52 protein-coding genes (2 of these 52 only partly in view) are annotated in these 57,671 nt (G+C 48.4%); 3 read left to right on the forward strand and 49 right to left on the reverse strand.

Annotation, left to right across the window (positions count from 1 at the left end):
* The 7 genes from upp to AB432_RS28145 all read right to left on the reverse strand — a co-directional run.
* Nucleotides 1-615, reverse strand: partial view of a uracil phosphoribosyltransferase gene (gene upp / locus AB432_RS28115; RefSeq protein WP_007725492.1) — the 5' portion only. 15 nt of this gene lie to the left of the window's left edge; 615 of the gene's 630 nt are visible here — the first part of the coding sequence; it begins with the start codon at nt 613-615; the stop codon falls past the left edge of the window.
* 182 nt (nt 616-797) lie between these two features.
* A complete protein-coding gene (gene glyA, locus AB432_RS28120; RefSeq protein ID WP_048035097.1) occupies nt 798-2,048 on the reverse strand; it encodes a serine hydroxymethyltransferase in 1,251 nt (416 codons plus the stop codon).
* 19 nt (nt 2,049-2,067) lie between these two features.
* Nucleotides 2,068-2,637 carry a TIGR01440 family protein gene (locus AB432_RS28125; protein WP_048035098.1) on the reverse strand — a complete coding sequence of 190 codons (570 nt, stop codon included), beginning with the start codon at nt 2,635-2,637 and terminating at the stop codon, nt 2,068-2,070.
* Nucleotides 2,638-3,093, reverse strand: a complete 456-nt coding sequence (gene rpiB / locus AB432_RS28130) for a ribose 5-phosphate isomerase B (RefSeq protein ID WP_007725502.1) — start codon at nt 3,091-3,093, stop codon at nt 2,638-2,640.
* A 140-nt stretch (nt 3,094-3,233) separates the two neighbouring features.
* Complete coding sequence (locus tag AB432_RS28135; protein WP_048035099.1) at nt 3,234-3,704, reverse strand: low molecular weight protein arginine phosphatase; 471 nt, start codon at nt 3,702-3,704, stop codon at nt 3,234-3,236.
* A gap of 32 nt (nt 3,705-3,736) precedes the next feature.
* Nucleotides 3,737-4,297, reverse strand: coding sequence for a manganese efflux pump MntP (locus tag AB432_RS28140; RefSeq protein WP_048035100.1), 561 nt, complete (start codon nt 4,295-4,297; stop codon nt 3,737-3,739).
* Between the two features lie 56 nt (nt 4,298-4,353).
* Nucleotides 4,354-5,433 carry an L-threonylcarbamoyladenylate synthase gene (locus AB432_RS28145; protein WP_048035101.1) on the reverse strand — a complete coding sequence of 360 codons (1,080 nt, stop codon included), beginning with the start codon at nt 5,431-5,433 and terminating at the stop codon, nt 4,354-4,356.
* Between the two features lie 231 nt (nt 5,434-5,664).
* Between AB432_RS28145 and AB432_RS28150 the strand changes: the two genes are divergently transcribed.
* Nucleotides 5,665-6,462: a DUF3298 and DUF4163 domain-containing protein gene (locus tag AB432_RS28150; RefSeq protein ID WP_048035102.1), complete on the forward strand. Its 798-nt coding sequence runs from the start codon at nt 5,665-5,667 to the stop codon at nt 6,460-6,462.
* Nucleotides 6,463-6,520: 58 nt separating this feature from the next.
* On the opposite strand, the gene spoIIR is transcribed toward AB432_RS28150, so the two are convergent.
* From spoIIR to AB432_RS28225, 15 genes are all read right to left on the reverse strand, one after another.
* Complete coding sequence (gene spoIIR / locus AB432_RS28155; protein ID WP_048035103.1) at nt 6,521-7,303, reverse strand: stage II sporulation protein R; 783 nt, start codon at nt 7,301-7,303, stop codon at nt 6,521-6,523.
* Nucleotides 7,304-7,413: 110 nt separating this feature from the next.
* Nucleotides 7,414-8,304: a peptide chain release factor N(5)-glutamine methyltransferase gene (gene prmC / locus AB432_RS28160; protein ID WP_048035104.1), complete on the reverse strand. Its 891-nt coding sequence runs from the start codon at nt 8,302-8,304 to the stop codon at nt 7,414-7,416.
* Entirely contained in the window at nt 8,288-9,364 is a 1,077-nt protein-coding gene (gene prfA / locus AB432_RS28165) for a peptide chain release factor 1 (protein ID WP_048035105.1), read from the reverse strand. Before prfA ends, prmC begins: the two co-directional genes overlap by 17 nt.
* 236 nt (nt 9,365-9,600) lie before the next feature.
* Nucleotides 9,601-10,104: a sporulation protein gene (locus tag AB432_RS28170; RefSeq protein WP_048035106.1), complete on the reverse strand. Its 504-nt coding sequence runs from the start codon at nt 10,102-10,104 to the stop codon at nt 9,601-9,603.
* Nucleotides 10,105-10,190: 86 nt separating this feature from the next.
* A complete protein-coding gene (locus AB432_RS28175; protein WP_048035107.1) occupies nt 10,191-10,766 on the reverse strand; it encodes a thymidine kinase in 576 nt (191 codons plus the stop codon).
* Nucleotides 10,767-10,794: 28 nt separating this feature from the next.
* Nucleotides 10,795-12,249 carry a cryptochrome/photolyase family protein gene (locus AB432_RS28180; RefSeq protein WP_048035108.1) on the reverse strand — a complete coding sequence of 485 codons (1,455 nt, stop codon included), beginning with the start codon at nt 12,247-12,249 and terminating at the stop codon, nt 10,795-10,797.
* 86 nt (nt 12,250-12,335) lie between these two features.
* Entirely contained in the window at nt 12,336-12,533 is a 198-nt protein-coding gene (gene rpmE, locus AB432_RS28185) for a 50S ribosomal protein L31 (protein ID WP_048035109.1), read from the reverse strand.
* 106 nt (nt 12,534-12,639) lie between these two features.
* Nucleotides 12,640-13,905 carry a radical SAM family protein gene (locus tag AB432_RS28190; RefSeq protein WP_048035991.1) on the reverse strand — a complete coding sequence of 422 codons (1,266 nt, stop codon included), beginning with the start codon at nt 13,903-13,905 and terminating at the stop codon, nt 12,640-12,642.
* A 70-nt stretch (nt 13,906-13,975) separates the two neighbouring features.
* Nucleotides 13,976-14,878 carry a M23 family metallopeptidase gene (locus AB432_RS28195; RefSeq protein ID WP_048035110.1) on the reverse strand — a complete coding sequence of 301 codons (903 nt, stop codon included), beginning with the start codon at nt 14,876-14,878 and terminating at the stop codon, nt 13,976-13,978.
* Between the two features lie 75 nt (nt 14,879-14,953).
* Complete coding sequence (gene rho / locus AB432_RS28200) at nt 14,954-16,234, reverse strand: transcription termination factor Rho (protein ID WP_048035111.1); 1,281 nt, start codon at nt 16,232-16,234, stop codon at nt 14,954-14,956.
* 66 nt (nt 16,235-16,300) lie between these two features.
* Nucleotides 16,301-17,263, reverse strand: a complete 963-nt coding sequence (gene glpX / locus AB432_RS28205) for a class II fructose-bisphosphatase (protein WP_048035112.1) — start codon at nt 17,261-17,263, stop codon at nt 16,301-16,303.
* Between the two features lie 28 nt (nt 17,264-17,291).
* Entirely contained in the window at nt 17,292-18,575 is a 1,284-nt protein-coding gene (locus AB432_RS28210; protein WP_048035113.1) for a UDP-N-acetylglucosamine 1-carboxyvinyltransferase, read from the reverse strand.
* 79 nt (nt 18,576-18,654) lie between these two features.
* Nucleotides 18,655-19,299, reverse strand: a complete 645-nt coding sequence (fsa, locus tag AB432_RS28215) for a fructose-6-phosphate aldolase (protein WP_015893657.1) — start codon at nt 19,297-19,299, stop codon at nt 18,655-18,657.
* A gap of 14 nt (nt 19,300-19,313) precedes the next feature.
* Nucleotides 19,314-20,168, reverse strand: coding sequence for a class II fructose-1,6-bisphosphate aldolase (gene fba / locus AB432_RS28220; protein WP_048035114.1), 855 nt, complete (start codon nt 20,166-20,168; stop codon nt 19,314-19,316).
* A 103-nt stretch (nt 20,169-20,271) separates the two neighbouring features.
* Nucleotides 20,272-20,646 carry a response regulator gene (locus tag AB432_RS28225; RefSeq protein ID WP_007725537.1) on the reverse strand — a complete coding sequence of 125 codons (375 nt, stop codon included), beginning with the start codon at nt 20,644-20,646 and terminating at the stop codon, nt 20,272-20,274.
* A 171-nt stretch (nt 20,647-20,817) separates the two neighbouring features.
* Between AB432_RS28225 and AB432_RS28230 the strand changes: the two genes are divergently transcribed.
* Entirely contained in the window at nt 20,818-21,612 is a 795-nt protein-coding gene (locus AB432_RS28230) for a lipid II flippase Amj family protein (RefSeq protein WP_048035115.1), read from the forward strand.
* A 72-nt stretch (nt 21,613-21,684) separates the two neighbouring features.
* Here the strand turns inward: AB432_RS28230 and AB432_RS28235 are convergent, their stop codons facing one another.
* The 19 genes from AB432_RS28235 to speE form a co-directional block, all read right to left on the reverse strand.
* Nucleotides 21,685-23,280, reverse strand: a complete 1,596-nt coding sequence (locus AB432_RS28235; RefSeq protein WP_048035116.1) for a CTP synthase — start codon at nt 23,278-23,280, stop codon at nt 21,685-21,687.
* A gap of 205 nt (nt 23,281-23,485) precedes the next feature.
* Nucleotides 23,486-24,046: a DNA-directed RNA polymerase subunit delta gene (gene rpoE, locus AB432_RS28240; RefSeq protein ID WP_048035117.1), complete on the reverse strand. Its 561-nt coding sequence runs from the start codon at nt 24,044-24,046 to the stop codon at nt 23,486-23,488.
* A gap of 257 nt (nt 24,047-24,303) precedes the next feature.
* Entirely contained in the window at nt 24,304-27,555 is a 3,252-nt protein-coding gene (gene icmF / locus AB432_RS28245; RefSeq protein ID WP_048035118.1) for a fused isobutyryl-CoA mutase/GTPase IcmF, read from the reverse strand.
* Between the two features lie 121 nt (nt 27,556-27,676).
* Nucleotides 27,677-28,309 (reverse strand): TetR/AcrR family transcriptional regulator, encoded by a 633-nt coding sequence (locus AB432_RS28250; protein WP_007725542.1) that lies wholly within the window; start codon nt 28,307-28,309, stop codon nt 27,677-27,679.
* Nucleotides 28,310-28,480: 171 nt separating this feature from the next.
* Entirely contained in the window at nt 28,481-29,623 is a 1,143-nt protein-coding gene (locus tag AB432_RS28255; RefSeq protein ID WP_048035119.1) for an acyl-CoA dehydrogenase, read from the reverse strand.
* Nucleotides 29,624-29,655: 32 nt separating this feature from the next.
* Nucleotides 29,656-30,801 carry an acyl-CoA dehydrogenase gene (locus tag AB432_RS28260; protein ID WP_048035120.1) on the reverse strand — a complete coding sequence of 382 codons (1,146 nt, stop codon included), beginning with the start codon at nt 30,799-30,801 and terminating at the stop codon, nt 29,656-29,658.
* A gap of 213 nt (nt 30,802-31,014) precedes the next feature.
* Nucleotides 31,015-31,866, reverse strand: a complete 852-nt coding sequence (locus tag AB432_RS28265; RefSeq protein WP_048035121.1) for a 3-hydroxybutyryl-CoA dehydrogenase — start codon at nt 31,864-31,866, stop codon at nt 31,015-31,017.
* Nucleotides 31,867-31,881: 15 nt separating this feature from the next.
* Entirely contained in the window at nt 31,882-33,060 is a 1,179-nt protein-coding gene (locus AB432_RS28270) for an acetyl-CoA C-acetyltransferase (protein WP_048035122.1), read from the reverse strand.
* Nucleotides 33,061-33,275: 215 nt separating this feature from the next.
* Nucleotides 33,276-33,869, reverse strand: a complete 594-nt coding sequence (locus AB432_RS28275) for a hypothetical protein (protein WP_053079645.1) — start codon at nt 33,867-33,869, stop codon at nt 33,276-33,278.
* Nucleotides 33,870-33,923: 54 nt separating this feature from the next.
* Entirely contained in the window at nt 33,924-35,075 is a 1,152-nt protein-coding gene (locus tag AB432_RS28280; protein ID WP_048035123.1) for a hypothetical protein, read from the reverse strand.
* Entirely contained in the window at nt 35,072-35,611 is a 540-nt protein-coding gene (locus AB432_RS28285; protein WP_048035124.1) for a sigma-70 family RNA polymerase sigma factor, read from the reverse strand. The genes AB432_RS28280 and AB432_RS28285 overlap by 4 nt, the downstream gene beginning before the upstream one ends.
* A gap of 115 nt (nt 35,612-35,726) precedes the next feature.
* Nucleotides 35,727-37,802 (reverse strand): heterodisulfide reductase-related iron-sulfur binding cluster, encoded by a 2,076-nt coding sequence (locus tag AB432_RS28290; RefSeq protein ID WP_048035125.1) that lies wholly within the window; start codon nt 37,800-37,802, stop codon nt 35,727-35,729.
* Nucleotides 37,803-38,071: 269 nt separating this feature from the next.
* Nucleotides 38,072-39,436 carry a lysine 2,3-aminomutase gene (gene ablA / locus AB432_RS28295; protein ID WP_048035126.1) on the reverse strand — a complete coding sequence of 455 codons (1,365 nt, stop codon included), beginning with the start codon at nt 39,434-39,436 and terminating at the stop codon, nt 38,072-38,074.
* Nucleotides 39,437-39,600: 164 nt separating this feature from the next.
* A complete protein-coding gene (locus AB432_RS28300; protein ID WP_048035127.1) occupies nt 39,601-41,019 on the reverse strand; it encodes a sigma-54 interaction domain-containing protein in 1,419 nt (472 codons plus the stop codon).
* A gap of 77 nt (nt 41,020-41,096) precedes the next feature.
* On the reverse strand, nt 41,097-41,489 hold the full coding sequence (locus tag AB432_RS28305; protein WP_048035128.1) for a membrane protein: 393 nt from the start codon (nt 41,487-41,489) through the stop codon (nt 41,097-41,099).
* Between the two features lie 74 nt (nt 41,490-41,563).
* Nucleotides 41,564-41,977, reverse strand: coding sequence for a YwiB family protein (locus AB432_RS28310; RefSeq protein ID WP_048035129.1), 414 nt, complete (start codon nt 41,975-41,977; stop codon nt 41,564-41,566).
* A 55-nt stretch (nt 41,978-42,032) separates the two neighbouring features.
* The gene (locus tag AB432_RS28315; RefSeq protein WP_048035130.1) at nt 42,033-43,277 is read right to left on the reverse strand and encodes an MFS transporter; all 1,245 of its coding nucleotides are present in this window, start codon (nt 43,275-43,277) and stop codon (nt 42,033-42,035) included.
* Nucleotides 43,278-43,457: 180 nt separating this feature from the next.
* Nucleotides 43,458-44,327: an agmatinase gene (gene speB / locus AB432_RS28320; protein WP_048035131.1), complete on the reverse strand. Its 870-nt coding sequence runs from the start codon at nt 44,325-44,327 to the stop codon at nt 43,458-43,460.
* Nucleotides 44,328-44,346: 19 nt separating this feature from the next.
* The gene (speE, locus tag AB432_RS28325; protein ID WP_026043396.1) at nt 44,347-45,180 is read right to left on the reverse strand and encodes a polyamine aminopropyltransferase; all 834 of its coding nucleotides are present in this window, start codon (nt 45,178-45,180) and stop codon (nt 44,347-44,349) included.
* Nucleotides 45,181-45,376: 196 nt separating this feature from the next.
* Between speE and AB432_RS28330 the strand changes: the two genes are divergently transcribed.
* Complete coding sequence (locus tag AB432_RS28330) at nt 45,377-47,428, forward strand: transglycosylase domain-containing protein (protein ID WP_048035132.1); 2,052 nt, start codon at nt 45,377-45,379, stop codon at nt 47,426-47,428.
* Nucleotides 47,429-47,479: 51 nt separating this feature from the next.
* On the opposite strand, the gene AB432_RS28335 is transcribed toward AB432_RS28330, so the two are convergent.
* The 8 genes from AB432_RS28335 to AB432_RS28370 all read right to left on the reverse strand — a co-directional run.
* Complete coding sequence (locus AB432_RS28335; protein ID WP_048035133.1) at nt 47,480-47,737, reverse strand: hypothetical protein; 258 nt, start codon at nt 47,735-47,737, stop codon at nt 47,480-47,482.
* Between the two features lie 238 nt (nt 47,738-47,975).
* Nucleotides 47,976-48,473, reverse strand: a complete 498-nt coding sequence (locus tag AB432_RS28340; protein WP_048035134.1) for a YwhD family protein — start codon at nt 48,471-48,473, stop codon at nt 47,976-47,978.
* An 83-nt stretch (nt 48,474-48,556) separates the two neighbouring features.
* Nucleotides 48,557-48,889 carry a hypothetical protein gene (locus tag AB432_RS28345; protein WP_048035135.1) on the reverse strand — a complete coding sequence of 111 codons (333 nt, stop codon included), beginning with the start codon at nt 48,887-48,889 and terminating at the stop codon, nt 48,557-48,559.
* A gap of 26 nt (nt 48,890-48,915) precedes the next feature.
* Nucleotides 48,916-51,642: a lipase/acyltransferase domain-containing protein gene (locus tag AB432_RS28350; RefSeq protein WP_235617569.1), complete on the reverse strand. Its 2,727-nt coding sequence runs from the start codon at nt 51,640-51,642 to the stop codon at nt 48,916-48,918.
* 120 nt (nt 51,643-51,762) lie between these two features.
* Nucleotides 51,763-55,710: an ABC transporter permease gene (locus tag AB432_RS28355; protein ID WP_235617570.1), complete on the reverse strand. Its 3,948-nt coding sequence runs from the start codon at nt 55,708-55,710 to the stop codon at nt 51,763-51,765.
* 41 nt (nt 55,711-55,751) lie between these two features.
* Nucleotides 55,752-56,651 carry an S-layer homology domain-containing protein gene (locus AB432_RS28360; RefSeq protein WP_048035138.1) on the reverse strand — a complete coding sequence of 300 codons (900 nt, stop codon included), beginning with the start codon at nt 56,649-56,651 and terminating at the stop codon, nt 55,752-55,754.
* A gap of 36 nt (nt 56,652-56,687) precedes the next feature.
* Nucleotides 56,688-57,077 (reverse strand): thioredoxin family protein, encoded by a 390-nt coding sequence (locus AB432_RS28365; protein ID WP_053079646.1) that lies wholly within the window; start codon nt 57,075-57,077, stop codon nt 56,688-56,690.
* A 187-nt stretch (nt 57,078-57,264) separates the two neighbouring features.
* Nucleotides 57,265-57,671: the 3' portion of a YwgA family protein gene (locus tag AB432_RS28370; protein WP_048035140.1), read on the reverse strand. It continues 121 nt past the right edge of the window; 407 of the gene's 528 nt are visible here — the last part of the coding sequence; the start codon falls outside the window, past its right edge; the stop codon is at nt 57,265-57,267.

A 57,671-nucleotide genomic window follows, 5' to 3' on the forward strand; every position in this document is an offset into this window, starting at 1 on the left:
CAAGCGGTCACCCGCATCGCCCAAGCCTGGCACGATGTATCCATGGTCGTTTAAATATTCATCAACAGCCGCTACGTAAATATCTACATCAGGATGCTCGTCCTGAACCAGCTTGATGCCTTCTGGAGCAGCGATGAGGCACATCAGTTTCAAGTTTTTCGCTCCACGTTTTTTCAAGGCAGTAAGAGCGGCTACAGCAGAGCCACCAGTCGCCAGCATCGGATCAGTTACGATCAACTCACGCTCAGCAACATCGGATGGCAGCTTCACATAATACTCAACAGGCTGAAGGGTTTCCGGATCACGGTAAAGACCTACGTGTCCTACTTTGGCAGCAGGGATCAGCCTCATCAGGCCATCCACCATACCAAGGCCCGCACGCAGAATCGGTACCAACCCTACTTTTTTACCAGCAATTACATTCGACTGACAGGTAGCCACTGGCGTTTCGATGGTGGTTTGCTCCAACGGCATATCACGGGTAATTTCATAGCCCATCAGAGTAGTCACTTCATCTACCAGTTCGCGAAATTCCTTGGTCCCTGTATTCTTGTCACGAATATACGTAACTTTATGCTGAATCAGCGGATGGTCAAACACATATACACGGCTCATGTCATTTCCTCCGTTTCCCTATCAATACATCCTTTCTATAATAGCTGGTGAGAGTAGCTCCGTCAATTTGCCTAATCTTCGTACTTTTTCGCATACCTGACCCCTATCAACAGCCGATAAGTGGAAAAAAAGCAGACCCGTATAGGAAAATTTCCACTGGGTCTGCTTTCTCGTTGCCTTGATTAGATATTCAATCCTTCGTACATCGGGAAGCGTTGGCACAAAGCTGCCACACGTTGGCGTGCTTCTTCGTGCTTCGCAGCATCCTCTGGGTTTTTCAATGTCAGAGCAATAATGGCTGCTACTTCTTTCATTGCTTCCTCATCAAAACCGCGGCTTGTTACTGCTGGCGTACCCATGCGCACACCACTTGTAACAAACGGGCTTTGTGTATCGTAAGGAATGGTATTTTTGTTCGTCGTAATGCTTACTTCGTCCAACAGATGCTCAGCTACTTTACCTGTCAGGCCGATTTTGCTTACATCAACCAATACGAGGTGGTTATCCGTTCCGCCGGAAACAAGCGTCAGACCTTCAGCAGTCAGCGCTTCAGCAAACGCACGTGCGTTCTTGATGATGCGAGCTGCGTAATCCTTGAACTCTGGTTGCAGGTTTTCGCCGAAAGCAACCGCTTTTGCTGCGATCACGTGCATCAACGGACCACCTTGAACGCCTGGGAACACGGATTTGTCGATGCCTTTCGCGAACTCTTCCTTGCACAAAATCAAACCGCCACGTGGTCCACGCAGAGTCTTGTGCGTCGTAGAAGTAACGAAATGCGCGTGCGGTACTGGGTTTGGATGCAGACCTGCCGCAACCAGACCAGCGATGTGCGCCATGTCCACCATGAAGTACGCGCCCACTTCATCCGCGATTTCACGGAACTTGGCAAAATCAATCGTACGCGGATAGGCACTCGCACCACAAACGATCAGTTTTGGCTTGTGCTCCAACGCTTTTGCACGAACAACTTCATAATTGATCAGGTGAGTATCTTCGTCTACACCGTAATCAACGAAATTGTAGAGAGTACCGGAGAAGTTCACCGCACTACCATGTGTCAAGTGACCACCGTGGGACAGATTCATTCCTAGTACGGTGTCGCCTGGCTGAAGGATCGTGAAGTATACAGCCATGTTCGCCTGAGCACCAGAGTGTGGCTGTACGTTTGCATGCTCAGCGCCAAAAATTTCTTTTACGCGGTCGCGCGCGATGTTTTCCACGATATCCACATACTCGCAACCACCGTAATAGCGGCGGCCTGGATATCCTTCTGCGTATTTATTCGTCAAAACGGTTCCCATTGCTTCCATAACTGCGCGGCTTACGAAGTTCTCAGAAGCAATCAGCTCAATCTTGTCGCGTTGTCTTCCGAGCTCCAGTTGAATGGCTTCCATTACTTGCGGGTCTTGATTACGCAAAAAATCTAGCATAATAGTTTCTCCTCCTCTTTTACGTGCAGCTTTCATTCGGTGGTGTCTTCTCATACACGGCACGCGGTCCGCCAATCAGCTTGGGACGTGTGCGCGCTGCCGTAACATGGGCTTGTCCAACGAGGCGCTGTGTCGGACGCACCGGTACTGCCACATGCTTTAGATGCATGCCGATTAGCGTATGGCCGATATCAATGCCTGCGTGCGCGCGAATATGCTCCACGACGGCTGCATCTGTGAACTGTGTAAACGCATGCGCAGCCATAGAGCCCCCGGCAGTCGGAACGGGAACAACCGAGACCTCTTCCAGTCCGTATCGCAATGCAACATCGCGCTCGACGACCAAAGCCCTGTTCAAATGTTCACAACATTGAAAGGCAACAGCAAAGCCGCGCTTCTCTACAACAGATTGAATCCCTCGATACAGAGCTTTCGCTACATCCTGACTGCCAGCTTTACCGATATGCTCCCCGAGCACCTCGCTGGTACTGCACCCAATCACCATGAGTTGTCCAGCTTTCAGCTCTGCCATATCGGCTACTTCTTCGACAATGTCACTGATTTGTTTTTCGATAGCGGATAAATCCACTTACTTCACTCCCGCATGCTTCGCTTCAATTTGGGAAATCTTTTCCACACGGCGCTCGTGACGACCACCTTGAAACTCTGTTTCCAACCAAATTTTCACGATATCAAGCGCAAGACCCGGTCCAATGACCCGCTCACCCATCGCCAACACATTGGTGTTGTTATGCTCACGGGTAGCACGTGCAGAAAACGTATCATGCACAAGTGCACAACGGATGCCTGGAACCTTGTTGGCTGCGATCGACATGCCGATACCTGTTCCGCAAACGAGAATGCCTCGATCAAACTCCCCCGCTGCCACCTTTTCCGCTACTGGCAAAGCATAATCGGGATAATCAACCGATTCCTCGCAGGTGCAGCCGAAGTCTTCCGTCTGGATGTTCATGGAGGCCAGCAGAGTCTTGATCTCCTCTTTCAGCTTGTATCCACCGTGATCAGCAGCAAGTGCTACTTTCATCTGTCATCCCTCGCTTGTCTCATAATCTTCGTCTAGTATACATCAAAAAACAATAAGTAAAAAGTGAACATTTTTATCAAAGCACTAAAAAATCGTTCGTACTCTCACAAAAAACAAGGCCCTGGCTATACACCAGCACCCTATTCATCCACCGATTTACGAAGACCTGGGTCCTTGAGCATCATGGAGAGCCTTTCCAGTGACTCTTCGATTTCCTCGGCACATCTGCGATAATCCATCAGTGATCCCCCATACGGATCAGCAATATCACTAAAACCTTCTACCCCTACGAACTCCTGGAGGGTATGCACCTTTTCAGCCGCTGAGGGGAAATACGTCAAGATGGCTCGCTTGTGACCGTGTGTCATCGTCAAAATGACATCAGACCATTCAATCAATCCTTCGTCTACCTTGCTGGCCTTATGATTGTGGGCAATTCCTCGCTCTTCTAATACTTGTTTGGCGTGCAAGGAAGCATCCTGTCCGGCAAATGCCGCCACGCCAGCTGAGCGTATCTCAAGTCCCTGCCCATCTGTCTTCGAACGGAACATCGCTTCTGCCATTGGGCTTCGGCACGTATTTCCCGTACAGACGAAAAGTATCCGTTTCACGTATCGTTCCTCCTCTCCTATTAATTAGTCGGTTATATCATAAATTTTAACCCAAAACCAAACAAAATAAGTCCACCTACTAATTCGCTATAATCCCCAAGCCACCCTCCCACGCTTCTGCCTAACAATAAACCGAAGTAGGACATGGTGGCACCCATTACTCCAAAAAGGGAGATGGCCAAAATTCTATTGACCTCGATCAAGCCGAATGAAAAACCGACGGTGAAAGCATCCAGGCTGACACTAAATGCAAAAAGCATAAGTCCGAAGCCTTTTGTCTTCAATACACTTTTTTGATCCCCTTGAACGAAGCCATTCCATAGCATATGCAAGCCAATGATCATCAGGACCCCACCGCCAATAAACACGGCAATATCTCCAACCAAATCGGACAAGTACGCTCCAACGACAATCCCGATGATCGGCATCATAATATGAAACAGTCCGATGGTGATACTTACTTTGATAATCTCTCGTAACCGAATCCCAACCATACCTACGCCAATTCCTAACGAAAAGGCATCCATACTTAAGGCGAAAGCAATAATGAGCAACGTCAAAAATTGCCCCCATTGAAATAACACCTGGTCCAAGCAGCTCCCCTCCCGTCTCTTCACCTTATGCGGACAAGGGGGAGTTTAGGACAGGTTTACACGGACAAGACTCGGCCTCCAGCCGCCTTTTCCAAGCGATTCATCACGGCCATACCCAACCCGTTTCGCGGAAAAGTCTCACCGACAATATACTGCACTTCTTGATCGTCGAATTCTCGCAGCACAGCATAGAGCTGTTGGGCAACCACTTCCAGATCCGCTTGTGATCCGACCACAAGAACGACATCTGCCGCCTCGTGACTTTGCCAAAAGGGTGCTGTTTCCTCCGTTGCCAGCACACCTGTTTTTTGACCGTGCTGCTTCGCCTGTTGCAGCATGTCTTCCATTTTCGCCCGAACTTTTTCACTCTCTCCTGACACTAGCCACATTTCCCCTTCAGGAGCGTAGTGCGTATATTTCATCCCTGGAGAGCGCGGTGCCTCGGCTGCTCCCACTTGAAAAGAAGGGTCGAGCTCTACGTAGCCAATCACTGGTTCCATTTGCTCCCGTGTGATGCCGCCCGGGCGCAGAATCATGGGTGGGTCCTGCGTCACATCAATAACCGTAGATTCTACCCCAACACCTGTTGCCCCACCATCGACCACACCTGCTACGCGTCCATCCAAATCAGCCAATACATGCGCCGCAGTCGTTGGACTCGGACGTCCAGAGCGATTGGCGCTCGGAGCTGCAATCGGTACCCCCGCTTCCTTGATCAATGCCAAGGCAGTCGGATGATCAGGCATGCGAACCCCGACTGAATCCAAACCTGCCGTTACCAGCGAAGCTACCTGATCCGTTTTTGGCAAAATCACCGTCAAGGGTCCAGGCCAAAACGCCTCCATCAGCTTTTTCCCTTTCTCCGGAACCTCACTTGCTACCGTGGACAACTGGTCCCACGCCCCAATATGTACAATCAGCGGATTATCGCTGGGTCTGCCTTTTGCTGTAAATATTTTTTCCACTGCTTCATCTGATAATGCATTCGCTCCCAAGCCGTAAACCGTCTCCGTGGGAAACGCGACAACTGCCCCTTCTCGAAGAAAACGGGCTGCATCCACAATCTGTGCACAACTATGCTGATTTTCCACATCGTTATCCACAGACCAGACTTTTGTCACAAAATTCATTTCCATCGTTAAAAAATCCTTTCTCTAGCTCGTTTCTTTGTAAGGAGTGCCTTAAGTATAGATGTGCACCAAAAAGTTTTCAACAGGCTGTGGGTAACTTGTGAATAACTTTTCTGAACAGCGTGGAAAAGAGAACATTGTTACCTTTTTTTAACTTCATCCGTCTCAACCTTGTAGTAGAATGAACACGAAAACAAGAACAACAACTTTCCCTTTATTGAAAGGACCGTGAATGATATGTCATCTTTTAAATCCATTACTTCTAGCCTGCTCGGTACGGCTGTATTGTTAACAGCCGTCGCTGCCCCAGTATTTGCAGCACCCGCTTCACCTGCAACCTCTACAAAGCCTGCTGTACAAGCGCCAAAGCCACAAGCTAACGGTGTCGTGTTCACACCAAAAACCATTACGGTCGATACGAAAGAATTTCAAGGGAAAGTATCCATCCCGGTTATTAGCGGGATGAAGGATAAAGCTTTTGAAGCAAAACTGAATGCTACTCTGCTGAAAGAAGCGCAAACTGGCTTGGCGGAAGGACAAAAAGCCGGGAAAGATGATGCGGCAGAAGCAAAAAAACACGGCTGGGAGCCACGCCCTCACGCTCTCGACATCTCCTATGAGGTACACAATGCTGGCAAGCTCGTTTCTTTCTCCGTACAAACATACATTTATACGGGCGGAGCACATGGCATGACGGATGTTACGTATTACACCATCGATAATCAGGCCAAAGCAAAACAGCTGAAGCTGGCTGATCTGTTCCAGCCTGGTTATGATTACCTTACGATTCTCAATCAAATCATTACGCAGCAAATGAAGGAAAAAACTTCACCAGACGGCATCAATCCTTATTTTAGCTTCGAGGGCATCAGTGAAGATCAAGGCTTCTCCTTTAAAGACGGCAACCTGGTGATCCATTTTGGTCAATATGAAATTGCCCCGTATGCTGCGGGAATGCCTGAGTTCGCAATCCCCGCTCATCGTTACCAAAGTCTGTTGAAGCCTGAGATTCGCGAGGCTTTGTTCAAAAAGTAATCATCGCAATTCAAAACGACACCTGCACGTGCGGCGGGTGTCGTTTTTTATGCCCAGCTTAGGAGAGCCAGCTCTCGATTTTTTCCCATAAGTAAAATCTCACTTCTACCTCAGGTGCAGAGACAGTTACTTCTGCTGCTTTTTCTACTTCTTCGGACTCTTCTACCTCTACTTTTGTTTGCTCAGTGTCCACTATATTTGATTCGGAATTTAGCCCTACTTCGTTCTCTTCTAGGGGTACGACCGCTACTTGCTTTCTATCAAATCGATCGTAGTCTTCCTCTTCCTCGGATACAGTTGCTGTCGTTTGCTCAGATTCTTCAGGCTTTGGAGTTGGCTCTGCTTGTACAGCGTCGCCATTGGACATGTCAATAAAGCAGAGCGGCGGGAACAGGACACACCACCAGTTTTGACCTTTTGCCTCTCCAATTTGTACACGGACTGCTCGGTAATTACCCGCAGGATACACATAGGAGCCATACAGCTTCGTTGGAAAAGGGACTTCGCCGAAATCGACTACAGCTTTGTATGAAAAACCGCGTTCCTTGATCGTCTTGTCTACGACTTGTTGAAGGACAGGCAATTGTGTTTGAATCACTTGCTCTGCTTCCTCCAAAGTCTTGATATCATCCGCCCACGTATTCATTTGAGCGATAATGGCATCTCTGACTTCGCGCTTCAACCATTGGTCTTGGACAGAATCGCTGTTCGCAATAATGCGCAAGCGAACGGATTCCTGAGGGATCGGCCCATTATCCAACACATTGGCCGAAGTAAGCTGCCCCTCCCAGCTCATCATAAGCATAAACAGGCTAAATGCCATTAATAATATCCGTTTCATCGTTACCGTCTCCCTCTATACTGATCTTCTCTCTTTAGCAATCAGTATGGACGGATTCACACGATTTCAAACATTCTTTCCTTATGTAAAAAAGGCGAGACGAGTCAGCGCTATCGTCTCACTCCGATAACAACCCGCTCGATCCCCGCCAAATCTGGAACAATCTCTACCTCATCCATGACACCGGATGCCCTCATCAATGCCGCTACATCCCCAGCCTGATAAATGCCTACCTCAAACGCTACAACCGCTCTTTCTTTCAATAGATTAGGCAGCGCCTCACACAGTCGACGATAGCAATCCAGACCATCTTCGCCGCCATCCAAAGCCATGCGAGGTTCATGAACGCGTACTTCATCGTCCAGCGCCTCGACATCGCGACTCGGAATATAAGGTGGATTGGACACGAGGATGTCTACCTTTTCGCCTGCTTCCAAAAGCGGCTGCACCAAATCGCCTTGTAGAAAGCAGACATCTGCACCAAGACGACTTGCATTTTCCCGTGCGATTGCCGTTGCCTCCGGAGAGAGGTCCACCGTAGTCACGCGCCATTGCGTTTTTTCTAACGCGAGCGTAATGCAAATGGCTCCGCTCCCTGTGCCGATATCCACCACCGCTAGCTCTTCCCGCTCAGGCCAGAGCTTTGCAGCCGCAGCCATCACTTGCTCCACCAGGATTTCCGTTTCTGGTCTTGGGATCAGCACACCTGGTCGCACCGTAAAAGGACGCCCGTAAAACTCCTGTTCGCCAAACATGTATTGCAATGGTTCATTATTCGACCGACGCACGCACAGTCCGTCCAGCTTCATCAATGTTTCTGCATCGATTGAATCCGTCATCGCCATTAAAAAGCGCGTCCGATCCCAGTCGAGGCAATGACGAATCATTAGCTCCGCTTCAAACAAAGGATCCTTTGTCCCTTTTTCCCGCAAAAAGGAAGAAGCCCGTAACAGGGCTTCTCGAATCGTCGTGACATCAGACCAATCAAGCTGAGTGTGCATGGCTTTTCAAAAGCTCCGTTTGTTCATGCAGGATCAGGTTGTCGATCACTTCATCCAATTCGCCTTCCAATACCGATTCCAGTCGGTGCAGGGTCAGACCGATGCGGTGGTCGGTCACGCGGCTTTGTGGATAGTTGTACGTGCGGATGCGCTCGCTTCGGTCACCAGTACCCACCAAGCTTTTGCGCGTAGCATCTGCTTCCGCATTTTGTTGTTGCATGTAGAAATCATACAGACGTGCGCGCAATACACGCAGCGCCTTGTCTTTGTTGGAATGCTGGGATTTTTCGTCCTGACAAGAAACCATGATCCCTGTAGGAATATGCGTTACGCGAACCGCAGACTTGGTCGTGTTAACGCTCTGACCGCCCGCACCACTGGAGCAGAACGTATCGATGCGGATATCTTTTTCGTGTACTTCTACTTCCACGTCTTCTGCTTCTGGCAGAACCAGCACAGTCGCAGTAGAAGTATGGATACGTCCACCGGACTCAGTAGCCGGGATGCGTTGCACACGATGCGCGCCGCTTTCGAATTTCATTTTGCTGTAAGCACCGCGGCCAGACAGCGAGAAGACAATTTCCTTGTATCCGCCAATATCGGTTGGGCTTGCCTCCAGCACTTCAATTTTAAAAGCGTTGCGCTCCGCAAAACGCGTGTACATACGGAAAAGCACCGCTGCAAACAGTGCAGCTTCATCGCCGCCCGCAGCACCGCGGATTTCCACAATGACGTTTTTCTCATCGTTCGGGTCTTTTGGAAGCAACAGGATCTTCAAGCGATCTTCCAGTTGTTCCTTGCGTGCTGACAATTCACTGAGTTCGAGCTTGACCATTTCGCGCATCTCGTCATCCAGTTTCTCTTCCAGCATTGCTTTCGCGTCGTCGATTTGACTCACCACTGATTTATATTCACGGTATGCCGTTACCGTCTCTTCCAACGAAGATTGTTCCTTGGACAGTTCACGCAAGCGTTTTGTATCACTAATGACGTCGGGGTCACATAGGAGATTCGTTACTTCTTCAAAACGCTCTTCGACTGCAGATAAGCGTGTAAACATTTTTATTTCACCCCATCGCAAAGAATAATAGCCTTTTGGCGCAGGCGAAGCCTTGGTAGCATGTATGTTAGATATGAATTGCGATAAAAATGCTATCTACCATAAAAACGGTTATAACAGATAAATTATAGGAGGAAAGGCGCGAGAAGTCAAAGTGCATTATAACTGGAAATGTTTTACCGATGCCAAACAGGCCCGGCTATGCCGAGCCTTGCTACATACGTCCTGCTCACCTGTCAGCGATGGTAACCGTCATGCGAGGTTAAGTGAAAATCGTAGTTTGGAATTCTTTCCCGAAGAAGTGAAATCACCTGCTGCTCGATGGTACGCGCTTGATTCGCAGTGATGTTATGCACAAGGTCAAGAGTAACATATGCATTGGCATCGCTGAGTGTGATGCGAGCATTTTCTACACCTTTCACTGACATGGCCATCCTCTCCATATTGGTTACTTCGACAGGCGTATTGCGCACATTGGCTCGACCGGTAACCATATTCGGATTTTGATTGCGCCCCATTAGCGGGTCGCGGTCAGCAGCAACAGGGGTACGGCCTTGCAGCGTATTGCCGCTTTGATCCCCTCTGACCTTCATATTGTGCTGCGTATTCCTCATATCCGTACGATAGCCCTGTTGCTTAGCTGTATTTCCTCCGCAGCCGACGGTGAGGACAGTCGTAAGTACAACCAAACCCAGAACGACACGCGAGCTGCGCAAAAGCCAAATAGGTTGTGTCCGCATGAAAAAGCCACCTCCTGTTTTGCTTAGTCTGCGCATCGCCTCTTGGGCTCATGCACGGGACAAACAGGGGGTGGCTAATGCTTTCTTTATTCGGCAACAGGTGGGGTATAGTAATGCTTGCGACAGACGCTGCTGTACGTATCATTTCCAGCAATTTCAATCGTCTCCCCAGAGTAAACGGGTTGTCCATTTTTGAACTTGAGAATATGCGTCGCCTTTTTATTGCAATAAACGCAGACGGTTTTAATCTCTTCGACCTTGTCAGCCTCACACAAGAGCGCGGCACTGCCGGGGAAGAGCTCATTCTTGAAGTTTTTCAACAAGCCATAGACGATTACAGGGATACCCAGCTTGTCTACGATCCTGACGAGCTGATTCACATGGTGGCGGCTGATGAACTGAGCCTCGTCAACCAACACGCAATGCGGCTTGACTGACTCTGCCTCGACGATTTGATACAGATCAGTCTCTTCGCTAATCGGAATTGCTTCCCGGCTAATCCCAACTCGCGAAGCAACTTTTCCCACGCCATAGCGATCATCCACTGCTGGAGTAAACACTACTACTTTTTTCCCCGATTGCTCGTAGTTGTGGGCAACGGTCAATAATTGAATGGATTTGGAAGCGTTCATCGCTCCATACCGAAAGTATAGTTGTGCCACGTCTCTATCTCCCTTTGCCTAAAAGTCGTTACTCAGTCTTTGCATGGCGGCCTTTTGCCTCCTGAAACAAGGCCATGGCCAGCTTTCTTCTTTGTGCGTGGTCCACACAAGGAATCGGGTAGTCGAAGCCAATCTTGCAGCCTGCTTGCTCTTGAATATGCTCCGGCATGTCCCACGGTTTATGAATATATTGTAGAGGTACTTCACGCAATACGGGAAGATATTTTTTGACGAAAACGCCGTCTGGATCAAACTTTTCCCCTTGTGTGACAGGATTGAATATCCGAAAATACGGCTGCGCATCGGTACCAGTCGAGGCACTCCACTGCCACCCCCCAATGTTTGCCGCTTCATCGAAATCGATCAACTGCTGTGCGAAGTAGGCCATTCCCCAACGCCAATCCACAAGCAAATCCTTTGTCAAAAATGATGCAGTAATCATCCGCAGCCGATTGTGCATCCATCCCGTCTCATTCAACTGCTTCATGGCAGCATCGACAATCGGGTAGCCCGTCTCCCCTTGACACCAACGGGTAAAAAGGTCCGTCCTGTTTTCCCAAGCGACCTTTTCAAATTGTGGCAAATAGGCATGGTCAGTCGTGTGCGGATGGAAATAGAGCACCTGCTGATAAAATTCTCTCCAAATGAGTTCCGTAAGAAAAGCTTCGATCGAGGTAACCTGCTCACCCCGTGCCCCAGCAAGCACTTCCTGTACGCTATGATACACCGTTCGTATAGACAGAGTACCTGCGTTGAGAGCAAAAGACAGCCGGGAGGTCGCATTCACCCCTGGCATGTCGCGTTTTTCTTTATACGTATAAATGTCACCATCTAAAAATTGCTGCAATCGTTTACGTGCCGCTTGCTCCCCGAACTGTTCCATCTCCCACTCGGTACCGATTGGTCGTTTTCGTCCAAACGCCTCCACAGTAGGAACTGGCTCACTCGCTAACTCCTTCAACCCATCCAATAGATTCCATCTTGTCGGTTGAGGGAACGGTCGGTCTTTTGGGAGCGTCTGCCAAACGCGGCGATAAGGCGTAAAAACGGCATACGGTGCCCGCAGCTTCGTCATAATTTCCCCGGGCTCATGCAAAATCAGATCCTTGCATGTATGTACAAACACGCCCTGACTGCTCAACACTTCTGACACGAGCTCGTCTCGCTTGCGAGCCTCTGGCGTATAATCCCGATTGAAAAACAGCTTATTTGCACCCGTCTCTTGCGCTAATTGACAGAGCACTTGCTGTGGGTTGCCGTGGCGAATCAGGAGGCGTCCTCCCAGTTGAGCCAAAGCGTCGTCGAGTGCAGCTATCGCGGAAAAATGCGCATACAGCCGCTTATCTCCTGCAGCCGCAGAACGACAAAGCGACTCCTCCACTATATAAACAGGGATAATCGGATCGCCTGTGAGCATAGCTGCATACAGAGCAGCATGGTCGTGCAAGCGCAGATCCCGACGGAACCAGACTATGGCAGTCATCGTTTGTCCTCCCGAAAAACTTAGTGCCAGAAAAAGACAAAACCAGGCAGATTGCTCTACCTGGTTGTTCCCATACATTCTGATTCTTACAGATTGTATTTGCGTTTGAAACGGTCTACACGGCCGCCTGCATCAACGAATTTTTGTTTTCCTGTGAAGAAAGGGTGGCAGTTGGAGCAGATCTCCACTTTCAGCACTTGTTTCACGGAACCGGATTCAAATTCGTTACCGCATGCGCAGCTAACTGTTACTACGTTGTACTTAGGATGAATGTCTTGTTTCATCTCTTCTACACCTCTTTCCGCCCTGAATCGTTTGCCGAAACAGAGTTATATAAACACATATCAGATAGTAGCATGAAACACTGCCAAAATGCAACTGGTTGGCCGATTACGCCATGTTTTTCCTACGCTGGAGCAGATCTGGAGGAATATGCGTAAACGAACCGATTACCACATCTGGCAGCTCTTGCTGATAAATTTCGATGGCTTGCTTCATGCCAAATACTTCGCCTTGCGCTTTTGGAATCATCGCCAAGTAGCTCTCTGGATCGATATTCAGATTCCGCAACTGAATCAGCTTAATGCCTGTTCTGCGGATGAACTCGATCATCGCTTCCATTTCCTCTTCGCGGTCAAACACGCCAGGGAAGCACAGGTAGTTAATCGACGTATACACACCCTTGGATGCAGCGTACTCAGCAGAACGCGCTACATTTTCCAACGTGTAGTTGCGCGGGCGGTAGTAGGCATTATAGTGTTCGTCAATCGCACTGATGATACTCACGCGCATCAGATCAAGCCCGGCATCAACAATGCCTTTGATATGATCCGTCAAGCCCGCATTCGTATTGATGTTGATAAAGCCCATATCTGTCGTTTCCCGTACACGACGCATAGCAGGAACAATGATGGAAGCCATCGTAGAAGGCTCACCCTCGCACCCCTGTCCGAAGCTGATAATGCTCTCCGGTGTTTTCAAGTGGTGCAGCATGACTTCTACCAGCTCGTCCTCTGTCGGTTTGAAATTCATCCGTGTCTGTGGAGAAGGGAAACCACTGTCATCTGGTTGCTCGGAAATACAGCCGTAGCAACCGGCATTACAGGTATAGGAAACAGGCAAGCTGCCTTCCCAGCGGTTGAAAAAGTTATTGGAGGCCGTCAAGCATTCGTACTCCAACGCACAGTGGGACAAGTGGTTCAAAATGCGGTTTTGCGGAAACGTCTCCAACGTCTTTGCCACTCGCTGGCGCAGTTCATCCATCGGGAAGTTCAACGGGTCCCATTTGTAAATATCGTCACTCTCACGCCCCGTTACCCAGAATCGGTTATCCTTCCAGACGACTGCGGAATAGCCAAACAACGGCAGCTTGCTTTCCTTGTTCGTTTTCACATAGCCTGGCAGCAAGAGCCTTGTAATTCCTTGTGGCACAAGTGCGCCTACTGCTGTACAGCCATCCAACTTGACCATTTCACCTGTGTCAGGGTCCATTCCGATCGGCTCGGTGTCCGGCAAACTGACCAACGTCGATCCTTCCGGGAGCGGGATCAGTTCTTCTTCCAGAATTTCTGTCAATATATCTCCGTTACGAGCCACTGCAAAAAGACCTGGGTGGTCGTATACATTGCCTTTTTCATCTGCGTAAACTAAATACATGGGAAAATCGCCTCGCTTCTTTGCTTTGCCCATTGTATCGCATTGAAAAAGCAATGTAAATTGTATAGGGTTACCTGCCAAGATAGGGAAGTGGATTAATCGGCACATCATCCTGTCGCACTTCAAAGTGCAAATGATATCCCGTAGAGTTACCCGTTTGCCCCATGTATCCCAATATCTCCCCCGCTTCTACAGTTTGACCAGGTGACACCAGCAAGAGACGCATATGGGCATAAAAAGTTTGCAAGCCATCTCCGTGATCAATTACGACCATCCGCCCGTACCCTGACCTGTTGGCCCCTGCCTCCACAACAACTCCTGCCCTTGCTGCCAAGATCGGTGTCTTTGCTTCCTGTTCATTCCACAAATCCACACCCTTGTGTGTTTTTCCCCAACGCGCACCAAATCCGCTTGTAAGCGTAGCTTCTCTGACTGGCCAACTGAGACCGCCGCGAATCCTCGTAATCACTTGCCGACTTGCCGCTTGAACGGCACTTCGCTTCTGCTCTGGATCATTGCCCAACATCGGATTACCCTTAGCGATAGGGACATACACGACCTGTCCTACATACAGGTTGTCCGACAGCCATTTTAGTAGCGGATTTCGTTCGATTAACGATTCCCGACTCACACCATACCGTCTTGCTATGTAATCCAGCGTTTCTCCTCGTTTCACCATATGTCCGACTTCATCACGCTTGATAATTAGCTTCATGCCCACACTCAACAGATGGGGATTCGTAATACTATTAGCCTCTACCAGATTTTTCAAAGATAGACCGTAGCGCTGGGCAATACCGGATAGCGTATCTCCTTGCCGAACAGCGTACACCACCGATTTTCCTTTCGTTGCTGGTGAGGGTGAAGCCAGACTGGCATAGGGATTAAACGCTTTAAATAGCGCCTGCTCCACGACAGCTTTTTTCGCTTCCATCTGTGACTCCACCGGAGCGCTAACTTGCACGTACTCCACGAAGCATCTCCTCCTTCTTTTCCAGCTCCCTTCCTAACGGTATGCCAACGCCACAAAAAAAATGACGGTGAGTCATCATGAACTCACCGTCGTGCTAGCTGCTTTCCCTCTGCTCTGTTGCTTAGATTCAAGGGTTTGCAAAAATTCTTCGTTTGTTTTTGTATCTGCCAACTTTTTAATAAAGGAGTCGACAAACTCATTTGTTTCATTCATGTTCTTCCGGATCATCCACAGTTTATCCAGCTCTTCTTTGGTGAGCAGAAGCTCTTCGCGGCGCGTACCCGAACGGCGGATATCGATCGCCGGGAAAATTCTGCGCTCCGCCAGCTTGCGATCCAAATGAAGCTCCATGTTTCCGGTTCCTTTGAACTCCTCATAGATCACATCGTCCATGCGAGAGCCGGTCTCAACCAAAGCCGTAGCCAAAATGGTCAAGCTGCCGCCTTCTTCAATGTTCCGCGCTGAACCAAAAAAGCGCTTCGGACGATGGAAGGCTGCCGGATCAATACCACCGGACAATGTTCGACCACTTGGAGGAATAACCAAGTTGTAGGCACGAGCGAGACGTGTAATGGAATCCAGCAGGATCACCACGTCTTTTTTGTGCTCAACCAGTCGCTTCGCACGCTCCAAGACAAGCTCAGCAACTTTGATGTGATTCTCAGGCAACTCGTCAAAAGTCGAGGCAACTACCTCTCCTTTGACAGATCGTTGCATATCCGTCACCTCTTCCGGACGCTCATCAATGAGCAAGACAAACAAGTGGATATCCGGGCGGCTTTCGGTAATGCTGTTGGCAATCTCTTTGATCAGCATGGTTTTCCCCGCTTTTGGCGGAGCCACAATCAATCCACGCTGACCCAGTCCAACAGGAGAGAGAAGATCCATCAGGCGAGTGGAAACACGTGCAGGGGCTGTCTCCAATACAAGCTTGGTTTGAGGATACAACGGTGTCAATGCGGGGAAATGTAGACGCTCTGCGGCTGTCTCAGGGTCTTCTCCGTTCACTGCCTCTACTTGAAGGAGTCCAAAATAACGTTCATTCTCCTTCGGTGGTCTTGCTTTTCCAGATACCACATCCCCCATCCGCAGATCAAAACGGCGAATCTGCGACTGGGAGATGTAGATATCTTCCGAACTGGGGAGATAGTTAATGGGACGAAGGAAACCGTATCCCTCCGGCAATATTTCGAGAACCCCCTCCATAAACATGAGACCATCCCGCTCCGCTCGTGCCCGAAGAATCGCGAAAATCAATTCCTTCTTCTTCAGCTGGGAGTAGTACGGAATATGGTATTCCTTGGCAAGCTTATAGAGGTCGGTCAACTTCTTTTCTTCTAGTTCAGAAAGTAACATACATCCACCACTCTTTATTTACTCTTAAAAAACCTAGCTCAACAAATAAATGCGAAAATTGTTTTCTTACAAACCGTTACTCGGCTTGCGTTCTAAGCGGTGGTTCCCTTCAATGAAACGTACCGTTCCGGTTTTTGCACGCATAACAACGGAATTAGTCGTCGCACGAGTTCCTTGGAAGCGAACCCCTTTGAGCAACTCGCCATCTGTTACACCTGTCGCTGCAAAAATGGCGTCATCACCTTTCACCAAATCATCCATGAACAGTACTTGATGAGGGTTCGTTAATCCCATTTTGACACAGCGTTTAATCTCATCTTCATTTTGTGGTAACAGCTTGCCCTGAATTTCTCCCCCGAGGCATTTCAAGGCAACTGCTGCCAGAACACCTTCAGGAGCTCCTCCAGAACCGAACAAAATGTCTACACCTGTATCCGGGAAAGCAGTATTGATCGCAGCAGCTACGTCTCCGTCTGAGATGAGGCGAATACGCGCACCTGCCTCACGAATTTCGTGGATCACCCTAGAGTGACGATCACGGTCAAGCACAATAGCAACCAAATCGCTGATATCTTTCCCCTGTGCTTGCGCTACCGCTTTCAGGTTGTCACGAACCGGTGCGTTGATATCGACTTTGCCGACTGCTTTAGGCCCTACTGCCATTTTCTCCATATACATGTCAGGAGCATGCAACAAATTTCCACGGTCTGCAATGGCAATGACCGAAATCGCTCCCCATGTACCTTTTGCGAGGATATTGGTTCCCTCCAAAGGGTCAACAGCCACATCGACTGCCGGAGCCACTCCCTGGCCCAAACGCTCACCGATGTACAGCATTGGTGCTTCGTCCATTTCGCCCTCACCAATTACTACCACGCCATCCATCGGCACTTTCATAAATTCATTGCGCATTGCGGTCGTTGCCGCATCGTCAGCCTCATCTTTTTTTCCGAGACCCATCCAACTGGCAGAAGCCAAAGCAGCAGCTTCAGTCACACGTACCAGTTCAAGTGTTAAACTGCGTTCCATTCTGGAAGACTCCTCTCCTGGTGATTGGTTAACGCTGGTGGTTTTCCATGCTTTGCAGGCCTACCCGAGTAATATCGGCCCCCAAGGCTTGCAGTTTGCCCACCAAGTTTTCGTAGCCACGATCTATATGTTCAAGTCCTTCTAATTCTGTCGTGCCGTTTGTTGCCAGTCCGGCAATGAACAGAGCTGCTCCCGCACGCAAATCCGAAGCTACCACTTTGGCACCATTCAGTTTGCTTCCGCCTTCGATGACAGCCGATCTTCCTTCAATCCTCAAGGAAGCTCCCATACGGCGCAGTTCATCTACATGTCGAAAACGCGAGCTGTAAATATTGTCCGTCACGATGCTTGAGCCTTTGGCAAGAGTCAGCAAGGTCGTGATCGGCTGCTGGAGATCCGTTGGAAAACCCGGATACGGACTCGTTTTCACATCGATTGATCGATAAGAATCATATCCGATGACTTGGATACTATCATCCTGCTCTACCACTTGCACACCGATTTCGCGCAGCTTGGCCGTCACAGACTCCAAATGCTTTGGAATGACATTCTCCACCATCACATTGCCGTTCGTAGCCGCTGCTGCAATCATGTACGTCCCCGCTTCGATGCGATCAGGGATAATCGTATGACGGCATCCGCGCAAGCGCTCTACGCCTTGAATGCGGATCATGTCCGTTCCCGCGCCTTTGATGTTTGCTCCCATGTTGTTGAGCAAGGTCGCTACATCGACGATCTCAGGCTCACGGGCAGCGTTTTCAATAATGGTCACACCATCTGCTTTGGCAGCAGCCAGCATAATGTTAATGGTCGCACCAACACTGACCAGATCGAGATAAATTCGCGCGCCCTGCAACCGTCCATTTTGGGCACGAATAGTCATGACTCCGTTTTTGTTCTCCACCTCGGCGCCCATCGCTTCAAAGCCTTTGATATGCAAATCTACTGGACGCGGGCCCAAATCACAGCCACCTGGCAAGCCAACCTGCGCTTCACCGAACTTGGCGAGCAAGGCTCCCCACAAATAGTACGAGGCGCGAAGCTTTTTGATGCGACCATTTGGCATGAGCATCAGCCTCATACCGCGTCCATCGATTTCCATCCAATCTTCTTCGAACAGCACGTCAGCTCCCATTTCCTGCAAGAGCTCGTGATAAATACCTACATCCTGAATACGGGGGAGATTCTCAATAACAACGGGTCCATCTGCCAGCAACGCTGCTGGGATGAGTGCGACTGCGCTGTTTTTTGCTCCGCTGATGGTCACCGTCCCCGCGAGCGGTTTTCCACCGTTGATGATCAGCTTATCCATGCTTTGCTCTCCTCAGGCGTAATCGGGAAAGAAGCACCTTCCCCAATGGAAAAGGTGCTTGGACTTTCAACACATGTCCTTATTTTTGCATGCTTGCCCAGTCAGCGAGGAATTTCTCCAAGCCACTGTCTGTCAGTGGATGGGCAATCAGTTGTTTGAATACTTTCGCTGGAATGGTAGCGAAGTGAGAACCACGGCGAGCTGCCTCTGTTACGTGAACAGGGTGGCGCACAGATGCCGCAATGATCTCGGTGTCGATACCATGAACAGAAAAGATTTCTGCAATATCTTCGATCAATTGCATGCCATCTTGACCAATATCATCCAGGCGTCCCAAGAACGGAGACACAAAGCTCGCACCTGCGCGCGCAGCCAAAAGTGCCTGGTTCGCGGAGAACACCAGTGTTACGTTTGTTCTGATTTTGCGTTTAGCAAAATACTTCGTTGCCTTCAAACCTTCTGCGGTCATTGGCAGCTTGATGACGATGTTTTTCGAAAGAGCAGCGAGCTTCTCTCCCTCTTCAATCATGCCTTTTGCATCTGTACTGATGACTTCGGCACTGATCGGACCGTCAACAATATCGAGAATTTCTTTCAGGGTTTCTACAAAATCGCGTCCTTCTTTGGCAACCAGGGACGGATTTGTCGTTACACCTGCCAGAACTCCCCATTCGTGAATCTCGCGGATTTCTTCAACGTTTGCTGTATCAATCAAAAAACGCATGATTAGCCTCCCAGTTACGCGCGGTTGCTGCTTCCGAACAAGCGCATTTTTCCTTTTACTACTTCCTTGATCGCATCGCGAGCAGGGCTCAGGTATTTGCGTGGGTCGATCTCATTCGGCTTAGCAGCCAGCACTTTGCGAACTGTTTCCGTGCATGCGACTTGGCTTTCTGTATTTACATTGATTTTTCCTACGCCCAAACGGATGGATTCGATAATCGCTTCGTCTGGTACGCCGGAACCACCGTGAAGAACGATCGGCGCTCCAATGTTGCTCGCTACTTTTTCGATAATGTCGTAGCGGATTTTTGGAACTCCTTTGTACATACCGTGTGCTGTACCTACAGCAATCGCTACGTAGTCTACTTTTGTTTCTTCCCAGAAGCGGATTGCTTCCTCAGGATTTGCCAGAGTAGCATCTTCCTCGTCAACAGACAAGTCGTCTTCCACTCCGCCGATGGTACCGAGTTCACCTTCTACCGATACGCCAACAGCGTGAGCAGCCTCTACAACCTGTTTGGTCAGGCGAAGGTTATCTTCAAACGAATGATGGGAACCATCGAACATAACAGAAGAGAACCCAGCGCGAATGCACTTCATTACCATGTCGAAATTGCTACCATGGTCAAGATGCAAAGCAACAGGAACTCCTGCGCGTTCAGCAGCCACTTTTGCAATCGCTACTGTATAATCGATCCCCATGTATTTCAATGCACCCTCAGAAACACCAAAGATCACAGGCGATTTTTCTTCCATCGCAGCTTCCGTAATCGCTTGAGTAAACTCCAGATTGTTCAGGTTAAATTGTCCGACGGCGTATTTATGCTTTTTGACGTCTTCGGTAAAAGCGGTCATAGGTACCAGTGGCATTTTGTAAATCCTCCTCTAGCAGACTTCAGTCATGTGGCTTATTATACCACAGACAAGCATTTGTTAACAGGGACGCTTGTACCCTGACCTTAGCAGTCAGTTCCTAACAAGCTAATTGCTGATGCACCGCCATTCGTAGTTCATCGATATCAAATGGCTTTGTAAAATGAGTCAATGCTCCCAGTTGTGTTGCTTCTTTGATCATGTCCAGCTCTCCGTAAGCTGTCATCATGATGACTTTGATTTCCTGATTGATCTTCTTGATGTGTTTCAAGATCTCAATACCATCCATCCCAGGGATCTTCATGTCGAGGATAACCAAATCTGGCGATTCTTTTTCCACAATCTCTAATGCCATTTTCCCGTTTGCTGCCTGAAAGGTCTTGTACCCTTCTTTTCCCAGCACCTCATACAGTAAAATGCGAATCCCATACTGGTCATCCACAACCAGTACCTTTTTATCTTGTTTGTCGAACATTCTGATTCCCCCCTGACGAATGCGTTTTCTTAATTATTATGGGTTCGCCTAAAATCAGGAAACTCCTTCACCTTTTTTGCTGAACGTCTGCTTAAAATTTCCCACAGGCCTCATTTCGAGTATAATGGGAAAAACCAATTTCCCCTACACACAAGGAGCCAGATACTTACTATGGATGCTCTGTGGCTGATTTGCTTGTTAACATTTATTATCCATACAACAGAGACACTTACCTACGGAATCCGTTTTGCAGGGGTACAAACAGGCAGGATAGCTGTAGCGATGTCTCTGGTCGGGATCGTATTGCTCCTCTCCCGTACTTCCAACCTGATTCAAGGACCCTTTACCGGGGGATTGATGGATCAAGCTGCGATCGAGCACTTTGATCCTAGCACGCAATTGCACGTGATTATTGCAGCGTCCTCGCTCGGAACCTTGGCGGCTATCGTACTGTTCCCCACTTTTGTCCAACTATCGAAACGAATGATCTCGCACTTGGAGATAGCGGGCTCAATTCCGCAAATGATTCGCACGGCAGTTACTGTCGAAACCATCCGCCGTGTCCACCATCATGTCCGGATTCCTAGCTGGCAAGCCATCTCTCGGTTTCGAATCAAAGGCGTTCCCAAACGATTACTGTTACTTAATGCATTGGGGACAGCTATCTACACAAGCAGCGTACTGTCCGTGTTGTACGCGACATTGCTAGCCCCGGATTACAAAGCAACTGTTCTGATGTCTTCCGGATTAATCAACGGCTTTGCCACGATTTTCATGACGATTCTGGTAGACCCGCAAATTGCCCTTTTGACAGAAAAAGCAATGCAAGGGAAAACCACGCAGCAATCGATTCGCGACATGTACCTGTGGCTGATGATCTCACGTTTTATCGGAACGATTTTGGCTCAATTCCTGCTCATTCCGTCCGCCTACTGGGTAGCCTGGCTATCTCCCTTGTTCCATTGATCTGCTTTGGAAAGCACAAGACGCACCTGCGACTATACATCGCGGGTGCGTCTTTCTATTTAACGAACTATGTTATTTGTTCAGGGAAGCCTTCACGAAGTCACGGAACAGTGGCTGTGGACGGTTCGGACGGGATGTGAACTCTGGATGGAACTGTGTCGCTACATACCATGGATGTTCTGGAACTTCCACGATTTCAACCAGACGACCATCTGGAGTTGTACCTGCAAAACGCAAGCCCAACTGCGCCAATTGATCACGGTATTCGTTGTTCACTTCATAACGATGACGATGACGCTCATAAACCAGGGTACTTCCGTATGCAGCCTCAGTCAGCGTGCCTTCTTCCACTTTGGTTGGACCGAGACCCAGACGCATTGTACCGCCCTTGTCCTCGATATCTTTTTGCTCTGGCAAGAGGTCAATAACCGGATATGCTGTATTCGGGTTGATCTCGGAGCTGTTTGCGCCGTCCATACCCGCTACGTGGCGAGCGAACTCGATCACAGCGATTTGCATACCCAGGCAAATTCCGAGGAATGGTACTTTATTTTCACGAGCATAGCGCGTAGCGATGATTTTACCTTCGATACCACGATCGCCAAAGCCGCCTGGTACGAGGATACCTTTTACATCACCGAGCAGTTCGCCAACATTTTCTGGCGTAACTTCTTCCGCGTGCACCCATTTGATTTCTACTTTGGAGTCGTTCGCATAGCCACCATGGTACAGCGCTTCTGCTACGGACAAGTACGCATCATGCAATTCTACATATTTACCAACGATTGCAATGGTAGTCGTCTTGGACAGGTTTTTGATTTTCGATACGAGCGATTTCCACTCTGTCATATCCGCTTCTTGGCAAGTCAGACCCAAGTGGCGGCATACATAATCGTCCAATCCTTGTGCTTGCAATTGCAGTGGTACATCGTAAAGGCTATCAGCGTCTACACATTCCACTACCGCATTTTTATCGATATCACAGAACAGAGCCAACTTGTCTTTCATTTCTTGCGTCATCGGTTGCTCGGTACGTGTCACGATTACATTTGGTTGAATACCCAAGCTGCGCAGTTCTTTCACGCTATGTTGCGTAGGCTTGGTTTTCATTTCACCTGCTGCCTTGATGTATGGTACCAGGGTTACGTGAATGTACATGACGTTTTCGCGACCGATGTCACTTTTGATCTGACGAATGGATTCAAGGAATGGCAAGCTCTCGATATCCCCTACAGTTCCACCGATCTCGGTAATCACTACATCTGCCCCGGTTTCGCGACCTGCACGGAAAATGCGATCTTTGATTTCGTTCGTGATGTGAGGAATAACTTGAACGGTTCCTCCCAAATAGTCGCCACGGCGTTCTTTGGCGATGACAGTCGAGTAAATTCTACCAGTCGTCATATTGGAGTTAGCGCTCAGGTTGATATCGATAAAGCGCTCATAGTGGCCCAAGTCCAGGTCTGTTTCCGCACCATCGTCCGTTACGAAAACTTCCCCGTGTTGATACGGACTCATTGTTCCCGGGTCAACGTTGATGTATGGGTCACACTTCTGGATGGTTACCTTCAGACCCCTATTTTTCAAGAGTCGGCCCAGAGAAGCCGCTGTAATTCCTTTTCCCAACGAGGATACAACCCCGCCTGTCACAAAAATATACTTCGTCATCGTTACGTCCCCTCTTTCCCTCACCCTTAAGTTGTTATAAAAATCGAATGAAGACGGCTCCAAAAAAAAAGAAAAACAAAAGCGAGTCCTATCCCGTAAAGAAATGGGGTAGGGGCACTTTTGTTTTATAGTTTCCCATATTTGATCCTTCTTCATGTGAAGCCCAAGGAGTATTTTATCTGTCCCTCAAGCGGAAGTCAAGGACCTATTTCTCGTCTTCGTCGTCGAGCTCTTCGTCAGATTCCTCTTCCTCAAGCTCTTCGTCCTCTTCGAACATCTCATCATCTTCGTCTTCGAGTTCTTCCTCGTCGATTTCTCCATCGATTTCTTCTTCTTCGATTTCAGAATCCTCGTCAACGAATTCCTCTTCGTCCTCAAAGATGACAACATCGTCGTCCTCGAATTCTTCGACACCTTCGTCTTCGGAATCGTAATCGTCGAAGTCGTCTTCCGTGACGATTTTCTTCTTCTTCGTTCCGCCACCCTCTTGGGTTTCTTCCACGGTGTCGGTTGGGTACCAGCGTTTCAATCCCCATACGTTGTCACCGAGGCACACGAAGCGGCCATCAATGTTAATTTCTGTGTATACTTGCGCGATGATTGCCATGAGTTGTTCATCTGTCAGCTTGCGCACTGCAACCAGTTCATTCATCAGCTCGCGGAAGTTGTAAGTGCGGTTAGTTTCACGCAAAATTTCATACGCAATGTCAACTAACGCCATCTCACTCAGTTTCTCGGAATCCATATGAGCAAACAATTGACTCACTCAGGGCACGTCCTTTCCATATAAAAACGATTGATTTGAATACTGACCCGGTGCCCTGTTCGGGGGACGCAGGCTGGTATAAGTCATTCATAAATGATATCGATTTCTTCGATTGTACATCGTACAACATAAGAAGGCTATCATACAGTATTCCTTATTTTAGACGAAAATGCAAGGCTTTCAAACAGGGGCTGACTAATTCTTGTCGACACCAAAACCAAAGACATCCCTCGGCAATCGCTACCGAGGGATTTGTCTTACATATTTCTGCGGTATTGACCGCCTACTTCATACAGAGCAGCACTGATTTGTCCAAGCGATGCTACTTTTACCGTCTCCATCAGCTCAGCAAAGATGTTCTCTCCCGCCATGGCCACTTCCTGCAGGCGCCGCAGCGCAGTCGCAGACACATCCTTGTGGCGCTCCTGGAATGCACGGAGATTTATGATTTGCTGTTCTTTTTCCTCTTCGGTTGCCCGAGCCAATTCAATCTCGTAATCGTCCTCAGATGCATTCGGATTGATGAACGTGTTCACCCCAATAATTGGCAGCTCGCCTGTATGCTTTTTCATCTCGTAATACATGGACTCGTCTTGAATTTTGCCGCGCTGGTATTGAGTCTCCATCGCTCCCAGCACGCCTCCGCGAGAACTGATCCGCTCGAACTCTTGCATAACTGCCTCTTCTACCAGATCAGTCAACTCGTCGATGATGAATGCCCCTTGAAGCGGGTTCTCATTTTTCGCGAGTCCCATTTCCTTGTTGATGATCATCTGAATCGCCATCGCGCGCCGCACAGAATTCTCTGTCGGGGTCGTAATCGCCTCGTCGTATGCATTCGTGTGAAGTGAATTACAGTTGTCGTAAATGGCAATCAAGGCCTGCAAGGTCGTTCTGATATCGTTGAAATCCATCTCCTGCGCGTGCAAGGAACGGCCGGATGTCTGGATGTGGTACTTCAGCTTTTGGCTGCGGTCATTTGCACCATAACGATTCTTCATCACGGTTGCCCAAATCCGGCGAGCCACACGTCCAATCACGGTGTATTCCGGATCGAGACCATTGGAGAAGAAGAAAGACAAGTTCGGCGCAAAGTCATCGATGTTCATGCCACGGCTTAAATAGTACTCGACGTAGGTAAATCCGTTAGACAGCGTAAACGCAAGCTGCGTAATCGGATTCGCCCCCGCCTCCGCAATATGATAGCCGGAAATGGACACAGAGTAGTAGTTCCGCACTTTCTGATCGATAAAATACTGCTGGATATCCCCCATCATCCGCAAGGCAAATTCTGTCGAGAAGATACACGTGTTTTGCCCCTGATCCTCTTTCAAAATATCCGCCTGAACGGTTCCGCGAACGGTCGACAGCGTGTACGCCCTGATTTGCTTCGCTTCGTCCTCGGTAGGCTGGCGCCCTTCTTTTTGGACAAAAGCATCTAGCTGCTGCTCAATCGCCGTATTCATGAACATGGCCAAAATCATGGGCGCAGGACCGTTGATCGTCATGGACACAGAAGTGCTAGGTGCACATAGATCAAAGCCGGCGTACAGCTTTTTCATGTCATCCAGGGTGCAAATGCTAACCCCACTCGTACCGATCTTCCCGTAAATGTCCGGGCGGTAGTCAGGGTCCTCACCATACAGCGTAACCGAGTCAAAAGCCGTACTGAGTCGCTTCGCATCATCATTTTGAGACAGGAAGTGAAAGCGTTTGTTCGTCCGCTCTGGAGTACCTTCGCCCGCAAATTGTCGCTTAGGGTCCTCTCCCTCACGTTTAAACGGAAATACTCCTGCGGTATAAGGGAATTCACCTGGTACGTTTTCTTTTAACGACCACTTTAAAATTTCGCCCCAATCCTCGTAATCAGGGACGGCTACTTTTGAAATGCGTGTACCAGACAACGATACACTGAAAAGCTTGGTAATCAATTCCTTGTCGCGAATTTTCGTGACGAATTGATCCTTCCGATACGCTTCCTTCAGCTTAGGCCAATTTTCGAGAATACGTCGGCACTCCGGATGTAGCTTTTCTTCAAAAAGAACGATTTGCTTATCGAGCACCGCTGCCAGCTCGGTAGCCGCAGAATCTCCCGAGGCAAGTACCGTCTCCTTTGCGCCCTGCAACTGGAACAGCTTGCGGGCAATCAACGACTGCTCTTCGGCATAGGCACGGTATTGGCGGACGGTGTTGGCAATGTCTTGCAAATAATTGATTCTCTCTGTCGGAATCAACGAAGTTTTATGAATGTTAACAGGAGTCGTATCCAGATGCTCCACAGGCCAGTCAACGCCAGTCTTTTCTACCATTCGATGCATCAAGGCAGCAAATAACACATTCGTTCCCGGATCGTTAAACTGGCTCGCAATCGTACCATACACAGGAACCTTTTCATCCGGCAGCTCAAAAAGCTGATGATTGCGTCGATATTGCTTGCGAACCTCGCGAAGAGCGTCCTCCGAGCCTTTGCGCTCAAATTTATTGATCGCGATCACATCAGCAAAGTCCAGCATATCAATCTTTTCCAACTGGGATGGTGCCCCGAATTCACTGGTCATGACGTACATGGAGACGTCGCACACTTCTGTGACCTGCGCATCCCCCTGACCAATCCCGCTCGTTTCCACAATAATCAGATCAAAATGGGCAGAACGGGTTACTTGAATCGCGTCTTTTAATGCAGCAGACAGCTCCATGCCTGATTTGCGGGTGGCGAGACTGCGCATGTATACGCGCGGTGTCGAATTCGCATTCATACGGATACGGTCACCTAGTAACGCTCCACCTGATTTTTGCTTGGATGGATCGACAGACAAGATCGCAACCGTCTTCTCGGGATAAGTGCGAATAAATCGACGAACAAGCTCATCAGTTAATGAGCTTTTTCCTGCTCCACCCGTGCCTGTGATCCCTAATACCGGAATGGTTGAATCAGCTTCCACTAAAATTTCCCGGAGAGGTTCTGTCCATACGGGTTGGTCCACTGCATACTCAGCAACGGAAATAAGCCGGGCAATCGCCTGATGGTTTTGCTCGCGCAAGCCTGCTACTTCTTCCTCCAGTTGCTTAACGGTTGGAAAATCGCTATGTCTGATCATGTCGTTGATCATGCCTTGCAAGCCCAATCGTCTGCCATCATCTGGCGAGTAAATTTTACAGACTCCGTACTCTTCCAATTCCCGAATCTCGCGTGGAACGATAACGCCGCCACCGCCGCCAAAAACACGGATATGCTCTGCTCCCCGCTCGCGTAATAGATCAATTACGTATTTGAAATACTCCACATGACCGCCTTGGTAGGAACTGATGGCAATCCCTTGCACATCCTCCTGGACAGCGGCTGTTACAATATCGTCAACAGAGCGGTTGTGTCCGAGATGGATGACCTCTACTCCCGACGATTGTAAAATACGGCGCATGATATTAATCGAGGCATCGTGACCATCATACAGACTGGCTGCGGTCACAAAGCGAACCTTGTTTTGCGGACGATACACTTCCGTTTCCATCGTTCCACTCTCCTTTTCATAAGTTTAAAAAGGCGGAAAAACAGAGCCAAGCAGATCAAGGCGCGGTAGACGCGAGGTATGCTTGGCACTCTTTGTTTCCCAGACTTTTCAAACTTTCTTCTTAATCGGAGACACTGATTTCGCGAAGCAACAGGGCAATTTGCTTCTCTGTGTACTCCTCAATGGTATAGTGCTTTTTCAATGCCCAGCGGCGGAAGACCCACATTTCGCCCAGCACCATGATATTGTCGGCCATCAGCTTGACGTTCTTTTCGTCAATGCGCAGCGAACCATCGGCAATCCCTTTTTCCAGAATTTCGACGAAAATGTGCGAAATCGCTTCTTCACGCCCCAACACGTAGCGGAGTGTTTCTTTTGGCAATGATTTGGCTTCCTGATAAATAAGCAAAACGCGGTCGCTCATCTGATCCATTACGCGGATCAGGCTCTTTAGTGCGACCTTTAATGTTTTCAAGCCAGTTCCGTTGAAATTGATCGCCTCACGCAAGCGCGTCTCCATCTCCGCATGAATGGCATCGCAAACAAGATAAAGCACGTCTTCTTTTGACTCGATATACTCGTACAACGTACCAATACTAAATCCAGACGCCCGGGCAATCTCCCTTGTCGTCGTTTTATGAAAACCTTTATTAATGAAGAGATGAACGGCAGCCTCAATAATCTGCTCTCGTCTTCTCTCGATCAGTTTTGGGTCCTTTACCAGGGACGGTATCGTTTTTCTCTTGTCAGACACTCCAAAATCCACCTTTCCAACCGACTGAGCGTTTGGTCAGACGCCTCATAGAAAAGAAGGCGCAAACACTCTACTTTTGTATCATTCGCAGATCATTATACGCGAGTAAGAGCACAAAGCCAAACTTTTCTTTTCTATGAGTGTAATTGTGTTGGAAGACGGGACAGCTTCCTACTCTTTTAGCAGGAAATTGCTGATCACGACACGTTGGATTTCATTTGTTCCTTCATAGATTTGTGTAATTTTGGCATCACGCATGAAGCGCTCCACAGGATACTCCCGTGTGTAGCCATAACCACCGAAAACTTGAACAGCCTCAGTTGTTACTTCCATTGCTGTATCTCCTGCAAATACTTTGGACATCGCAGATGCTTTGCCATATGGAAGACCTTGATCCTCCAACCACGCTGCTTGGTAAGTGAGCAAACGGGATGCCTCGATCTTGGTAGCCATGTCTGCCAATTTGAACTGGATTGCCTGCAAGGAAGCGATTGGTTTGCCAAACTGGCTGCGTTCTTTGGCATAATTCCGTGCATGCTCGTACGCACCTTGTGCAATTCCCAATGCTTGAGCGGCGATACCGTTTCTTCCTCCGTCCAATGTCATCATCGCGATCTTGAACCCTTGTCCTTCTTCGCCCAGCCTATTTTCTACCGGCACGCGCACATCTTCAAAATTGACCGCAAGTGTTGGCGAGGAACGGATACCCAGCTTTTTCTCCTTTTTCCCCATCGTGAAGCCGTCCGTGCCTTTTTCAACGATGAAAGCCGTAATGCCTTTGTGCTTCAGCTCTGGTTGGGTGACCGCGAATACGATGTAGATTTCTGCTTCGCCTGCATTGGTAATGAAAATTTTGGTGCCATTTAAAATGTAGTGATCGCCATCGCGTACGGCTGTCGTGCGCATTCCTGCAGAATCAGAGCCAGATCCCGCCTCGGTCAAACAGTACGCCCCCATCTTCTTGCCTTCTGCCAATGGACGCAAAAACTTTTGCTTTTGCTCCTCTGTCCCGAATTTGTAAATCGGCCAGCTCGCCAAGGAAACATGTGCGGACAGTGTCACACCGATGGAGGCATCCACACGGGAGAGTTCTTCCACTGCAATGACGTAGCTCAGGTAATCTGCACCTGCTCCGCCGTATTGTTCCGGCCAAGGAATGCCTGTCAGTCCAAGCTCAGCCATTTGCTCAAAAATAGAACGATCAAAGCACTCTTCTTCATCGCGCTCGGCTGCTGTCGGAGCTACTTGATTCTCTGCAAAGTCGCGAATCATTTTGCGCATCATGTCATGTTCTTCGGTCAGTTGGAAATTCATATGAATCACTCCCCCATGTGTTTTTCATCTTTCTATGAATCAGCAAGCAAATGCTTAGCGATAACGATTCGCTGAATTTCGTTGGTGCCCTCATAGATTTGCGTTACTTTCGCATCCCGGAATAGACGCTCAACCGGATATTCTCTGGTGTAGCCATAGCCGCCAAAGATTTGCACGGCTTCTGTGGCGAGCTCCATCGCTGAGTCTGTGGCAAAGCGTTTTGCCATCGAGGCTTCCATTCCACAAGCGATTCCTTGACTGCGCAGCCACGCCGCTCGGTATACCAGCAACCGGGCTACTTCTGCTTTCGTCGCCATATCAGCCAGCTTGAAGGCGATGGCTTGCTGCTTGCCAATCGATTGTCCGAACTGCTTGCGTTCCCGCGCATACTCTGTCGCGTACTGGACTGCGGCCTCGGCAATACCAAGGGCTTGTGCAGCAATCCCGATTCGTCCGGAATCCAGATTCGCCATCGCGATACAGAAGCCTTCCCCTTCCTGCCCCAGCAGGTTGGCAGCCGGTACACGCGCGTTGTCGAATACGAGCTCTGTCGTGTAGGAACCGTGTAGTCCCATCTTCTTTTCCTTTTTCCCAACCATGAAGCCCGGTGTATCCTTGTCTACGATAAAGGCCGATATTCCCTTGGTTCCCTTTGTAGAGTCAGTTACGGCAAACGCGATATACGTATCTGCTTCTCCGCCGTTCGTGATGAACACTTTGTTTCCGTTTAGGATGTACTCGTCGCCTTTTTTCACGGCTGTGGTTCGTATACTGCTCGCATCAGAACCTGCATGCGGCTCTGTCAAGGCAAAAGCCCCGAGGTATTCCCCACTTGCAAGCTTCGTCACGTATTTGCGTTTTTGCTCCTCGGTACCGAAGTAGAGAATCGGGTTCGTCCCGACGGAGGTATGCACGGACAAAATGACGCCTACTGTCGCACTCACCTTGGAAATCTCGTGAATGGCCAAAATGTAGGAAATAAAGTCCGCTCCTGCTCCTCCCCACTCTTCGGCGATCGGAATGCCCATGAGCCCCATCTCGCCCATCTTTTTCAGGATCTGACGCGGGAACTGGTCCGTCTCTTCCATCACCGGGACGAAAGGGGCGATCTCTTTCTGGGCAAAGTCTCGCACCATGCGGCGCATCATCTCTTGCTCTTCGTTCAATCGGAAATCCATGTCCGTCCTACCTTTCTGCGAAAAGTCCTCTCTAGCAAAAGTTCAAAAAGTCGTCATTTCAGCACCGAGAAAGTGGCGAGAACCTGAAGAAGGAGGAGCGGAATGTAGAGAACTACATGAGCACCGGACTTCGAAGGTGTACGCCACTTTCGACGTCGCATACGCTTTCAGTACTACTTCGTGATCAAAAGATGACTTTTTGAACTACCTTGCCTAGTTGTACACGTAGAAACCACGACCGGATTTTTTGCCTAGCCAACCTGCTTTGACGTACTTGCGCAGCAATGGGCATGGGCGGTATTTCGAATCACCGAACCCTTCGTGCAGTACCTCCATAATGTAGAGGCAAGTGTCCAGCCCGATGAAATCGGCCAACTGAAGCGGCCCCATCGGATGGTTCATGCCCAGCTTCATGACTTCATCAATCGCTTCCGGTGTTGCAACTCCTTCGTACACGCAATAAATCGCTTCATTCAGCATTGGCATCAGTACCCGATTGGACACAAAACCAGGGAAATCGTTTACGCTCACGGGTACCTTGCTCATTTGTTTGGACAAATCTTCTGTCAACTGATAGACCTCATCGGATGTTTGCAGCCCACGAATGATCTCAACCAGCTTCATTACGGGAACGGGGTTCATAAAATGCATCCCGATCACTTTTTCCGGACGCTTCGTAACTGCGGCAATCTCTGTAATTGGCAGGGAGGATGTATTGCTCGCGAGCACCGTATGCGGCGGACATACCTCATCCAGTTTGGAAAAGATTTGCGTTTTGACCGCCATGTTTTCTGTCACTGCTTCTACCACAAAATCTGCATCAGACGCATCTGCCAGATCAGTAGACAGTGTCAAACGACCGAGAATCGTTTCTTTTTCCGCTTCGCTGAGCTTGCCTTTTTCCACGTTGCGCGACAAGTTTTTCGTAATCGTAGCCAGGCCGCGTTCCACAAATGCTTGCTGGACGTCGTTTAAATAAACGCGAAAGCCAGCCTGCGCCGCTACTTGGGCAATTCCGCTGCCCATCTGTCCTGCTCCGATGACCATAATCGTTTGTACGTTCATGCAAAAAGGCCTCCCTTACTCTACTTTAATCAAGATAGCGTCACCCTGTGCGGCACCACTGCAAATTGCCGCGATCCCTAAGCCGCCGCCTCGTCTTTTCAATTCATAGGCGAGGTGCATAATGATCCGAGCGCCACTCGCGCCAATCGGGTGTCCGAACGCAATCGCTCCCCCGTTTACATTCACTTTCTCTGCGTCCCAGCCAACGATTTTGCCACTGGTCAAAATCACTGCGGCAAATGCTTCGTTTACCTCAAATAGATCGATCTCCGAAAGCGAGACACCTGTCTTTTCCAAGAGCTTGTTGATCGCAAGCCCCGGAGTTGTCGCGATATAAGGAGCCTCTGCGCCGACCGCGGCGTGTCCCAGTATCGTCGCAAGCGGCTTGATCCCCAACTGTTGTGCTTTCGCGTCTGACATCAGCACCATTGCTGCCGCTCCGTCGTTGATTCCCGGCGCATTGCCTGCCGTGATTGTTCCGTCCTTTTTGTACACGGGTGGCAGCTTCGCCAATCCTTCCTCGGTGGTATCCGGACGTGGTCCTTCATCGACGGTTACTTGCAGTGGCTCCCCTTTTCTTTGCGGAATGGAAACCGAGACGAGCTCGTCGGCAAAAAGTCCTTTTTCCATCGCTTGTGCGGCTCTCTGCTGGCTGCGCAGCGCCCACGCATCCTGCTCTTCTCGCGTAATCCCGTTCTCTTCCGCCACATTGCTGCCATGAACAGCCATCGCCACTTGATGAAACGGGCAAGTGAGGCCGTCGTACATCATGAGATCGCGAACGGTCGAATCTCCCATCCGCATTCCGTTACGTGCATCCGGCAATGCATACGGTGCGTTGCTCATGCTCTCCATGCCGCCCGCGACGATGATTTCTCCGTCCCCTGCGCGAATGATCTGATCCCCCATCGTCACTGCACGCATCCCGGACGCACATACTTTGTTGATCGTCTCACTCGCTACATTCCACGGCAAACCAGCCTTGCGAGCCGCCTGGCGTGAGGGCACCTGACCCGCGCCTGCCTGCAAAACCATACCCATGATCACTTCGTCCACCTGATCGCCGGAAATGCCAGCGCGTTCTACTGCTTCCTTGATTACAATGGAGCCGAGTTCCACTGCCGATAGCGCTTTCAAAGCTCCGCCAAACTTACCAAACGGGGTACGCGCTGCCCCTACAATGACCGTTTTCATCGAATGACCTCCATTCGGATGATATTTCACATCAACAAAAACTAAATTGATCGAGCGTTCGTTCATTTTGCATACTTTTATTTTGCCGTCTTCCGTACGAATAGTCAATCAATAATGAAAAAAAGAAGGCGTCCAAAAAGTCGAGTTTTGATTGACTTCCTGGAGCCTCTTTATTCAACTATCGTTGGCAAGCCTTCTTACTGGCTTTTTTACGTTTACTCTGGGGGTGCTTCATCGTACATTTTTTTGTTGATGATTTGGATTCTGTCTGCATTTCTGACTTTTCCCGCAGGAAGCTTCTCGTCCGCTGCATAAATATAGACGAGGTTATCTGCCGCTTCATAATAAATAACATACTCCTCCCTGAGATCGCTCCACCCTTGCTCTGAAGGTTTGCCCACTTTCTTGATGATCGATCCCAGATTCATTTCGCTCAGATGTTGCGCTGCTAACTCGATCCCGTATACACGATCCTTCCCGTCGAAGAGGACAGATCCGCCTTTCAGCTTTTCAAAATCGTGATAGATCCCACCATTCCAGAAATCCTCTTTGGTGACTTTTCCATAAAGGGAAATGACCTCTTCCTTTTTCATGCCGATTGCGATAGGAAAGCCGTTTATCTCGTTCTTTTCAAGAGACTTCAGAAATTTTTCATCGAGAATGACCTTAGGCTCTGCTTCCGCTTGTTTTTGCTCTACAACTGGCGGCTGTGTAGGCTCGGTAGCTGCACTCGAACTAGAGGAGTAGCAACCTCCGACAATTAAGCCTGCTGCAACCGCAATGGTGATCCCTGTGATTCTTCGTTTCAACTGTATCCACTCCTATTGTCCTTTTACGTGTCTTCACAACACATCTAGCCTCTATTATTGCAAAGCTCTCCAACCGACTTTCCAGATTCCCTTTTTGTTTTTCTCCATGCGATAGCCGAACTTCTCACTGTTGTCCTTAAACGAAATCCAGACAACCGCTTCCTTTGCAGAGATATTCTCAATCGACATGCTGCTTCCTTGCTCAAGCAATTTGTTTAAATGCCTCGCACTATTTCGTGCGCCTATCGGATCTTTCTTTATTTCCTCCAAAAACTGCTCAAGTGTGGGCTTTTCGACTCCATCATCGTTATTGTGCAAGGCGTACATGATTTCAAGCTCATCATCTTTCTGTGCTTGCACGTAAAGCTTCAAAATATCAATCGGAGACAGCCCACGCCATAACTCATCATTTTTCTCTTCCATTTCCATATAAGCAAAATAACGCTGCTCCTTTTCATCGTCTTTTAAATCAAATAGGGTTGAGGGGTCCGGTGTATCGTTGTACTCTTCGTTGGAATTTGAGGTCCCTTTCGAGATGCTTTCAGAATAGGTCCCGGATCTGTTTAAGCCAAAGCTATGAATCTCTTTACCTTGAACATAGCTTAAGCCATAGCCATTGACCTTTTTATCCCTCCAAAAAATCAACAGTTCCAAACCCAAGTCTCTATTCAGCAAACCTTCTTTCTCTTCCAATACCCAGTCCTCTTTTCGCTGGTACCCTTCTTTTGCAAAAATGTTGTAGCCCCAGTACTCATCCGAGTAATCGTCCCCGCTTCCGCCATACTCGTCGATAACGATATGAGGAAACTGCAGCTTTTCTTTGACTTGATCTTGTGTCATGCCAACATGCAAGATTCCGAAAATCTTCTCTGCTGTTTCCTTAATCTTCTGATCGTCTAACGCACGGGCATCTGAGTTGGCAGCCGGCTTTTGATTCATACTTGGCTGGGCAGAAGTTTCCTGAATAGATGTTCCCTTCTCAGGGAGTATACTCGTACCTTCCTTTTGCAACCAGTAAGGGGTAGCGACAAGTACAACTGCGACAACCGCAGCACCGAGCGGGTAGGTGAATGGAAACCTTTTTTTGCGTTTTTCCTTGATACTTATCCGAATCTGCTCCTCCAGCTTTGACGTATCATTTATTTCACGCAGCAGAGTCTGATCTGCCGTTTCCTTGAACTCCGCCAGCAATTTGTCCAGGTTCATTCGATCCCCTCCGTTTCCATCAGCGCTTTGAGCTTTTGACGTGCACGGTGCATTTTTGTGTAGACCGCTCCTGTAGTCATTTCCAAAATGACCGCAATTTCCTCTACGGACAATTCCTCGTAGTAGTGGAGAACAATCATCTGGCGATAGCTGTTCGGCAGCTCCATGACCAGACGGGCAAAACGGGTACGAAGGTCATTTTGCAAAACGGCCGACTCTGCCCCCTCGACTACCTCTATGTCCACCTCCGATTTGAAAAACAAGTGACGGAACGACCACGAACGTAGATGTTTTTTCGCTTCGTTGACGGCAATGCGGTACACCCATGTTTGCATCGAGCTTTCTTGGCGGAATTTCCCCAAGTTTTTGTAAGCCAACAGGAACACTTCCTGCGTAATATCCTCAGCAAGACTGCGATCCTTGACCATCAAATACACCAGTCGCAGCACCTTTTTCAAATAGTGCCGAATCAATTCATCAAATAATGCTTCTTTTGTTTTCGTTAAACTTTTCTCTGCAAGCTCCAGCTTCCTCACTCCCTTCCCACTCTTTTTGATTCATCTGGCTCCATTATCTTACAGTTTTTTTGCAAAAAAATAATGCGCAAGCCTCGTCGCTTGATTAGCACCGAGACTTGCGCATGGTATGAACCTAGATGGCGTCTGCGAGAATTTCCGCGACGTCGCGTGTTTTGACGTGATCTTCCTGCTCTTTGGTCTTGATTCCGTCGTTCATCATCGTCAGGCAGTATGGGCATGCACTGGCAATTTCCGTCGGCTTGACCTCCAGAGCTTGCTCCGTGCGTGTGACGTTGACACGAGAGCCCTCATGCTCCTCCATCCACATCAAGCCGCCGCCCGCTCCGCAGCACATACTGTCGCAGCCGCTTCGCTTCATTTCGACTACCTCTACGCCAGGAATGGCTTCGAGGATCACGCGTGGCTTGTCGTAAATTTCGTTGTAGCGGCCCAAGTAGCAGGAATCGTGGTAGGTGATGCGCTCTTTGACTTCCTTGGTTGGCTTCAATTTGCCATCCTTCACCCACTCTGCCAACAGTTCGGAGTGGTGGTACACCTCTGCATTCAACCCAAACTCCGGGTACTCGTTTTTAAACGTATTGAAAGCATGCGGGTCGCAGGTAACGATTTTTTTGACTTCATACGCTTCAAACAAGGCGATATTTTCTTGGGCGAGCTGCTGGAACAAGAACTCGTTCCCAATGCGGCGAGCCGTATCGCCAGAGTTCTTTTCCTCGTTGCCCAGAATGGCGAACTTCACGCCTGCTTCGTGCATGAGCTTTACAAATGCCTGCGAAATTTTTTGGCTGCGCAAGTCAAACGATCCCATCGAGCCTACCCAGAACAAGTACTCGAATTCCTCGACCTGCTTCACAGTTGGCACCTCGTACTCACCATTCAGCCCTTCAATCCATTTTGTCCGGTCTTTGCGGTTGATTCCCCACGGGTTACCCTGACGCTCGATATTGTTCAAGGCACGCTGCGCTTCTGCTGGCATGCTTCCTTCTGTCATGACCAGGTATCGGCGCATATCGATGATTTTATCTACATGCTCGTTCATCACCGGGCATTGGTCTTCACAGTTGCGACAGGTCGTACAAGCCCACAGCTCCTGCTCAGTAATGACATCGCCGATCAAGCTTTTCTCATAGACCGTGGTTGCTCCTTCCGCCGTCGCCGCTACTTCAGATGCTTGGAACGCAATCTGGTTGGCAGTCGTCTGCGAAAAAGCGAAGCTCGGCATCCATGGCGTACGCGATGTCACCGACGCACCTTTTTCGGTCAAATGGTCGCGCATTTTCGTAATCAGATCCATTGGGGAGAGCATTTTTCCCGTTCCCGAGGCCGGGCACATATTCGTGCAGCGGCCGCACTCCACACAAGCGTACAGGTCGATGAGCTGCGTTTGCGTAAAATCCTCGATTTTGCCGACACCGAATTCTTCCTGCGTCTCGTCCTCGAAGTTAATGCTGGTCAGCTTGCCTGGCGGGTCCAGCTTTTTGAACCACACGTTGACAGGTGCAAACAACAAATGCGCGTGCTTGGACTGCGGCACATACACCGCAAAGCCGAGCAAGATGATCAGATGCAGCCACCAGAAAACATAAAAGCCTACCGCTGCACCCGTTGGCCCTACCCCAATCGCAGAGAAGACAATCGCGAAAACTGATGAGATCGGAGCGAACGCCGATGGATCATGTCCGAGCCAAATTTGTTCAAAAGCAAGCGAGAGCAACACAGTCGCCATCAGGGAGGAAATCAGCAAGAGTACCAGCCCCGATTTGAAGCCTCGCTTCAGACGCTTGAGCTTTTCGATATAGCGGCGGTAAAAAGCGTAGCCGACCGCAGCCAAGATGAGAAACGTGGTGATCTCCTGCATGACGGAGAAGTACTTGTGAGCGCTACCAAAAGGAAGCTCATAGCCTTTCGAAAGCCCTTTGATAATCAGCTCGATGGCTCCGAATTGCAGGGTGATAAAGCCGTAAAACATCACGACGTGCATCACGCCGCTCTTCTTGTCCTTCAGCAGCTTCTTGTGGAAAATGACGTTGTCCAGCATCAGATTGATGCGTGCCCCAAAGTCATTTTTCACATCCGGCTTTTTCCCCAGCTTGATAAACAAGTATCTGCTGTACACGACATGCCCGGCTAAATATAGCCCGTAAGCGAGAACCAGGAAAAAGGCGATCAAATTAATAAGTGCCAGCATGTTTTCTACTCCCCTCTATTGCGAGTTTTTTCTTTGGACGTGGAAATCGTTTTTTCTATCTTATCAGAATCATGGAAATAAATGAATGAGTATTCAGTCAGTCTGTTTATTTTTTTCGAAAAATGAAACGATACTGAGCGACCGCTCATAATGGGCACAACTCGATATTATCACACAAGTTGCAAATCATCCATCCTCTTCGAAGAGTTGGAAATATTCTTTCGAAAAAAAGAAACAGCTACCTTCCTACGGGTAGCTGTTGATCATGCTTATTTGCCTGAAGCTTCCTTCGTCTCGGCAGTGGTCTGTTCTTTCTTGGCCTTTTGCTCTGAACGTACATCTGCGAGTGATTTGACCTTGGTTGCTTTGATGCGCTTGTTGCGCGGCAGATCAGTCGGCTCCAGATTGTCTACCTCGTCTTGCATGAGTGCTGCGATGCCAACTGCTTTGCCTTTTGCAGCCTTGCAGTATTCGCAGTTTTCCTCGTCGTGCTCGTGGTATTGCTTCGGCTCTGGATAGGACGTGATAACGCCTTCAAAATTACGCAGCACAACTTTATCAGATGCTTGCGAAATGATGTAGTTCGGGCTGACAGGAATTTTGCCTCCGCCATGCGGAGCGTCTACTACAAAGGTTGGTACTGCATAGCCGGAAGTATGGCCGCGCAGGTGCTCAATGATTTCGATCCCTTTGCTGACAGGCGCGCGGAAGTGGCCGATTCCCTCTGACAGGTCGCATTGATAGATGTAATACGGGCGAACGCGGATTTTCACCAGGTCCTGCACCAGCTTTTTCATCGTATTCGCACAATCGTTGATACCGGCCAAAATAACTGCCTGGTTGCCGAGCGGAACACCAGCATTGGCGAGCATCTCGCAAGCCAGCTTCGCTTCCGGTGTAATTTCTTTTGGATGGTTGAAATGTGTATTGAGCCAAACTGGATGGTACTTTTTCAGGATATTGCACAGGTTTTCGGTAATGCGCTGCGGGAATACAACGGGAGCACGCGTACCGATCCGAATAATTTCAACATGCGGGATGTCGCGCAGGCTGCTGATGATGTACTCCAGTACGCGGTCGTTGATCAACAGACCGTCTCCACCGGAGAGCAGTACATCGCGGACTTCTGGTCTTGAGCGAATGTAATCGATACAGGCATCCAGCTGTTTCTTTGGCACGCCCATGCCGATCTGACCGGAGAAGCGACGGCGCGTACAGTAACGGCAATACATGGAGCATTGGTTCGTCACCAGGAAAAGCACGCGATCTGGATAACGATGCGTCAGACCAGGTACAGGAGAATCCGTATCCTCGTGGAGTGGGTCTTCCATGTCGTATTTGGTTCGAACCATCTCAGAGGACAACGGTACAGACTGCATGCGAACCGGATCGCTTGGATCGTCTGGGTCCATCAGGTGAGCATAGTACGGAGTGATGTTGAGTGGAATCGTTTGCGTAGAAATACGTACGCCCTCTTCCTCTTCCGGTGTCAGGTTGATTACCTGCTTCAAATCATCGACCGTCTTGATGGTGTGCGTAAGCTGCCACATCCAGTCATTCCATTGCTCATCCGTGACATCCTTCCAAAGTTCTATCGAACGCCAATCGCGTTTTGTCGCTACTGTCATGTGCATCCCGTCTCCTCTCGTCTTATGGTGAACCTCTTCGTTTCACTCAACCAACAAGAGATGCAAGTGCCATGCCAACAAATCAAAAGATTTAGAAAATAAGGAATAGAGCGTTTCGTGAGCGCTTCCTTCCCTTTTGAACCTTCATAAGTCTGCCGAATTTTCGGCACTCAACAGGGAGGGATCATCCGCTGCGAGAGCTTGTATTGCAGCGTCTGTCTTGGGATGCCCAAGAGTTTGGCGGCACGAAGTACATTGCCGTCCGTTTGCTGCATCGCATCTCTGATCACCTTTCCCTCTACCTCACGCAAAATTTCTGGCAGCGTACAGCCTTCCTTAGACAGGAGTTGAGACGAAATGGGCGCTTCATTTTTCTCAGACTGCGAGCGTTCCAGCAAGTGTGCCGGGAGATGATCCAGCAAAATGATGTCCGACTCCACCATATTCATGGCTGCTTCTATGACATGTTCCAGTTCACGTACGTTGCCCGGCCAATCATACGCAGCAAACAAACGTGCCACTTCACTGCTGATTCCACGCACATTCATACCGAAGATCCGGTTGAACTTTTGCAAGAAATGATCGATCAGCATATCCACATCTTCTCTGCGCTCACGCAATGGAGGCAGTTCAAAAGAGACGACGTTGATCCGGTAGTACAGGTCGGTTCGCATGATTCCTCGCTCCACGAGTGAGTACGGTGCTTCGTTGACTGCGGCGATTACCCGTACGTCCACTTTGGTCGATTGGCTCCCGCCGATCCGTCTGATCTGCCCGTCCTGGAGGACTCGCAGTAGCTTTGCTTGCAAATCGAGCGGCATACTGTTCAGTTCATCCAGAAATAGAGTACCTCCATCCGCCAGCTCGAATAACCCTGGCCGATCATCGGCTCCCGTGAAGCTTCCTTTTGTCGTGCCAAACAGCAAGCTTTCGAGCAGCGCAGCCGGCAGCGCGGCACAGTTTTGCGCGATGAACGGCTTACTGCTGCGGACAGACGCGTGGTGAATAGATTGGACAAACAGTTCTTTTCCCGTCCCGGTTTCGCCGTATATCAACACGGGAGAGGTTGTCCGCGCAGCTTTTCGAGCGCGTTCTTTGAGGCGCTTCATTTTTTCACTCATCGTCAAAATATCTTCGAAATGGAAAGTCGTTTCATCCACCGGGCGTTTTGTTCGCTTCGGCTTGCTAATCTTGGCCTGAAGATCGACCAAGCGCTCCGACAGTTCTTTTAGCTTGCCGATATCCTTCGCCACCTCGACTGCCCCGACTAACCGTTTGCCTACTCTCACTGGAAGTGTCGTGTTGATTGTCTCCACACGCATTCCCTTCCAGTTCTTATATGTCTGTGTCTGGTTGTAAATTGATTCGCCACTATCGATAACACGAAGCAGAGTACTCGACTGCCGATCAAGTGAAGGAAAAACCTCCAACAATGGCTTCCCCAACACCTCTTCTGAGGTCAGTCCATCGAGCTTGGCTGCGACGTGATTGTAGAAAATCGTAATGCCATTTGCGTCCACAACGTGAATTCCTTCATCGATAGCACCCAAGATCGCCTGCAACATTTCTACCGTATCTGACAACGGCATCCTGGCTTTCACTCCTTCCTTCCATCCATGCTGCCAAAAAATCATCACTTCGCCGAATATTCGGCACTTTTACGAGATTATCGATTACGCCCTACCTGAATGGCAAGCATTCCGGTATACAGTAAATGTCCCAATACCCAGATGAAAAACGCCGTCAAACTCATCGCGGATTGACTCAACAGGCTAAATGGGAAAAACGCAATAGAAAAACCGAGCATCCAGTACAGCAAGTATCGTACCGATCGGGCTTTTCGTTCCCGCGGGTAAAAGTGCATGAGAAAAAAGGCGACGATCACACTAATCAGCAGATGAATCAATAGTTCTACTATAGAGGGCAGGTTTTCCATGCCCGGTACATAGCTGACATCAATTAAAACGGGAAAGGTATTGGTATCAAACAAGCCATCTCCGAGCGCCAAAAAAGCAGCAAGACCCAGACCGGCTATTAGTCCATTTGCGAGTACAAACATGCTGTATCCCCCTTTCACTTCAGCCGCAAGTAATCCTATTGTACGTGCAAAAAACCGCCCTTGCAAAGGGCGGCTTATTTTCCTAGCTCTATTTTCAGCTCATGCTCACCAGCGTACTGCTCATTCATCCATAGCTGGTACGCGATTTCTACCTGTACAGGAACCTCTGCTTCATAGCGAATTCGCAGCTTGTTCGTATGCGTCTCCATGGCAAACGGACCATACGGACTTTGATAGGTAGAATGGGTGCTGGCTCCTTTTTCGAATTGCTGTCTGGTTGAAACTCCGCCCTGACGAACCAGCGTAATGGAGGTATCTGTCAGCTTCAGTGTCGTGCTTACTTCGCCTACGCCCTCCATCTGCTCTTTGTAGGTCAAGTACCACGCGGATGCTTTTTGTACGCGCTTGCCTTCATAGCTGTGGGCCGTTTCTTCCCAGTTGCCTTCGACATGATGCCGTGCCGTCAATTTTACTTGTATGTCTTGCATACTGCTTCCACACTCCACTTTCTTTCGCTTCCCATTTATCCCTACATTCTACCCTTCATCGCTCTTGTGTGGCAACCGCCGCCTCTGCTTTGGCATCAGCCAGCAAGTATCTCATGGTAGCAGCAATCCCGATCGCCGCAAGCAACAGCAGACCCGCCAACACCAAGTACCCAACTCCTGCCCCCGTGTAATCAATCATAGCCGTAAACAAACCGATCAGGACCAAACGCATCATCATGCCGATTGAGTTGAAAAAGCTCATAACACGCCCCATCTGATGCTTCGGCACAACTGTCATATAGAGCGATTGCCGAATCAAGCGCACAGAAGCGTTACTCCACCCGTAAAACGTGTACGCTGCAATCAGCGCCCAGCCATACGGCAAAGCAATCATGACGACAATCGCAATCGCGAACAACAACGTATTGCCGATCATGGCTGCCAACTGCCCCATCTTGCGCACGACGATCGCAACGAGTAAACCTGCTGCCACGGCCCCCATTGCATACGTGACCTCTCCTAGCGAATAAACCGAGACACCCTCCTGCAACGTTTGGCTTATGTAAACCGGCTTTAATAGGTTCGTCGCCATAACAGCAATGAAGGGCATGAGTGCAGATATGCCAAACAGCAGGAAACCTTTCTTTTGCCGAATGTACCGCCAGCTTTCCATCAACTGCATCGTCCACGCGACACCCTGGTTTTGCTTCGCCTCTTTTTCCAGCGTGAAGGTATACGTCATGGTAGACAGCAAGGTAAAGGCGAACAAGTAGGTAATCGCATTAAAGATGATGACCACATGCAGCCCGTAGGAGCTAAGTAAAATCCCCGCAAATGCGCCAGCAAGAACGGATGCCGTCTGCCCTTCGATCTCAAGCAGACTATTGATGCTGTTGTAATGCTTGGGCTCAAACGTCTCCTGAACCAGTGCGGACTGCGTCGGGTAATGAATCTGATACATAAAAGTCGTCGTCAAATAGATCACAATCAGCATCCACTCAGTGTACTCTCCAAAAAAGCCCCAGATCGCGAGCATGCCAAGTACGCCAAATCCGATCAAATTTTCGATTAGAAGCATTTTTTTGCGGGAATACCGATCGATGAGCGTCCCGATATATGGCCCAATGAAAAACATCAGTACCGCAGAAGTAAACATGGTGGAGCCCAAAAGTTGAGCAGAGCCTGTCGTTTCCACGAGGAACCAGGCAATCCCGATCATCGTCATGCCTTGCCCAAACCCGGAGAACAGATTGGAAAAGAACAGCTTTCGAAATGGTGCGTAGGCAAATACTTCTCTCATGTAGACAACTCCTTTGTAAGAAAACCTCCATCGACTCTTAAATCATCTCACTATTATGATTGTACTGACAATTTTATACTTTGTAAACTAAAATGTTTATTAATTGAATTGAACGTTTCCCACCAATAAGAAAAGCCCCCGGTTCTTTCGCAAAACCGGAGGCTTATTTACTCAGATATCTTATTTTACAAAGCTCAAGAGCAGCTCGCGAACGATTTTGGACGCCGCGATTTGCGTCATTTCACTGTGGTCATACACAGGAGCAACCTCCACCAGGTCACAACCGATGACATTCGCACCGTTGTTTGCCATGAAGTGAATGGTATCAAGCAGCTCACGAGACGTGATGCCGCCTGCTTCTGTTGTACCTGTTCCTGGAGCGTGCGCAGGGTCCAATACATCGATGTCAATCGACAGGTAGATCGGACGGTTGCCGATGGTAGGCAGCACTTGCTTCACTGGCTCCAGTACATCGTATTTGTACAGATGCATATTTTCTTTTGCCCACTCAAACTCGTCTTTCATCCCGCTGCGGATTCCGAAAGAGTATACATTTTTACCGCCGATCAGGTTGCATACCTTTTTGATCGGGGTGGAGTGGGAGTATTCGTATCCCTCGTAGTTGTCACGCAGGTCCGTATGCGCGTCAAAGTGGAATACGACCATATCCTTGTACTTTTCATAAACCGCTTGGAATACTGGCCAGGAAACCAAGTGCTCTCCGCCCAGACCCAATGGGAATTTGCCATCTGCCAATACTTTTGCCACGAATGTACGGATCGCATCCAGGCTACCTTCCACGTTTCCAAAAGGAAGAGGAATATCGCCAGCATCAAAGTATTTGATGTCTTCCAACAGCCTGTCCAAGTACGGGCTGTACTCTTCCAGACCGATAGAAACCTCACGAATACGGGAAGGGCCAAAACGAGAACCCGGACGGAAGCTCACTGTCCAGTCCATCGGCATACCGTAAATAACGGCTTGGCTTTCCTCGTAATTCCCGTGACTACGGATAAAGACATTTCCAGAGTATGCTTCGTCAAAACGCATAGGTGTAGTTCTCCCCCGATTAGTCGCGGGTCAGCTCAGCCACAAAGTTAGGCAGTTTGAAAGCAGCGTGGTGAACTTCCGCATTGTAGTATTTGGTGCCCAAATCTTTGATTTTCGCTGGATCTACTTCCAACGGATCGTGTTGCTTCGAAGCGATGGTGAAGCTCCACAGTCCGGATGGATAAGTAGGAATGCTGCACGTGTAGAGACGAGTAACCGGGAAGATCGATTTCAGGTCTTTGAACACGCGCTTGATCAGTTCACGGTTGAACCAAGGAGATTCTGTTTGAGCAACCATGATACCATCTGGTTTCAAAGCATCGTGAATGCCTTGGTAGAAACCTTTTTCGAACAGACCTACAGCAGGTCCTACTGGCTCTGTAGAGTCAACCATGATCACATCGTACTCACCTTTGTGGTCATGAATATGTTTGATACCATCAATTACTTGTACATCTACACGCGGATTGCCTGTCAATGCACTCGCAATCTCAGGGAAATATTTTTTGCAAGACTCAATGACGCCACCGTCGATTTCAGCCAGAACTGCTTTTTCTACAGACGCGTGCTTTACGATTTCACGAATAGCACCGCCATCGCCGCCGCCTACAACCAGAACCTTTTTCGGGTTTGGATGCGTATTCAACGCGATATGAGAAATCATTTCATGGTAGACAAACTCATCGACATCGGTAGTCATAACCATGCCGTCGAGCACTAACATGCGACCAAACTGCTTCGTATTAATTACGTCGATTTGTTGAAACTCGGATTTCTCACTGTATAGGGTTTCTGTAATTTTCGTTGTTATCCCGTGATTTTCCGTCTGTTTTTCGGTGTACCACAATTCCATGTTCATGGCTATGTAACCTCCTTCAATTAACCGCATGAAAATACAATATAACAAGAAAATTATAGTAGCTGTCTTCCAAATTGCAAGATATTTTTCTAGCAAGGAAAGTTTAACCAGCTTGCAAGCGACACATACTACTAGTAACGTAGTATGTCCTATTTTATTGATTCAACCGCAGAAAGGAGGAGAGGCACACATGGAAGTCATTCGCGAAGCCCCATTGCTGCGCTATTTGCGTTGGGCTAAGAAATTCGTAAAATTTACCATTCTCAGCCTATTATGTTTCTCTTTTGCCATCTTGCTACTCATTTTGTACTTACGCTCACAACCACTCCCGGAAACGTTTGTGAAGCAAACCACGACAATTTACGCTTCCAATGGAGAGGTTTTGGATACGATGCACCGTGGTGAGAACCGGATTTCTGTGCCACTTGCAGAGATTTCACCCGCATTGCTTGATGCGACTATCGCTATCGAGGACCGTTCGTTCCGCGAGCATTTTGGCTTTGATTGGAAACGGTTGGCCATGGCCGCTTATGTCGATGTCATTAACATGGACATGCGTCAAGGTGCCAGCACCATCACCCAACAATTGGCAAGAAATCTGTATCTCAGCTTGGACAAGACATGGGAACGAAAAATCAAAGAAGCCTTGCTTTCGATTCAGCTTGAACTGAATTACAGCAAGGATGAAATATTAGAAATGTACGTGAATCAGATTTATTATGGTCATTCAGCTTATGGCGTACAAGCTGCTGCCCAAACCTATTTTGGCAAGGACGCCAAAGATTTGACGGTTGCAGAGAGCGCCATGCTGGCAGGCATCCCTAAGGGTCCAACTTATTATTCACCATTTGTCGATTTGGAACGAGCCAAAGCCAGACAAAAGCTCATTTTGAATGCCATGGAACGCGACAATCTACTGACATCGAAGGAAGTAGAGCAAGCCTACGCAGAACCAATCAAGCTAAAACAGCGAACAAACGAGAATGTCACTGAGCCAGCTCCTTATTTCCGCGATTACATCGCCAATTTGGTAAAAAACAAATATGGCATTGACGAAGAAAAATTTATTCATGGCGGTCTAAAAATCCATACGACCCTTGATCCAGTCGTACAAAAAAAGGCCGAGGATATTGTCGCCTCTGTCTTACCGAAGAATAATCCGAATTTGCAGGTAGCACTTGTCGCTATGGACCCTGCTACCGGCTATATCAAAGCGATGGTAGGTGGACGTGACTACAAGGTGAGTCAGTTCAACCGCGTACTTGGCAAGAGGCAGCCCGGTTCCTCCTTCAAGCCGATCATGTATTTGTCAGCCTTGCAAAACGGCTATACACCGCTCACTTTGATGAAAAGCGAACCAACCGTTTTTACCTACGATAACAATAAGCAGTACATCCCTGGCAATTTTGGTGGAAAATATGCAAACGCACTGATCAACATGCGTGAAGCAATCAAAACTTCCGACAACATTTATGCTGTCAAGACCATTGATTTTCTCAGTCCGCAAAAAGTAGTTGAACAGGCAAAGCAATTAGGTATCACCAGCTCGATGCAAGCAGTTCCCTCTCTGGCACTGGGAACTTCACCCGTCTCTCCCTTGGAGTTAAACGCAGCTTATGCAGCCATCGTCAACAAGGGACAAGCAGTGAAGCCCATTGCCATTACATCCATCGAGGATAGCGAGGGTAACATTTTGGTTGAAGAAAAACCAGAAAAAACACAGGTAGCCGATCCTGTCGCATCTGCCCTCTTAGTGAATATGATGCAAAGTGTATTTGAACAAGGGGGTACGGGATATCGCGTTGCTGGTGAAATGAACCGACCTGTAGCGGGGAAAACAGGATCTACGGATTATGACGCTTGGCTGAGTGGGTTCACTCCGCAGTTGGTGTCAACCGTATGGGTAGGTTACGACAAAAACCAAAAGGTCGATGATGTAAAGGAAGGCTATCTGTCCAAAAAAATCTGGGCCCAGTTCATGGAAAGTGCGCTCAAAGGTCAGCCCCCTGCACTCTTTGACATGCCTGCTGGTGTTGTTTCTGTCTATATCGATCCCGCTTCTGGAAAACTGGCGACCGAGCATTGTCCGAATCCACAGCTCTTTTATTTCGCCAGCGGAACAGAGCCTCAAGATTACTGCACGGATCACATCCCGAAAAATGAGACACCGACACCTTTAAAGCCGCCAGATTCTTCGACCTTCTGGCAGCGTATGGGCAGTTGGTGGAAACCAAATCAATAAAGAAAAAAAGGACGTTCCTCTTCAGCGAGTACGTCCTTTTTGGTATGACTATTAACCTTGCGTGCTCTGATTGTCCCCGCCGCCCACGACTCCATCTCCATCGGCAAAAACATGGTCGTTGACGATCGTAATCAGACCTGCATGATCAAGCTGTTCCAATACTTCAAACAAGCTGTCCCTTTTTCCGGCAGGGAGCTTGCGTACAAAGTTGTTTATCTCGGTCGGAGTCACGTGTGTGCGGAAATGGACGCCACCGTGCTTCACAAAATGATCATGCGATTGTTCATTACCACGGAGATCTTCTCCCAATGGGTACCGCCCCTTCCGTCAAACAGTTTGGTTCAATCCTCATTAGTGTTCCGCGATATCCCAAAAACTATGATCAACAAAAGAAATTATATACACAAACAGGGAAAGAGTGACGGCTCTCTCCCTGTTTGTTGACCTAGTGTACATGTACACAGATATGGAAATAAGTTTACCTGACTTCAATTGTGTGAACAATTGATTTCACGATTTGTTCACAGACCGTTCACGATTTCCAACTTTAGGACAAATTTTGCTTTAATTCCTCAGTGGAATTCTCATACATATCCGCGTTATTTTCAATCAAAAGCTTTTTCAGTGCGGCTTTTTCCTTCTCAGATAGATCGGACAGCATAATACGTCTCTTCATGGAGTAATCCATGCGATTTACGTGATCCGCCAAAATTTTGAAACCCCGACGAGCTTCCCTATCGATTTCCATATAGCAAGCGGTTGCTCCTGCATAATAAGGACCAGCTTCATTGCGATCGACGGTTACCCAAACGAGCCAATATGGCTTTCCATTTGGTACTTCTTCTTTATTCGTCGTCCATTTGATGCCCTTTTCTACAGAACTTTTGGCATGCAAGGCACCCATGTCAATGTACGCTTCGTCCCCATCGATAATGACCGAGGACACAGCATTCAGGTCGAGTACACCTTGACCAAAACCACCGTGTACATCGGTTTTTCCACTCATGATGGTAAAACCGCCTTTTTTATTATCAAAAATATCCATTTGAATAACCTCCAGACAATCATTCTCCTTCCTTTTATTCTACTCGAAAAACGTGCTGTGACGCAATTTGCCTATGTGCCCAGTTATTTATCTGTGGGCTTTTGGGTGTTTTGTTTGTTGTTTACGAGCTGGATGAGTTTTTCGATGCCCCACATGATCAGGATCGTTACGATGGCTGTATGGACCGCCATGGCAACCTTCATGACAAACAGTTCACCTAGCATCGTGTCAGAGGGAACAATAAACAAGTAGTACACAAAGCTGATAAAAAGAACACTTAGAAAGATCAACCAGCCTCGAAAGCCTAGCGTGAAGCGAATGAAAGCGGCGATGAGCAAACCGATCAAAGGTCCCGCAAACATCAATGAAAATACGAATGGACCGAGTATGAACCAGACAATCCAATTATCATCCATTGTCTTACACCCTTTGTTTTTGGTGACTACTGAACATTGGGATCCGTAGATTCTTCTACCTCTGCCAGTCCACGCTCATCGAGCACGTAATGTCTGCCTGTTTCTTTGTAACGCTCCGAATCATCTGACGAGAAACGCTTGATCAGAAAGCGCGCTGACGCTTCTCCCTCTACTGCTACAGGAGGCTGGAATTCCAGGTCTTCACCATCTCGAACATGGATGACAACGATGCGATCATGATATTCAATAGACAGGTCTTCCCGTACTTCTTTTTTATTGGCGTCGAGTGTAAAGGTCTCTCCGGATTTGTTTATCGTTACTTCAGGAAAGCTTTTGTCATCTTGTGCAATGATGTAATACAGGTAGTCAGCATTTTGGTCCGGAGCATTGCGTAATCCTGATTGTAATTCCTCATCTCCCTGTAGCAATCGCGTTACTTGGTCGATGACTTCTGGTATGGTCGGCAGCTTGGCGTGCTCGCCTTTCATGTAGTATCGTTTTTTCATATCCTTCTGGGCGTAATTGGCACTCATATACGGAACGGTACCGTCCCCAACGCCAGGATCGAGAATCGGGGACCATTCGTCATAAAAAGAATCATAAAAGTAGCCGAGCAGTGTTACTTGACCTGTACCTACGATGGAATACTGTGGAACATTGATCGTTTTGTTATCCCACTTTTCATGCATCTTGCCGCCATGCCTGACAAGCGGCGCATAGTCGAGGCGAATATTTTTGTCCTTTAAAAATTCGTCGTAGGTGTAGTACTGAATATTACTCTTTTTCAGGAAGCCAACCGTTTCAAAGTATTTTCTAGATGGTAGCAGCTCGTAGACGGCAGGTGCATAAGAGGAAATCACTTTCCCTGTTTCCTCATCCAGCCAAGGGATCGAAAAATTGTATCCGTGCTTAAGAGCCTGATATGCCCGTGGAGAGCCAAGGAAGGGTGTGCCCATATACACGACACGATTCACTTTACGCTGGTAGGACACATTGGATAGAAGTGTTTCTTTTACCAAGAGCCCACCCATGCTATGTGCCACCAAATGCACCTGATTTGCCCCACTTGCCTTCAGTGCAGCGTCGATTTCTTCTTTTAGAAGTTTGGCATTTTTGGTGCTGCTGTACCGCCAATCGTACGGCAGTGCAAACAAGGTACGGTGCTTTTTGTATCCCGCCTTCTCCAGTTCCTTTACCATGCTGTAATACTGTTCGGTAAGTTCTTTTAAAAACGGTGCATAGGAAAGATACTCGATGGCGTAAAAATCGTCTTTTTCCGGGTGGATCGTCACATCACGGACGACTGGCTGTACATCTACACTATTTGGCTTGATTGGCTCCAGAGAAAGTAGCCTGCGGTGTTTGGGATCATTAATACCAATGAGACTATCGCCAAGTCCCAACCATATTTCTGATCTCTTTCCATTCTGCTCTACTTCGAGTCGCGATCCACCTACTCCCGGGATTAAGATAACTGGGATCGTTCTGTCTCCTATATAAAGACTGTACGAGTTAGCGGTAAATCCCGAGCGTTTGCTGGCCATGACCTTGACTTTGTAGGTTCCAGGATAGGCATTGAAAATAATATGTTCATCCGAGTTCTTCGCTTTCTCGGATCTGGCGACTACTTTTCCAGCCTCGTCGAGCAGAAATACATCCATATCCATTCCAGTAGGGATATCCTTGAGAGAGACCTCCACAGTGGAGGAGAGCGTAAAGGATAAGCTGTAAAAATCCACATCCGTCTTTGAATGAAGATTTCCTACGATATTTCGGTTATACGCATCCAGCTCGTAGGCTGCTTCCATTGTGTCATTCGGCTCGTATTCATCTGCCTTGCCTCCTCCTTGATCCGGGGAAAAATCAGCTCGAAGGCGGTAGTAGTAATCTTTCGAATACGAGCCCCGCTTTCCAACGACCTTGATGTAGTACCATTTGTCTTTTTCCAGTGCCAGTCCCTCGATTAGCTCAGGCTCATTTCCATGCTGCTCTGAACGAGCGAGCTCCTGCTCCTCCTCATCGTACACATACAAATCGTAATCTTCGTTTGCCCGAATATCTGTGAGGGATATATTCATCTGACCATTTGTTGTTCCTCTGATTTTCCAAAAATCCACATCATCTTTACTGCTAATCTTTCCATGGCTGTCCTTTCCGTCAAATAGCCAGTCCGATTTGCTGCCCAAGGTGTCATTCGGTTCTACCTCAAAGCGAGCTTCTCTATTGCGCAGTTCTGCTTCTCCTGGCTTATTCTCGCCTGAAAAATGCCCATAAAATTCCTCTGCCAGCCGCGAAAGCTCTTCGTCGGTGGCATCCTGTTCTTGCTCTGCCTCTTCTGATGGAGCTTCGTTTTGGTCTTCGATCTCTCGTTCGATCAACTCTAGCGGTTCTTCCTGATCGGCAGCCATTTCATTCCAGGGCGCCTTTTTGATTTTTATTTTATCTACAGTCGGCTCGATGTGTTCAGGCAACGATAGCTCCCAGCTACGTAAGGCCTCTTCTGAATCATCGATGAACATCGTTATCTGGATAGGACTATCATCCATAGGCATTACAGCGAGGGAAATCTGAGACTCCTCGTGAAAAGAACGAGTCTTGCTGTCGCTGTCCTGTTTAACAGACAGCTCGACTTTATCCGGAGTACCCGATAATTGTGCCTGAAAACGCACCTCTCCCTCGTCGATCCATGCCCATACCTCCTCTACGAATATCTCCCGTTCTTTTGCCCAGCCCTGTTCCACTGTATTTCCCAAGCATAAAGTGAATAGGAGAAGTACACATAGCAACCGCCGCGTGATTATTCCCACAAAAATCCCCCTCATCCTTTTTCTAGCTTTACAGTAGAAAAAGACAGAGAGGGGGTGCAAATATTTTTACTGAGTCGTATGGTTGCGGATTCCTTGTCGTTCCCATGCATTTGCAATGATACGGAAGGGTAGTTGATAATCCTTTAGCTCGTGCCCTTGCCCGGAGGCTTTATTTTGATAGGGGAAGCCCTTGTTCACGTCAAAACGAAAGGAAACGGAGTAATAGACTGCGTAGCTCGTATCCTTTTGGAAGCCATGCTGTTTATCCCCCATCAAAGGCGTATCTACTCCCACTTCACGAGTTCCTAGCTTGGAAGCGGAATAGGAGGGGCCTCTCCAGTGCTTGGGAGACACTTGTTGCAAGGCTAGCAACGACTGTAACGGCGTTTGGCGCAAGCCAGTTTCCGAAATCCACGCTCGCGCAGATGTCACGACAGGAAGCTGGTTGCTCACAGGATGGCGGTGTCGATCCTTCAGCTCCACTTGGGTCAAGATGCGCTCCCCCGCGTAGTAATCGTTTGGCTGGCTGTTTGGATACCGATCTCTGGCATGATACGCTTCCCATTCGGCTGTATGTCGAATCGAGCCTGTTGCATTCGGCTCAAATACTTCAAAGGAGCGCTCTCCCCCTTTGACCGTAATGGTATAGCGTCCTGCCATTGTTTTGGATATGTTCTGTGGTTCACACACCACTTCATCTTCGTCGTTCGTCGTGCAGCTCTCGTAGGACAGTTCAAAATCGACCTGATAATCCATCACGATGACAAAGCCGTTGATTTCTGCTTTGTACTTTTGGGATTGGAGTACTTGGCGCCAAGTCGTCTGTGTGGGGACCGTGGTTCCTGTGTACACGACCTCTGTGCCTGTAGATGCACTGCTTACCTGCCATTGCATTGGCGCTCCAGGGCCTGTCAGCTTCAGATCAAGCTGCGATGGCGTATAGACTGCCATGCTCTTGGCATCTGAAATCCACCCGGGATTCGCAGTGACGGTTACGTTTTTAATATCGTCCCCGCTGACTGAACTTTCCAATTGCGCCTTGAATTCCGTGATTTTCTGATTGATCTCCTGCTCTGTTTTTTGGAAGCCTTCGTTTATTTTCGACTGATCAATGACCACGTGAATCCTAGCAGGTTCACGTTCCCACACGCCATCTGCATGTAGCGGCAGTTTTTGTAGCTGTCGACCATCACTGTCATAAATCTCTAAGCCAATTTCACCGCCATCAAAATCGTCTCCACCCCCAGGCGGCTCGGGAACTTCCCCACCAATGATTTTCACTGGCCAAGTCGCACGATTGTCCGTCCAGATCGTTTCATTTTCCGGCATGGATTTCGCAGGGTTGATATGGGCGATGAAATCCTCAGATTTTTGCGGATACTTCGTCGGAACCGTTATTTTACGCACCTCTCCCGGCTTAAATTCCTTCACATCCAAGCTGGTTTCCTTCACCGAGCTAGCCCAACGAACAGCCAATTTCGTATCATGCGTTAATTTCCCGGCATTCTTCACGTTGAATGTAATCGTCGCATCGGTTCCTGCGGCTTGAGGGCTCTTCGGATTAATTTGAAAGCTCGATTTCACAATAAGCAAATTCTCTCCATCCGGCTTTGGAGTGCCTTTTCCGATTTGTACAAAATAATGTCCGTCACAGCCATCACTTTGGGGTGAATAAAATTGCACCTTGTACAGACCTTCTAGAAGAAGATCGTTCCCATCTTTCGGAAAATATACCCAATGTCCATTTGTGGAGGTGTTAGATCCATCCAGTTCTTTACCATTTCGCTTTCTTTCCCAGTTTCCTGTGGCCGGATTGAACCACCTCATCGAAAAGCGACTATCCTCGGACAAAAACATGTGAAAACGATACCCGTCTGGAATTTCATCTGCTGCTATTTCAATCGTTTCTCCACGTTTAATTTCTTTGCTCCACTTTTGGTTTTTCAGATCAATTTCTACAGACACCAAAATATCCCGGCATTTTTGGTCAGATTCAATGGTGAATCGTACTTCACCCGTGCAGCCAGTCTCGGACTCGAACAGCAGTACAATTTCATCACCAACATCCACAGTACCTGGCAACATGAGCCTGAATTGCTCGTCCGCTGCAAGCTTGTCGGTTAACGTTGTTTTTCCTTCGGGAGTCTTCAAATACCAAGTACCAGATACCTTCGAGGAAAACGATAGATTGGTATCGTAGTGATCTCCGAGATCAGTAAAGTATTTGAAATACACCGGGTCTGTCAGTGTATATCCTGAACTGGCTGATCCATTCATCAGTTCGCCTTCCGGGGAAAATGGCAGCGGCGGCTCGCTATGTACCAAGAATTTAACCTTTTTTTGGTCCGCTATTGTGCAGGAGGCATCTTTTACTACGATCGTGATTTCCCAATTGCAGTCAGGCCGATCCTTCCACTGTGTCCCATCGAGGTTAAGCTTCAGTTTGTACGTTTTTCCTTGCTCAAACTGAACATCATACGGGTCATGAATATTCCCGTACGGAAGTTTTAAGGTAGGGGAATGATAGGATCGCCATCTGCCATTGTCACTTTCCTCGACTGGTAAGATATAGATTTTTCCATTTGGAAGTGTCACATCCCACTTGAGCGATGCTTCCTCGCTATCTCCGTATTTGGTTGTGTATTTGGCTCGGAACGTTAGCGTGTCAAACGGCATAATCTCAATCGTTTCACCGTTTCTCACCGCAGATGCCGACAGTGTAACGATGGGGCACGAGTCTTCGCCGTCTGGCGACTTGACTCTCAAATATTTCTCCCAGCATTCTGTTCCATCATCACTGATGTAGACGACTTTTATCCTTCCAGAGCTCCCGATGCTTCCTGTCCCGACCTTCCTGTTGCCATTCGCCCCAGGCTTCATGTCATACCCATTCATGGTGAACTTCCCCGATTTATTGGCATAGAGAGTGATTTCGGCATTTTTTTCGACAGCAATATCTGAGCCACCGCTTGCAACAGCATTGTGGTCTTTCATATCCTTGTCGCCAACGACTTGAATGTCCAGTTTGGTTTTTGTCGATCCGATCGAACAGGCTGGACCTGGGTCAGGCTTTTCGGGATCGGGTTTTTCCGGTGGGGTTACATCACCTACTGTGAATTGTGCTGTGTAAGGTGTGGAAACATTTATGCTGCTCGATCCTTGGCGACTTCTTTGATGCAGATCAGTGATCGTTAGCGATACTTCATACACACCTGGCTCGGTAGGCTTATATTCGGTATTTTTATAGGCCCACTTGTAGCCTGGGGGACTGCTTGTCTCGTATACCGTGGGGATAGCCGTGCTTGGATCGTTGAATTTTTGATTAGATAAGATGCTCTTGTATCCACGCCCTGTTGTCTTGTTGATCACATTTAAAGACCATACAAAAATGCCGCGGTCATAGTAAGAAAAGTCCGTGGCATTTGCATGGATCTCAACGGTTTCGTTGAGGTTGTATTTGGTTTTGTTGGTGGTTATGCTACCGCTGGGTTGTGGGGTTGTGCGGAAGTGGCCTACTGAGATGTATCCGCCCTTGCCGTCTGGGACGAGGTTGTCTCCTTTGGTGTAGCCTGCGCCGCCTGAGGCGGAGGCTAGTTCTGCGAGGTTGTAGGCTTGGTACTCTTCGAAATCTCTTATAGTACTACTAGAAACAGTTTTACTATAAACATTAGCAGTTCCACCCAAGATATAATTTGGATTTCCGCCGAACCGTTTGATCCAGTAGTTCGTTTCACTTTCGTCTACGAAGTACCATCCTCTATCTGCTTTTTTGTTGATATCAGCGAATCCTAATACCCTATTTCCATCAATGACCCTATCTACTTCAATTTGTGATACTGTTGCACCGAGTTCTCCATCTATTCCCGAAATCGCAAGAATGTCAAAATGATTTTTCGGTGCAAGCTCTTTCTGTGAATCTACAGTAGCAACACCAATGCCGTGGTAGTTTGGTGTTGCACCTGCAAAATTTGAATAAATAGTAAGTAGCCCGCTTATGAGACAAAAGGAGAGCACAGAAAAAATTAATTTCCTGTGCCTTATTATAAGTTTTATCATTATTTTGTACCCTTCGCTTTATAAAATTTCCGTGTATTATCAACTCGCTCAAAAGTAGGTAATTTGTGATACATAAAAGCACCAGCATCGGTTGAGTCGTTATTATTTATGATTACTAAAGACATATAGTCTGCGCCGTTTATTAAAATACTGAAGGATTCATTATTTAAAAAACCTTCTTTAACGTTTTGTTTTGAGACAAACATCGCCCTTATCATAAAATCACTATCACCCTTAGGCACCTTCCCACTAATCTTCCCATTCACAACCTTCAAGCTCTTATGAAACTCATCCGCATACTTCGCCCCTTGCTCAAGCTGCCACTTATCCTTCCACAAATATCGCAAAATCTCCGCCGCTTCGCCTCGCGTCACAGGCAAATCCTCACGAAATTTAGGCTGACCACTAGGTGCAGGCTTCATCCATCCCCACGTGATAAGCGCCCCAGTATTGGTTAAATTCGGATTCTTTTCACCCCGAATCGGCTTCCATGCAGCATACACCAGCGCTGCCGTTTCTTCCTTCGTCAACAGTCTGTTCGGCTCTATCTTCACCCCCGCCAAAATCCCCGCCTTCTGCGCCTTCTCATAGCTCATCTTCGCCCAGTGCCCTGCCGGGAGCTGTGATACGGGTGCCACCTCCTTCAATCCGCGAATGGCTACTAAACTCGCGATAAACTGTCCCTGCGTGATTTGACTATTCGGATAGAAGTTTCCTTTGCTATCCAGCCATAAGTATTTCTTCTGTACACCGAAATCAATAGCTGCCTTTGCTGTATGTGAAGCGTAATCCTTCGCTGACGCTTTCGCTTGAACGGTAGGACTGTCAGCAACTCCAGTAAACCCTGCCACTGTGAGTACAGATGCTAGTAGGTACGACATCATTGCACGTTTGTTCATGGAATGACCCCCTCTTTACCGGATATTTTACCTATATTATCCATTTTCGGAAAGAGTCTGATTGAGGTTCCTTTGCAAAAAGCTTCGCAACGTATTCTCGGATACCGCCCCTTCCAACTTATCGACAACCTTACCTTTTTCGACGACAAAAACAGTGGGGGTTGCCTCTGCCCCGAGTCGCGACGCTTCATCCAGCTCTTTCTGCTTATGGATATCCAGTCGTTGGATCATTTCCGGTGGATAAGCCTTCACAGCTCTCTCGAATGTCGGGCCGAACTCCGTGCAATATCCGCAGCTATCACTATAGACGTACACCACTCTTACTTCATGGGCACTGGCTGTACCCCACGCACTTATACCGACGGCAAGCATAACAACACCGAACGCGATCCACAGCCACCATTGCTTGCTTCTCCTCACGTCCATCTCCCTTTCGCTAATCAAAATGTTTCATAACCTATGCACTTGTCAAAGAACGATGCCCGTATTATGCGGCTCCGAGCTGAGACAAAAAAAGCCAGCCCCATTGGACTGGCTGACATGTATAAAAAAAAGACGTACCACAACTCTTGCAAGTTCGTACGCCGTGCTTGTCCTCGTATGATGTTCCCTATTACATAAGTGCAGTGTCGCCGTCTTCCTTCATCAGCGCACGCAGTTCTTCAATAAATGCCTGCCCTTTTTGAATCTCTTCCTCTGTGTAGCGCTGCTTGCTTTTAAACGTAAAGATTTTGCCCTTCATTTCCTCATAAGGCAGGTGGTTGAAATACAGAATCGTAGAAACCAGCTCGAGAAAACGGGAATTCTCCTCGTTCATACGCAAAATCGCACGTTCTCCACTACCGAAGTCAACCTCATGAAACTTGAGAAAATCATGACCGGTTTCGTTCAAAGAGTAACGATACATATGAATGGCACCTTTACTCTCCATTTGCTCATCCAGAAGCCCCATGTTGCACAGCTCATCTACTCTAAGTGTCAGCTCTTCCGAATATGGTCCGTACATGTGAAACTCGTAGC

It is taken from the genome of Brevibacillus brevis (genome assembly GCF_001039275.2).
In the GTDB taxonomy this organism is placed as follows: domain Bacteria; phylum Bacillota; class Bacilli; order Brevibacillales; family Brevibacillaceae; genus Brevibacillus; species Brevibacillus brevis_C.

What these genes read in the sequence shown, in the direction of transcription:
- AB432_RS28310 (WP_048035129.1), bottom strand. Translation starts at nt 41,977, where the DNA reads ATGCAAGACATACAAGTAAAATTGACGGCACGGCATCATGTCGAAGGC.
- AB432_RS28315 (WP_048035130.1), bottom strand. Translation starts at nt 43,277, where the DNA reads ATGAGAGAAGTATTTGCCTACGCACCATTTCGAAAGCTGTTCTTTTCC.
- speB (WP_048035131.1), bottom strand. Translation starts at nt 44,327, where the DNA reads ATGCGTTTTGACGAAGCATACTCTGGAAATGTCTTTATCCGTAGTCAC.
- icmF (WP_048035118.1), bottom strand. Translation starts at nt 27,555, where the DNA reads ATGGAAACGGAAGTGTATCGTCCGCAAAACAAGGTTCGCTTTGTGACC.
- AB432_RS28210 (WP_048035113.1), bottom strand. Translation starts at nt 18,575, where the DNA reads ATGGATAAGCTGATCATCAACGGTGGAAAACCGCTCGCGGGGACGGTG.
- AB432_RS28150 (WP_048035102.1), top strand. Translation starts at nt 5,665, where the DNA reads ATGTCATCTTTTAAATCCATTACTTCTAGCCTGCTCGGTACGGCTGTA.
- prfA (WP_048035105.1), bottom strand. Translation starts at nt 9,364, where the DNA reads ATGTTTACACGCTTATCTGCAGTCGAAGAGCGTTTTGAAGAAGTAACG.
- AB432_RS28235 (WP_048035116.1), bottom strand. Translation starts at nt 23,280, where the DNA reads ATGACGAAGTATATTTTTGTGACAGGCGGGGTTGTATCCTCGTTGGGA.
- AB432_RS28190 (WP_048035991.1), bottom strand. Translation starts at nt 13,905, where the DNA reads ATGTATTTAGTTTACGCAGATGAAAAAGGCAATGTATACGACCACCCA.
- AB432_RS28305 (WP_048035128.1), bottom strand. Translation starts at nt 41,489, where the DNA reads ATGTTTGTACTCGCAAATGGACTAATAGCCGGTCTGGGTCTTGCTGCT.
- AB432_RS28280 (WP_048035123.1), bottom strand. Translation starts at nt 35,075, where the DNA reads ATGAACCTGGACAAATTGCTGGCGGAGTTCAAGGAAACGGCAGATCAG.
- AB432_RS28265 (WP_048035121.1), bottom strand. Translation starts at nt 31,866, where the DNA reads ATGAACGTACAAACGATTATGGTCATCGGAGCAGGACAGATGGGCAGC.
- AB432_RS28180 (WP_048035108.1), bottom strand. Translation starts at nt 12,249, where the DNA reads ATGACTGCCATAGTCTGGTTCCGTCGGGATCTGCGCTTGCACGACCAT.
- AB432_RS28360 (WP_048035138.1), bottom strand. Translation starts at nt 56,651, where the DNA reads ATGAACAAACGTGCAATGATGTCGTACCTACTAGCATCTGTACTCACA.
- glyA (WP_048035097.1), bottom strand. Translation starts at nt 2,048, where the DNA reads ATGCTAGATTTTTTGCGTAATCAAGACCCGCAAGTAATGGAAGCCATT.
- AB432_RS28225 (WP_007725537.1), bottom strand. Translation starts at nt 20,646, where the DNA reads ATGTTCGACAAACAAGATAAAAAGGTACTGGTTGTGGATGACCAGTAT.
- AB432_RS28290 (WP_048035125.1), bottom strand. Translation starts at nt 37,802, where the DNA reads ATGCTGGCACTTATTAATTTGATCGCCTTTTTCCTGGTTCTCGCTTAC.
- speE (WP_026043396.1), bottom strand. Translation starts at nt 45,180, where the DNA reads ATGGAATTGTGGTACACCGAAAAACAGACGGAAAATCACGGGATAACA.
- glpX (WP_048035112.1), bottom strand. Translation starts at nt 17,263, where the DNA reads ATGGAACGCAGTTTAACACTTGAACTGGTACGTGTGACTGAAGCTGCT.
- AB432_RS28260 (WP_048035120.1), bottom strand. Translation starts at nt 30,801, where the DNA reads ATGGATTTCCGATTGAACGAAGAGCAAGAGATGATGCGCCGCATGGTG.
- rho (WP_048035111.1), bottom strand. Translation starts at nt 16,234, where the DNA reads ATGTTACTTTCTGAACTAGAAGAAAAGAAGTTGACCGACCTCTATAAG.
- rpiB (WP_007725502.1), bottom strand. Translation starts at nt 3,093, where the DNA reads ATGAAAGTAGCACTTGCTGCTGATCACGGTGGATACAAGCTGAAAGAG.
- rpmE (WP_048035109.1), bottom strand. Translation starts at nt 12,533, where the DNA reads ATGAAACAAGACATTCATCCTAAGTACAACGTAGTAACAGTTAGCTGC.
- spoIIR (WP_048035103.1), bottom strand. Translation starts at nt 7,303, where the DNA reads ATGAAACGGATATTATTAATGGCATTTAGCCTGTTTATGCTTATGATG.
- AB432_RS28345 (WP_048035135.1), bottom strand. Translation starts at nt 48,889, where the DNA reads ATGGATGATAATTGGATTGTCTGGTTCATACTCGGTCCATTCGTATTT.
- AB432_RS28340 (WP_048035134.1), bottom strand. Translation starts at nt 48,473, where the DNA reads ATGGATATTTTTGATAATAAAAAAGGCGGTTTTACCATCATGAGTGGA.
- AB432_RS28255 (WP_048035119.1), bottom strand. Translation starts at nt 29,623, where the DNA reads ATGAATTTCCAACTGACCGAAGAACATGACATGATGCGCAAAATGATT.
- AB432_RS28365 (WP_053079646.1), bottom strand. Translation starts at nt 57,077, where the DNA reads ATGGACGTGAGGAGAAGCAAGCAATGGTGGCTGTGGATCGCGTTCGGT.
- AB432_RS28170 (WP_048035106.1), bottom strand. Translation starts at nt 10,104, where the DNA reads ATGCGGACACAACCTATTTGGCTTTTGCGCAGCTCGCGTGTCGTTCTG.
- fba (WP_048035114.1), bottom strand. Translation starts at nt 20,168, where the DNA reads ATGCCACTGGTACCTATGACCGCTTTTACCGAAGACGTCAAAAAGCAT.
- prmC (WP_048035104.1), bottom strand. Translation starts at nt 8,304, where the DNA reads ATGCACACTCAGCTTGATTGGTCTGATGTCACGACGATTCGAGAAGCC.
- AB432_RS28230 (WP_048035115.1), top strand. Translation starts at nt 20,818, where the DNA reads ATGGATGCTCTGTGGCTGATTTGCTTGTTAACATTTATTATCCATACA.
- ablA (WP_048035126.1), bottom strand. Translation starts at nt 39,436, where the DNA reads ATGCACATGACAGTAGCGACAAAACGCGATTGGCGTTCGATAGAACTT.
- AB432_RS28145 (WP_048035101.1), bottom strand. Translation starts at nt 5,433, where the DNA reads ATGGAAATGAATTTTGTGACAAAAGTCTGGTCTGTGGATAACGATGTG.
- AB432_RS28330 (WP_048035132.1), top strand. Translation starts at nt 45,377, where the DNA reads ATGGAAGTCATTCGCGAAGCCCCATTGCTGCGCTATTTGCGTTGGGCT.
- fsa (WP_015893657.1), bottom strand. Translation starts at nt 19,299, where the DNA reads ATGCGTTTTTTGATTGATACAGCAAACGTTGAAGAAATCCGCGAGATT.
- AB432_RS28270 (WP_048035122.1), bottom strand. Translation starts at nt 33,060, where the DNA reads ATGAAAACGGTCATTGTAGGGGCAGCGCGTACCCCGTTTGGTAAGTTT.
- AB432_RS28300 (WP_048035127.1), bottom strand. Translation starts at nt 41,019, where the DNA reads ATGCCGTTGTCAGATACGGTAGAAATGTTGCAGGCGATCTTGGGTGCT.